At 73.4% G+C, this 50,180-nt stretch carries 48 protein-coding genes; 27 read left to right on the forward strand and 21 right to left on the reverse strand.

Going from position 1 to position 50,180, the window contains the following annotated elements:
• Nucleotides 1-59 precede the first annotated feature (59 nt).
• The 5 genes from ACIRST_RS34190 to pdxH form a co-directional block, all read right to left on the reverse strand.
• Nucleotides 60-1,247 (reverse strand): FxsB family cyclophane-forming radical SAM/SPASM peptide maturase, encoded by a 1,188-nt coding sequence (locus ACIRST_RS34190; protein ID WP_402807351.1) that lies wholly within the window; start codon nt 1,245-1,247, stop codon nt 60-62.
• A 43-nt stretch (nt 1,248-1,290) separates the two neighbouring features.
• Nucleotides 1,291-5,304 (reverse strand): FxSxx-COOH system tetratricopeptide repeat protein, encoded by a 4,014-nt coding sequence (gene fxsT, locus ACIRST_RS34195; RefSeq protein WP_402807354.1) that lies wholly within the window; start codon nt 5,302-5,304, stop codon nt 1,291-1,293.
• Nucleotides 5,294-6,682 carry a TIR-like protein FxsC gene (locus ACIRST_RS34200; RefSeq protein ID WP_350525105.1) on the reverse strand — a complete coding sequence of 463 codons (1,389 nt, stop codon included), beginning with the start codon at nt 6,680-6,682 and terminating at the stop codon, nt 5,294-5,296. The genes fxsT and ACIRST_RS34200 overlap by 11 nt, the downstream gene beginning before the upstream one ends.
• A 294-nt stretch (nt 6,683-6,976) precedes the next feature.
• Nucleotides 6,977-7,168 carry an FxSxx-COOH cyclophane-containing RiPP peptide gene (fxsA, locus tag ACIRST_RS34205; protein WP_350525106.1) on the reverse strand — a complete coding sequence of 64 codons (192 nt, stop codon included), beginning with the start codon at nt 7,166-7,168 and terminating at the stop codon, nt 6,977-6,979.
• 177 nt (nt 7,169-7,345) lie between these two features.
• Entirely contained in the window at nt 7,346-7,978 is a 633-nt protein-coding gene (gene pdxH / locus ACIRST_RS34210) for a pyridoxamine 5'-phosphate oxidase (protein ID WP_350525176.1), read from the reverse strand.
• Nucleotides 7,979-8,396: 418 nt separating this feature from the next.
• On the opposite strand from pdxH, the gene ACIRST_RS34215 reads away from it, so the two are divergent.
• Together ACIRST_RS34215 and serC are read left to right on the forward strand one after the other, a co-directional pair.
• Nucleotides 8,397-9,497, forward strand: coding sequence for a citrate synthase 2 (locus ACIRST_RS34215; protein ID WP_350525107.1), 1,101 nt, complete (start codon nt 8,397-8,399; stop codon nt 9,495-9,497).
• A gap of 150 nt (nt 9,498-9,647) precedes the next feature.
• Complete coding sequence (gene serC / locus ACIRST_RS34220; protein ID WP_350525108.1) at nt 9,648-10,766, forward strand: phosphoserine transaminase; 1,119 nt, start codon at nt 9,648-9,650, stop codon at nt 10,764-10,766.
• Between the two features lie 214 nt (nt 10,767-10,980).
• On the opposite strand, the gene thpR is transcribed toward serC, so the two are convergent.
• On the reverse strand, nt 10,981-11,571 hold the full coding sequence (thpR, locus tag ACIRST_RS34225; protein WP_396549427.1) for an RNA 2',3'-cyclic phosphodiesterase: 591 nt from the start codon (nt 11,569-11,571) through the stop codon (nt 10,981-10,983).
• Nucleotides 11,572-11,709: 138 nt separating this feature from the next.
• On the opposite strand from thpR, the gene ACIRST_RS34230 reads away from it, so the two are divergent.
• The gene (locus ACIRST_RS34230) at nt 11,710-12,246 is read left to right on the forward strand and encodes a GNAT family N-acetyltransferase (protein ID WP_402807364.1); all 537 of its coding nucleotides are present in this window, start codon (nt 11,710-11,712) and stop codon (nt 12,244-12,246) included.
• Nucleotides 12,247-12,384: 138 nt separating this feature from the next.
• On the opposite strand, the gene ACIRST_RS34235 is transcribed toward ACIRST_RS34230, so the two are convergent.
• Nucleotides 12,385-13,905 carry an MFS transporter gene (locus ACIRST_RS34235; protein WP_402807366.1) on the reverse strand — a complete coding sequence of 507 codons (1,521 nt, stop codon included), beginning with the start codon at nt 13,903-13,905 and terminating at the stop codon, nt 12,385-12,387.
• A 334-nt stretch (nt 13,906-14,239) separates the two neighbouring features.
• Nucleotides 14,240-14,674, reverse strand: coding sequence for a MarR family winged helix-turn-helix transcriptional regulator (locus ACIRST_RS34240; RefSeq protein ID WP_030235202.1), 435 nt, complete (start codon nt 14,672-14,674; stop codon nt 14,240-14,242).
• A 125-nt stretch (nt 14,675-14,799) separates the two neighbouring features.
• Between ACIRST_RS34240 and ACIRST_RS34245 the strand changes: the two genes are divergently transcribed.
• On the forward strand, nt 14,800-15,249 hold the full coding sequence (locus ACIRST_RS34245) for a VOC family protein (RefSeq protein WP_350525111.1): 450 nt from the start codon (nt 14,800-14,802) through the stop codon (nt 15,247-15,249).
• 305 nt (nt 15,250-15,554) lie between these two features.
• A complete protein-coding gene (locus ACIRST_RS34250) occupies nt 15,555-16,385 on the forward strand; it encodes an MHYT domain-containing protein (RefSeq protein WP_402807370.1) in 831 nt (276 codons plus the stop codon).
• An 81-nt stretch (nt 16,386-16,466) separates the two neighbouring features.
• On the opposite strand, the gene ACIRST_RS34255 is transcribed toward ACIRST_RS34250, so the two are convergent.
• From ACIRST_RS34255 to ACIRST_RS34265, 3 genes are all read right to left on the reverse strand, one after another.
• Nucleotides 16,467-18,179, reverse strand: coding sequence for a hydrogenase maturation protein (locus tag ACIRST_RS34255; RefSeq protein ID WP_402807372.1), 1,713 nt, complete (start codon nt 18,177-18,179; stop codon nt 16,467-16,469).
• Between the two features lie 258 nt (nt 18,180-18,437).
• Nucleotides 18,438-19,361 carry a DUF4231 domain-containing protein gene (locus ACIRST_RS34260; RefSeq protein ID WP_350525114.1) on the reverse strand — a complete coding sequence of 308 codons (924 nt, stop codon included), beginning with the start codon at nt 19,359-19,361 and terminating at the stop codon, nt 18,438-18,440.
• A 277-nt stretch (nt 19,362-19,638) separates the two neighbouring features.
• Nucleotides 19,639-21,099, reverse strand: a complete 1,461-nt coding sequence (locus ACIRST_RS34265) for an NCS2 family permease (protein ID WP_350525115.1) — start codon at nt 21,097-21,099, stop codon at nt 19,639-19,641.
• A 228-nt stretch (nt 21,100-21,327) separates the two neighbouring features.
• On the opposite strand from ACIRST_RS34265, the gene ACIRST_RS34270 reads away from it, so the two are divergent.
• The 3 genes from ACIRST_RS34270 (at nt 21,328) to ACIRST_RS34280 (ending at nt 24,519) form a co-directional block, all read left to right on the forward strand.
• Complete coding sequence (locus tag ACIRST_RS34270) at nt 21,328-21,639, forward strand: DUF2530 domain-containing protein (protein WP_350525116.1); 312 nt, start codon at nt 21,328-21,330, stop codon at nt 21,637-21,639.
• Nucleotides 21,640-21,691: 52 nt separating this feature from the next.
• Nucleotides 21,692-24,157, forward strand: a complete 2,466-nt coding sequence (locus ACIRST_RS34275; protein WP_402807377.1) for an HAD-IC family P-type ATPase — start codon at nt 21,692-21,694, stop codon at nt 24,155-24,157.
• 152 nt (nt 24,158-24,309) lie between these two features.
• A complete protein-coding gene (locus ACIRST_RS34280; RefSeq protein WP_350525118.1) occupies nt 24,310-24,519 on the forward strand; it encodes a hypothetical protein in 210 nt (69 codons plus the stop codon).
• 24 nt (nt 24,520-24,543) lie between these two features.
• Here ACIRST_RS34280 and ACIRST_RS34285 read toward each other — a convergent pair whose 3' ends face one another.
• A complete protein-coding gene (locus tag ACIRST_RS34285; RefSeq protein WP_402807379.1) occupies nt 24,544-27,840 on the reverse strand; it encodes a sacsin N-terminal ATP-binding-like domain-containing protein in 3,297 nt (1,098 codons plus the stop codon).
• A gap of 129 nt (nt 27,841-27,969) precedes the next feature.
• Between ACIRST_RS34285 and ACIRST_RS34290 the strand changes: the two genes are divergently transcribed.
• Complete coding sequence (locus ACIRST_RS34290) at nt 27,970-28,347, forward strand: hypothetical protein (RefSeq protein ID WP_350525120.1); 378 nt, start codon at nt 27,970-27,972, stop codon at nt 28,345-28,347.
• Between the two features lie 61 nt (nt 28,348-28,408).
• On the opposite strand, the gene ACIRST_RS34295 is transcribed toward ACIRST_RS34290, so the two are convergent.
• Nucleotides 28,409-29,290 (reverse strand): DUF3027 domain-containing protein, encoded by an 882-nt coding sequence (locus ACIRST_RS34295; RefSeq protein ID WP_350525178.1) that lies wholly within the window; start codon nt 29,288-29,290, stop codon nt 28,409-28,411.
• Nucleotides 29,291-30,011: 721 nt separating this feature from the next.
• Here ACIRST_RS34295 and ACIRST_RS34300 point away from each other — a divergent pair.
• The 4 genes from ACIRST_RS34300 to ACIRST_RS34315 all read left to right on the forward strand — a co-directional run bounded on the left by ACIRST_RS34300 (nt 30,012) and on the right by ACIRST_RS34315 (nt 33,642).
• On the forward strand, nt 30,012-31,364 hold the full coding sequence (locus ACIRST_RS34300) for an MFS transporter (RefSeq protein WP_402807478.1): 1,353 nt from the start codon (nt 30,012-30,014) through the stop codon (nt 31,362-31,364).
• Nucleotides 31,365-31,435: 71 nt separating this feature from the next.
• On the forward strand, nt 31,436-31,966 hold the full coding sequence (locus tag ACIRST_RS34305) for a hypothetical protein (RefSeq protein ID WP_350525121.1): 531 nt from the start codon (nt 31,436-31,438) through the stop codon (nt 31,964-31,966).
• Nucleotides 31,967-31,976: 10 nt separating this feature from the next.
• Nucleotides 31,977-32,795, forward strand: coding sequence for a futalosine hydrolase (locus ACIRST_RS34310; protein WP_350525122.1), 819 nt, complete (start codon nt 31,977-31,979; stop codon nt 32,793-32,795).
• Nucleotides 32,788-33,642, forward strand: coding sequence for a 1,4-dihydroxy-6-naphthoate synthase (locus ACIRST_RS34315; protein ID WP_350525123.1), 855 nt, complete (start codon nt 32,788-32,790; stop codon nt 33,640-33,642). The genes ACIRST_RS34310 and ACIRST_RS34315 overlap by 8 nt, the downstream gene beginning before the upstream one ends.
• A gap of 25 nt (nt 33,643-33,667) precedes the next feature.
• Here the strand turns inward: ACIRST_RS34315 and ACIRST_RS34320 are convergent, their stop codons facing one another.
• Nucleotides 33,668-34,051, reverse strand: coding sequence for a cold-shock protein (locus tag ACIRST_RS34320; protein WP_270144901.1), 384 nt, complete (start codon nt 34,049-34,051; stop codon nt 33,668-33,670).
• Between the two features lie 474 nt (nt 34,052-34,525).
• Between ACIRST_RS34320 and ACIRST_RS34325 the strand changes: the two genes are divergently transcribed.
• Nucleotides 34,526-34,756, forward strand: coding sequence for a hypothetical protein (locus ACIRST_RS34325; RefSeq protein WP_350525124.1), 231 nt, complete (start codon nt 34,526-34,528; stop codon nt 34,754-34,756).
• 97 nt (nt 34,757-34,853) lie between these two features.
• Here ACIRST_RS34325 and ACIRST_RS34330 read toward each other — a convergent pair whose 3' ends face one another.
• Entirely contained in the window at nt 34,854-35,477 is a 624-nt protein-coding gene (locus ACIRST_RS34330; RefSeq protein ID WP_396549404.1) for an HAD family hydrolase, read from the reverse strand.
• A gap of 99 nt (nt 35,478-35,576) precedes the next feature.
• Here ACIRST_RS34330 and ACIRST_RS34335 point away from each other — a divergent pair, with 99 nt between their 5' ends.
• From ACIRST_RS34335 to ACIRST_RS34355, 5 genes are all read left to right on the forward strand, one after another.
• Nucleotides 35,577-36,614 (forward strand): iron ABC transporter permease, encoded by a 1,038-nt coding sequence (locus ACIRST_RS34335; RefSeq protein ID WP_350525126.1) that lies wholly within the window; start codon nt 35,577-35,579, stop codon nt 36,612-36,614.
• Nucleotides 36,611-37,678, forward strand: a complete 1,068-nt coding sequence (locus tag ACIRST_RS34340; protein ID WP_402807386.1) for a FecCD family ABC transporter permease — start codon at nt 36,611-36,613, stop codon at nt 37,676-37,678. The genes ACIRST_RS34335 and ACIRST_RS34340 overlap by 4 nt, the downstream gene beginning before the upstream one ends.
• A 1-nt stretch (nt 37,679) precedes the next feature.
• Nucleotides 37,680-38,492: an ABC transporter ATP-binding protein gene (locus ACIRST_RS34345; RefSeq protein WP_350525128.1), complete on the forward strand. Its 813-nt coding sequence runs from the start codon at nt 37,680-37,682 to the stop codon at nt 38,490-38,492.
• A gap of 82 nt (nt 38,493-38,574) precedes the next feature.
• The gene (locus ACIRST_RS34350; protein WP_350525129.1) at nt 38,575-39,567 is read left to right on the forward strand and encodes an iron-siderophore ABC transporter substrate-binding protein; all 993 of its coding nucleotides are present in this window, start codon (nt 38,575-38,577) and stop codon (nt 39,565-39,567) included.
• A gap of 113 nt (nt 39,568-39,680) precedes the next feature.
• The gene (locus tag ACIRST_RS34355; RefSeq protein ID WP_402807388.1) at nt 39,681-40,403 is read left to right on the forward strand and encodes a VC0807 family protein; all 723 of its coding nucleotides are present in this window, start codon (nt 39,681-39,683) and stop codon (nt 40,401-40,403) included.
• Here ACIRST_RS34355 and ACIRST_RS34360 read toward each other — a convergent pair.
• Nucleotides 40,385-41,173: a DUF6597 domain-containing transcriptional factor gene (locus ACIRST_RS34360; protein ID WP_402807391.1), complete on the reverse strand. Its 789-nt coding sequence runs from the start codon at nt 41,171-41,173 to the stop codon at nt 40,385-40,387. The two genes, ACIRST_RS34355 and ACIRST_RS34360, sit on opposite strands and share 19 nt — an antisense overlap.
• A 65-nt stretch (nt 41,174-41,238) precedes the next feature.
• Here ACIRST_RS34360 and ACIRST_RS34365 point away from each other — a divergent pair, with 65 nt between their 5' ends.
• Nucleotides 41,239-41,826, forward strand: a complete 588-nt coding sequence (locus ACIRST_RS34365; protein ID WP_402807392.1) for a TIGR03086 family metal-binding protein — start codon at nt 41,239-41,241, stop codon at nt 41,824-41,826.
• Here ACIRST_RS34365 and ACIRST_RS34370 read toward each other — a convergent pair.
• Nucleotides 41,823-42,698, reverse strand: coding sequence for a LysR family transcriptional regulator (locus ACIRST_RS34370; protein WP_402807395.1), 876 nt, complete (start codon nt 42,696-42,698; stop codon nt 41,823-41,825). The two genes, ACIRST_RS34365 and ACIRST_RS34370, sit on opposite strands and share 4 nt — an antisense overlap.
• Before the next feature lie 70 nt (nt 42,699-42,768).
• On the opposite strand from ACIRST_RS34370, the gene ACIRST_RS34375 reads away from it, so the two are divergent.
• Nucleotides 42,769-43,137: a nuclear transport factor 2 family protein gene (locus ACIRST_RS34375; RefSeq protein ID WP_402807397.1), complete on the forward strand. Its 369-nt coding sequence runs from the start codon at nt 42,769-42,771 to the stop codon at nt 43,135-43,137.
• 175 nt (nt 43,138-43,312) lie between these two features.
• On the opposite strand, the gene ACIRST_RS34380 is transcribed toward ACIRST_RS34375, so the two are convergent.
• Both ACIRST_RS34380 and ACIRST_RS34385 read right to left on the reverse strand, forming a co-directional pair.
• A complete protein-coding gene (locus tag ACIRST_RS34380; protein WP_402807400.1) occupies nt 43,313-43,546 on the reverse strand; it encodes a hypothetical protein in 234 nt (77 codons plus the stop codon).
• A gap of 11 nt (nt 43,547-43,557) precedes the next feature.
• Nucleotides 43,558-43,920, reverse strand: a complete 363-nt coding sequence (locus ACIRST_RS34385; protein ID WP_402807402.1) for an ATP-binding protein — start codon at nt 43,918-43,920, stop codon at nt 43,558-43,560.
• Nucleotides 43,921-44,186: 266 nt separating this feature from the next.
• On the opposite strand from ACIRST_RS34385, the gene ACIRST_RS34390 reads away from it, so the two are divergent.
• Nucleotides 44,187-45,050, forward strand: a complete 864-nt coding sequence (locus ACIRST_RS34390; protein WP_350525137.1) for a helix-turn-helix transcriptional regulator — start codon at nt 44,187-44,189, stop codon at nt 45,048-45,050.
• Nucleotides 45,043-45,234: a DUF397 domain-containing protein gene (locus tag ACIRST_RS34395; RefSeq protein ID WP_402807406.1), complete on the forward strand. Its 192-nt coding sequence runs from the start codon at nt 45,043-45,045 to the stop codon at nt 45,232-45,234. The genes ACIRST_RS34390 and ACIRST_RS34395 overlap by 8 nt, the downstream gene beginning before the upstream one ends.
• Before the next feature lie 68 nt (nt 45,235-45,302).
• Here the strand turns inward: ACIRST_RS34395 and ACIRST_RS34400 are convergent, their stop codons facing one another.
• Together ACIRST_RS34400 and ACIRST_RS34405 are read right to left on the reverse strand one after the other, a co-directional pair.
• Complete coding sequence (locus ACIRST_RS34400) at nt 45,303-46,148, reverse strand: helix-turn-helix transcriptional regulator (RefSeq protein ID WP_350525139.1); 846 nt, start codon at nt 46,146-46,148, stop codon at nt 45,303-45,305.
• Nucleotides 46,145-46,900, reverse strand: a complete 756-nt coding sequence (locus ACIRST_RS34405) for a DUF6879 family protein (RefSeq protein ID WP_402807409.1) — start codon at nt 46,898-46,900, stop codon at nt 46,145-46,147. The genes ACIRST_RS34400 and ACIRST_RS34405 overlap by 4 nt, the downstream gene beginning before the upstream one ends.
• Nucleotides 46,901-47,213: 313 nt before the next feature.
• On the opposite strand from ACIRST_RS34405, the gene ACIRST_RS34410 reads away from it, so the two are divergent.
• From ACIRST_RS34410 to ACIRST_RS34425, 4 genes are all read left to right on the forward strand, one after another.
• Complete coding sequence (locus ACIRST_RS34410; protein WP_350525141.1) at nt 47,214-47,759, forward strand: DUF6879 family protein; 546 nt, start codon at nt 47,214-47,216, stop codon at nt 47,757-47,759.
• A complete protein-coding gene (locus ACIRST_RS34415) occupies nt 47,756-48,598 on the forward strand; it encodes a helix-turn-helix domain-containing protein (RefSeq protein ID WP_402807412.1) in 843 nt (280 codons plus the stop codon). Before ACIRST_RS34410 ends, ACIRST_RS34415 begins: the two co-directional genes overlap by 4 nt.
• Before the next feature lie 128 nt (nt 48,599-48,726).
• Complete coding sequence (locus tag ACIRST_RS34420) at nt 48,727-48,885, forward strand: hypothetical protein (RefSeq protein ID WP_402807414.1); 159 nt, start codon at nt 48,727-48,729, stop codon at nt 48,883-48,885.
• A 3-nt stretch (nt 48,886-48,888) separates the two neighbouring features.
• Nucleotides 48,889-50,061 (forward strand): methyltransferase domain-containing protein, encoded by a 1,173-nt coding sequence (locus tag ACIRST_RS34425; RefSeq protein ID WP_402807417.1) that lies wholly within the window; start codon nt 48,889-48,891, stop codon nt 50,059-50,061.
• Nucleotides 50,062-50,180: the final 119 nt, after the last annotated feature.

The raw sequence follows: 50,180 nt of genomic DNA on the forward strand, positions 1-50,180 counted from the left end.
CGGCGCGGCCACCCCGGGAGCCGACCCCGGCCGACCACCCCACCCTCCCGAAAGCCCCCCTACCGAGCCCCGCGCAGCGGACCCCCCACCTCCGCAACCCCCTCCCGCAACCGCCCCGCAATGTGCCGGACCAACCGGTCCAGGTCCGCGCAGTACACCGACGGATGCCCGAACCCGTCACCCGCCCACCGGTGCGCATACAGCCCGCCCCCGCAGACCCGCGCCAGCGGACAGCCCGCGCAGACCGCCCCGAGCCCGGCGAGGCCGCGCTGGCGGGCCCGGAAGGCCGGATGCGCGGCCGCCTCCGTGAAGCCGTGCCGCCACACGTCCAGGCCGGTCGCCGGGGCGCCGTCGTAGGCCGCCTTGAGGCTGTCCGCCTGCTCGACGGTGCCGTCCGCCTCGACCACCACCAGGTCGACCGGCGCCAGCCCGACCGCCTCGCTGGCCGCGCGGCCGCCGAGCAGCAGCACCGCCAACTCCTCGAACAGCCGCACCCCGGTCTCCCGCCGCGGCGCGCCGTACCAGCGGTCGAAGGCGGCGATCAGCCACTGCCCGTACGGCGCCGGTTCCGCACCCGTCGGGGGTGCGCCGGGCGGTGTCCGCGCCTGCAGCCCGGGCGGGGGCGCGAGCCAGGTCCCGTGCGGCAGCAGCAGGTCGAGCCGGGGCGGCGCGAACTCCAGCAGCGCCTCGTAGGTGTCGACCGGGTCCGCCGCCAGGTCGACGACGCACAGCAGCCCGGCGAACAGCTCCCGGTGCCGGGGCGAGCCGAGCAGCCGCACCGCCTCCGCGGTCCGGTCCCAACTTCCCGCGCCGGACGGCAGCCGGCGGTGCCGGTCGTGGTCGGCCCGGGTGCCGTCCAGGGACACCCCGACCGAGACCCGGTACCGGTGCAGCACGTCGAGCAGCGCCGGCTCGTCCAGCAGCCGCAGCCCGTTGGTCTGCAGGCCGAACCGCACCCGCGGCCCGCCGGCCCCCGCGATGCCGCTCAACTCCGCGAGCAGCGCCTCCAGGTGGCCGGCGCCGACGAGCAGCGGCTCGCCGCCGTGCAGCACCACGGACACCTCGTCCAGCCCGTGCTCGGCCGCGTGCTCGGCGATCCGCCGGGCGGTGCGGCGGACCGTCGCCAGCTCCATCCGCCGGGGCCGCCGCCGCCAGCTCTGGTCCGCGCCCTCGTACACGTAGCAGTAGTCGCAGGCGAGGTTGCACCGGCTGTGGATCTTCAGCAGGAACTGCCGGAACGGCACCATGTCCGCGAACCTAGCACCGCCCGGCGGCCCCGCTGACCCCCCGTCACACGTGCGGGGGTTCCACGTCCGAGTCCAGCCGCGACCCGGCCCGCACCGCCACCGTCGTCGGGTGCTCCTCCCCCAGCGTGACCCGCGCCCGCCGGATGCAGTCCTTCCGCAGCTCCTCGGCCCGTTCCGTGTGCCCGACGGTGGCCAGTGACAGCGAGAGGTTGGAGTTGATGCCGATGGAGTCGTAGTGGTCGGGCCCGAGGGCCTCGGTCATCAGCGGCGCGGCCTCCAGTTCCACGTCGAGCGCGGCCTGTGTCTGCCCGGCCAGGGCGAGGTCGTTCGCGTGGTTCATCATCGCGATCGGGATGTAGAGGTGGTGGGCGCCGAGGACGGTCCGGAACTGTGCGAGCGTGCGCCCGGACAGCTCCAGGGCCTCCTGGGTGCGTCCGGCCAGCCGCAGGTAGACGGACAGGTTGTTGGCGCCGGCCAGCGTCACCGGGTGGTCCTCGCCCAGGTAGTCGCGGTACCGCGCCAGCGCCCGTTCGGCCAGCGGGATCGCCCGGGTGGTGTCGCCGAGGGCGTTGAGGTCGCTGGCCAGGTTGGTGGCGGCGGCCAGGGTGTCGGGGTGTTCGGGGCCGTTGATGTCCAGGTAGCGCTGGTAGATGTCCTCGTCGATCTCCAGGGCCTCGTGGTACCGGCCGGCCCGGCGCAGTGCCACGGCGAGGTTCTTGCGGGCGCGCAGGGTGTCGGTGTGGCTGTCGCCGATGGTCTGCTGGTAGATCCGGACGGTCTCCTCCAGCAGGTCCAGGGCCTCCCGCAGCCGCCCGGTCTCGCGCAGGTCGCGGGCGTAGTTGGAGGCGGAGGACAGCGCGTAGAGGCTGTGCGCGCCGAGCGCGTCGCGCTGCTGGAGGTAGTTGCTGCGGTGCCGCTCCAGGGCGGCCCGGCGGTCGCCGGCCAGGTAGTCGGAGACGGCGAGGTTGTTGGTGATCATCAGGGTGCGCGGGTGGTCCGGGCCCAGGGTGCGCCGGGCGGCGTCCAGGGTGCGGCGGTCGAGCGCTCGGGCCTCGTCGTAGCGGCCGAGGAAGCGCAGGTCGGCGCCGAGGCTGTTGGCGACGGCGAGGGTGTGCGAGTGCTCGGGGCCGAGGGTCGCGGTGAAGCGCTCCAGGATGTCCCGGTCCATCTCGTACGCCTCCTGGAGGGCGCCCTGGGAGCGGCGGATGTTGCTCAGCTGGGTGCGCAGCATGAGGGTCTGGGCGTCGTTGTCGACGTCGAAGTCGGGCCCGCCGTAGCCGTCCTGGCGCCAGTGCTCCAGGGTCCGCTCGGCCAGTTCCCGGCCGGACTCGTGCAGGCTGCGCTTCCACTGGTAGCGGACCGAGTCGATGATCCACTGCCGGACGTCCTCGTCGGCGCTGTCGACGGCCCCGGACGGCCAGAGGTGGGGCAGCAGTTCGGCGTACTCGGCCCAGTTGGCGGGCACGTCCGGGTCGCCGGGGTTGGCGGTGGCGAGCGCGGCGTGGACGACGCCGCGCAGCTCGGCCCGCCGCTCCTCCTCGACCTGGTCCCGGAGCACGGCCTGGACCAGTCGGTGCACGGTGATGGTCTCGCTGCCCTGGTCGGTGCGGGCGAGCCCGAACCGGTTGATGGCGCGCAGGAACTCGCCGATCGCGAGCTTGTCGCGGGGCGCGCGCGGGGGCAACCGCAGGGCGCGGGTGACGGCTCGGCTGTAGAGCAGCCGCATCGGGATGGCGTCGGGGCCGAAGAAGGCGCAGATCTCCAGGATCTGGGCGGCCGGGGCGTTCATCCGGCGGAGTTCCTCGACCGAGATGCGCCAGGTCGCGGCGGCCGAGTGCGGGTAGTCGGCGGTCCGCAGCCGGGTGCGCTCCAGCATCTCGGTGAGCTCCTCGTCGAGGAGTTCGAGGTAGGTGGCGATCGGCATCGACGTCTCCTGGAGCCAGACGGCGGCCTGGCCGACGGCGAGCGGGAGGTCGCCGAGGCGCTGCGCGACCTGGTCGGCGTCCTCCGGCGAGACGCCGCTGTTGAAGCGGCGCAGCAGCCGGACGCTCTCCTCGCGGAGGAAGACGTCGACCTCCACCAGGCCGGCGTGCCGGGCCCAGCCCTGGTTGCGGGAGGTGATCAGCACGTGCCCGCCGGAGGAGCCGGCCGGCTGCCAGGGGGCGAGCTCCTCGGGGGTGCCGGCGTTGTCGAAGACGAGCAGCCAGCGGCGGTACGGCTGGCCGCGGCGCAGCGCGTCGAGGACGGCGGCGGCGGTGTGTGCGACGTCGTCGCTGGTGGGCACGCCGAGCCGGGGGGCGAGTTCGGCGAGCTTCTGCGGGATGTTGGCGGGCTCCTCGGCGGGCACCCACCAGACCACGTCGTACGCGGCCTTGAAGCGGTGCGCGTACTCGGCCGCGATCTGGGACTTGCCCGCGCCGCCGAAGCCGTAGAGCACCTGGCTGAGCACGGCGGCCGGGCCGCCGGTGAAGCGGTTGCGGAGCAGTTCGAGCAGCTTGCCGCGGCCGATGAAGGCGGCGTTGCGCGACGGCGCGTCCTGGACTTGCGGGGCGGTGCCGGGGAACCGCGCGGGCGCGATGATCTCGCCGCTGTCGGTGTCGAGTTGGCGGTTGCTGCCGGGCGGCGGGCCGAGTTCGCCGTACAGCTGGGACTCGGCGCCCGCCGCGGAGGAGCGGACCAGGTCCGGCGCGGACTGCCCGGCGAACGGGCGGGGCACCGGCTCGTCCGAGTCCTGCAGCCGCAGTGCGACCAACGCCGGTGAACCGGAGGCGAGTTCGCGGCCCTGCAGGAGCTGCCAGACCTCGGCGGCGCGGGGCAGCGCGGTGTACTCGGGCGAGAGCAGGGCGAGCAGCCGGCCCTGGCCTTCGAGCGGCCCGGCGACCTCCGGCGGCCGGGGGCCGGTGTGCGGCTCGGCGGCGTTGTGCAGGGAGGTCTGGTAGCCGAAGCGGGTGAGGGTCCCCGCGGCCCACTCGGCCCACATCCGGTCCTCGGGCGCGTAGCTGACGAAGACCTGCCGCGGCACCACGCGGGCGGAGCGCAGGTAGGCGCCGTAGAGCCGGCGGCGGGTGTCGGCGGTGAGCGGGCGCAGGGTGCGGACCCGCCCGTCGGTGATCCAACCGGCCAGTCGTTCGAAGGCGTTGAGCAGGCTGCGGGCCTCCTGCGGCCGGTCGGCGACGGTGGCCGGCACCTCCTCGTAGGCGTAGAACGGCTTGTACGGCACCTCGACGTCGGCCCAGTAGCCGGCCCGGCGGTCGCCGGAGAGCCAGCGGCCGAGGTAGGGCGCGAAGGCCTCACGGGCGTAGTCCCGGCCGGCCTCCAGGCGTTCCTGTTCGGCGTCCTCGACCCGCATCGGCACCGGCAGCACCCGGATCGCCCGTTCCTCGGCCTCGGCGATGGCACGGGCGGCGTCGACGCCGCCGCGGATGTTCTGGGCGCTGAAGGTGAAGCAGTCCACGACGGTGTCGGGCATCAGGACGGTGCAGATGCCGGAGGTGTCGCTGACGCCGGTACGGCTGTCGATGAGCACGTAGTCGTACCGGCGGGCCCAGCGTTCGCGCAGTTCGCGCAGGAACTCGCCGCCGCGGATGTCCCGGCCGTGGTAGAAGCTGCGCCAGTTGAAGCTGGTGACGGCCGCGGCGTAGGCGGCGTTCTGCCGGCCGGCGGGCAGGAAGTCGAGCCGGCCGCCCGGCGGCAGGTCGAGGGCGAGGCCGCAGAGGTAGCCGTCGAGGCGCCCGGGCTCGTCCAGCCAGGCGGCCGGGGGGAGGCCGACCGGCCCGGTGGCGGAGGGCAGCGCCTGCTTCACGTAGGAGCGCAGCAGGTCGATCAGGCCGTCGGTGGAGTGCAGTTCGGGGTCCACCAGGAGCGGGTGGTAGTACCGGTGGAGGCCGGGTGCCTCCAGGTCCCAGTCGACGACCAGGACGCGCAGGCCCCGGCTGGCGAGGATCCAGCCGACGTTGGCCAGGGCCATGGTGCGGCCGGTGCCGCCCTTGAAGGAGTAGAACGTGACGACCGAACCCGGTCCGCCGCGCTCCAGCTCTGCGCCGGGCTCAGTGGTCATCGTCCGTGTCTCCCCTCAGCGGGACAGCGTTGTCCTTGCCACGACTCTGGTGCGGGAGGTCCCTGCGGCCCTGGTTCCGGTCGAAGCGCGCGGGCGGGACCGGGCGGGGCCCCGGCGGGCCGGCGGGGATGGACAACCCGGGCATGGCCGGGCCGCCGCCGAAGCCGAAGGCGTCACCGCCATCGTCCCCCCAATCCAAGTTGTCGTCCATGAGCTTGTTCTGGGCGACCGTCACCATGATGGTGAGGTCGTTGTCGAAGCTCTCCCGGCTCACGTTGACCCGGAACAAGTGCTCCATGTCGCCCCGGCGCAGCCAGTTGCGCCGGAACACGTCGCGCACGCCCGTCCACAGCACGTCGCGCTCCGGCCCGTCGGCCGGGTCGGAGCTGCCGGTGGGCACCATCACGCCGGTGACGGGGTGGTTCTGGTCGTCGTACTCGCGCAGCGCGGAGCGGTAGCGCGGGCCGCCGGCCACCCACGGGTCCACCAGGAGGATGCTGACCTGGCTGTCCTCGCGGGCCTGGTCGAGTTTCCCGCCGAGCCCGCCGTCGACCTCCTCCAGCGTGGTGGTGTGCCCGGCGGCGGTGATCACCTGCTGGGCGCGCGCCGCCAGCGAGGGGTGGGTCGGCGGATGGTAGGGCGCCCAGTGCCAGGGCTTGGCCCCGTACCAGCCGCCCGCGTACGAGCCGCCCTCGGCGGCGGCCTCCGAGGCCCGCCCGGCCGCGATGAACAGCCGCACCATGCCGGGGACGGAGACCGCCTCGGGAGCCGCGGGGGGCGGGAAGTAGCCGCGCACCGCGCCGAGGTCGAACTCGGGCAGTTCGCCGAGCCGGCGCGCGGCCGCGTCCCGGATCCGCTCGGCGACCACCCGCACGACCTGCTCGTACGCCCCGCTCTGCGCGGTGCGCAGCAGGGCCCGCAGGCCGTGCCGGGCGTAGGCCTCGCCCATGTCCGGCTGGGCCCACTGGATCTTGTTCACCTCGTCGGCCAACTCGCCGGGCACGACGGGCTCCCAGAGCACCGGGATCAGCGCCGAGACGAGCTCCCCGGTGTCCTCGTGGTGGCGCCGGACCCGGCCGCGGAAGGCGGTCCACTCCTTGCCGCAGTAGAGGCTGGTGAAGTACGCCGGCGAGTAGAGCGCGATCATGGTGCGGCTGCGGCCCAGCATCATCGCCAGCTTCTCGGCCCAGTCGTCGCCGAGCCGCAGCTGCTCGGTGTCGCGGTAGGCGAGCTCCTCCGCGCGGACGCCCGTCCCGACCAGCCGGCCGAGTTCGTCGCGCAGGTCGTTGAAGAACTGGTTGACGAAGGCGTCCTCGGCCTCGAAGTCACGACGCGCGTAGCTGAAGAAGAAGTACGGCCGTTGCTGGTCCTGCTCCATCACCTGTTCCCCCCGTGCCCGACGGTGCCGCGACGGCGCTGGTTTCATACCCCAGCATGTCGTGAACTCCACCAGTGGCGCTGGCGAGTTGGCGGATCCAGCGGCCGACGGGGGTTTAGCCGGTGGTCAGGCGCACGCCCGCAGCCGGGAGCGCTCCGGCGCCCGGGGGCGCACCGGCGGGAGCGCGGGCGCGCAGAAGGGATCACCGGCACCGGACGGGGCACGCGGGCGCCGGGGCCGCGCCACCGGGCCCCGACTGTCGGGCCACCGGCCGAGCGGCCACCGGTCGAGCGGCTACCGGTCGAGCGACGACTGGAAGGCGGCGAGCGGCTCCGCCCCGGGCGTCAGGGCGTCCGCGACCACCCGGCGCAGCAGGTCGCCCAGGACGGTGTCGGGCAGGGCGTCGAGCTCGTCGAGCGGCAGGGCGGCGACGTCGACCAGGTCAGAGCCGAGTCCAGCGGCGGTTTCCGCACCGGTGACGCCCATCAGTCCCTCACTCGATCGTGCCGGCACAGCGCGTTGCTGGCCGGATGTACATCGACCCAGGTCCGCGTCGGGCATCCTACACCCGAGGTGTGACGGGGTGTCAGTTGTCCACCACCGCCGCGCCCGGGCCGACCCGGTCGGCCCAGGGGGCGCGCGCAGCGCTCGCGCCCGCCGCCCTCACGGGCAGAGCCGCTCCACCCGCCAGCCCGTCGGGCTCGCCGGGTCGGCGAGGTAGCGGAGGCGGTCGTGGAGGCGGTTCTCGCGCCCCTGCCAGAACTCGACGCTCTCCGGGACGACCCGGTACCCGCCCCAGAAGGGTGGGACGGGCACGCCCTCGCCCTCGGGGTAGCGGCGCTCCAGTTCGGCGTAGCGCTGTTCGAGGACCTCGCGACCGCCGACGGGGCTGGACTGCTCGCTGGCCCAGGCGCCCAGCTGGGAGCCGTGCGGGCGGGTGCGGAAGTAGGCGGCGGTCTCGTCCCGGCCGACCTTCTCCACCCGGCCCTGGACGATCACCTGGCGGGCCAGCGCGATCCACGGGAAGAGCAGCGCGGCGTGCGGGTTGGCGGCGAGTTCGGAGCCCTTGCGGGAGCCGTAGTTGGTGAAGAACACGAAGCCGCGCGCGTCGTAGCCCTTGAGCAGGACGGTGCGCGAGCTGGGCCGCCCCGCGGCGTCGGCGGTGGAGAGCACCATCGCGTTGGGCTCGGTCACCCCGGCGTCGTCCGCCTCGTGGAACCAGCGGGTGAACTGGCCGATCGGCTCGGGCGCGAGCTGCTCCTCGACCAAGCCCTCGTGGACGTAGTGCTTGCGCATCACGGTGAGGTCCGGGCCGGGGCGGGCCTCGTCGGCCGGGGTCCGGGTGACGGGGCTCGGGGGCGTCGACTGGGCGCGTTCCGGGGTCTGCACGCCAACATCATCCCGTACGACAAGCAACCGGCACCGCTACCTCCGGACAAACCCCGGTCGGAGATAAGGTGACTCGCCACCGCTTGGCCGCCCGTCGTACGGGGAATTGTCCGGAACCGGGTGTTCGGTTCCGGTCGTCTCCCGGGCACGACCGACCCTCGACGGAAAAGTCAAGCGGGCCCGCGGCAAACATCACCACGGTGGTGTATGGCGCAATGCACCCCGTGCCTGTCACTCTGGCACCGAGTGCCAACCACGATTCGGTCACTGGTGTGCCCGCCCCACCACGGCGGGGCGCCGATCGCAGAACTGAAGGAGCCGTCGCATGTCCGATTTCGTACCCGGGCTTGAGGGAGTCGTCGCGTTCGAGAGCGAGATCGCCGAGCCCGACCGTGAAGGCGGCGCCCTGCGGTACCGCGGTGTCGACATCGACGACCTGGTCGGCAACGTCTCCTTCGGCCACGTGTGGGGCCTGCTGGTGGACGGCAAGTTCAACCCCGGCCTCCCGGCCGCCGAGCCGTTCCCGATCCCGGTCCACTCCGGCGACATCCGGGTCGACGTGCAGTCCGCGCTCGCCATGCTCGCCCCGGTCTGGGGCCTCAAGCCGCTGCTGGACATCTCCGCCGAGCAGGCCCGCGACGACCTCGCCCGCGCCGCCGTGATGGCACTGTCCTACGTCGCCCAGTCCGCCCGCGGCCAGGGCCTGCCGATGGTCCCGCAGAGCGAGATCGACAAGGCCGAGACGGTCGTCGAGCGGTTCATGATCCGCTGGCGCGGCGAGCCGGACCCGAAGCACGTCAAGGCCGTCGACGCCTACTGGACCTCGGCCGCCGAGCACGGCATGAACGCCTCCACCTTCACCGCCCGGGTCATCGCCTCCACCGGCGCCGACGTCGCGGCCGCGCTCTCCGGTGCGGTCGGCGCGATGTCCGGCCCGCTGCACGGCGGCGCGCCCTCCCGCGTGCTCGGCATGATCGAGGAGATCGAGCGCACCGGCGACGCCACCGCGTGGGTCAAGAACGCCCTGGACAAGGGCGAGCGCCTGATGGGCTTCGGCCACCGCGTCTACCGCGCCGAGGACCCGCGCGCCCGCGTGCTGCGCCGCACCGCCAAGGAGCTCGGCGCGCCGCGCTTCGAGGTCGCCGAGGCCCTGGAGAAGGCCGCGCTGGAGGAGCTGCACAACCGCCGCCCGGACCGCGTGCTGGCCACCAACGTCGAGTTCTGGGCCGCCATCATGCTGGACTTCGCCGAGGTCCCGGCCCACATGTTCACCTCGATGTTCACCTGCGCCCGCACCGCCGGCTGGTCGGCGCACATCCTGGAGCAGAAGCGCACGGGTCGGCTCGTGCGCCCCTCCGCGCGCTACGTCGGCCCCGGCCCGCGCCGCCCCGAGGAGATCGAGGGCTGGGACGCCATCGCCCGCTGACCACCCCGGACGAGTGTCCGCGCACGGCCCCTGACCAGCGGGTCCGGCTTCCGGCCGGGCCCGCTGTCGGCATCCCGGGCAGCGAAGATCACAGTCTCAGCGGGCGGACGACCGTACCCCCGCGGAGCCCGCCGCCGGTAGGCTGCGCGCGTGGCTCAGATCCAGATCCCCGCTGACATCAAGCCCGCAGACGGCCGTTTCGGCTGCGGACCGTCCAAGGTGCGCCCCGAGGCCCTCAGTGCCCTCGCCGCCACCCAGACCTCCCTGCTCGGCACCTCCCACCGCCAGGCCCCGGTCAAGAACCTGGTCAAGCGCGTGCGCGAGGGCGTGAGCAGCCTCTTCTCGCTGCCGGAGGACTACCAGGTCGTCCTCGGCAACGGCGGCTCCACCGCCTTCTGGGACATCGCCGCCTTCGGCCTGGTGCGGGAGAAGTCCCAGCACCTGGACTTCGGCGAGTTCTCCTCGAAGTTCGGCTCCTCGGTCAAGGCGGCCCCGTGGCTCGCCGAGCCGAGCGTGATCAAGACCGCCCCGGGCACCCACCCGCTGCCGGTCGCCGAGGCCGGCGTGGACGTCTACGGACTCACCCACAACGAGACCTCGACCGGCGTCGCGATGCCGATCAAGCGCCCGGCCGGCGCCGACGAGGGCTCGCTGGTCCTGGTGGACGCCACCTCGGGCGCCGGCGGCCTGCCGGTGGACATCACCGAGACCGACGTCTACTACTTCGCCCCGCAGAAGTCCTTCGCCTCCGAGGGCGGCCTGTGGCTGGCCACCTTCTCCCCGGCCGCCCTGGAGCGCGCCGCCGAGATCGCCGCCTCCGGCCGCTACATCCCGCCGTTCTTCTCGCTGCCGACGGCCATCGACAACTCGTCGAAGGACCAGACGTACAACACCCCGTCGATCTCCACGCTGTTCCTGCTGGCCGACCAGCTGGAGTGGCTGAACGGCAACGGCGGGCTCGACTGGGCAGTCGCCCGCACCGCCGACTCCTCGTCCCGGCTGTACTCCTGGGCCGAGAAGTCCTCCTTCGCCACCCCGTTCGTGGCGAACCCGGCCGAGCGCTCCCAGGTGGTCGGCACCATCGACTTCGACGAGTCGGTGGACGCCGCCGCGGTCGCCAAGGCACTGCGTGCCAACGGCATCGTGGACACCGAGCCGTACCGCAAGCTGGGCCGCAACCAGCTGCGCATCGCGATGTTCCCGGCGATCGACCCGGCGGACGTCGAGGCGCTCACCCAGTGCATCGACTACGTGGTCGAGCAGCTCTGAGCACCCCGCTGAGGCATGCGTGAGGGCCACCGCCCACCCGGGCGGTGGCCCTCACGGCCGTTCCGGCCTACTTGCCGGCCAGTGAGCTGATCAGCACGACGACCAGCAGCAGCACCAGGGTGCCGGAGACGATGCGCATACGAGTCTTGGGGTCCACGGTCAACGAGCGTACCTCCGTCGCACGCCCGACCGGACGGCGAGGCCGCCCGGGGCCTCAGCACCAGTCCGCGAGGGGCCAGGAACCCAGCGACTCGTAGTGCGCGGAACCGCCGTCCAGGTCGCTCTTCATCAGGTGCAGCTCGGCGGCCTCCCACTCCGGCCCCCGGTAGTCCGCCAGCGCCGCCGCCAGGCCGTCCAGCTCGGCCGCGGCGACCCGCTGGACGGCCCGCCGGTGGCCGCGCGAGGAGCCCGCCCGGGCGAGCGTGAGGTGCGGGTGGAAGGCGAAGGTGTCGGCCGACTGCCCGACCACCTCGGCGGTGGCCTCGGTGACGGCGTCGGCCAGCCGGCGCAGCGCCCAGGTCTGCCCCTCGATGCCGGCCCAGAGCACGCGGTCCCCGAACCGCCCGGCGCCCGCGATCCGCAGCCGGTGCACCGGATGGAGCTCGGCGACGCCGGCCAGGCCCGCCGACAGCGCCGGCAGCCACTCGGCGGGCACCTCGCCGAGGAAGGCCAGGGTCAGGTGCCAGCCCTCGGCCGTGGTCCAGCGCAGCCGGTCCGCCCCGGGCAGCCCGCGCACCGGCGCGACGGCGTCGGAGAGCCCCTGCAGTGCCGCGACAGGCGGGAGCACCGCCACGAAAAGCCTCATGCCGCCATTCTCCCGTTCCGCGCGGGCCGGCGCGTGGGCGCGTTCCGGCGGCGCGGGGCCCCGGCCCGCCCGCGGGCTGCCGGAACGGCCCCCCGGCCGGGGCTTCCGGCGCCCGCGGCTTTGGGCTAGAACGGTTCCATGATCGATTCCAGTGGCATGAAGATCCGCACCGGAGGTCCGGAGGACATCCCCGACATCCTCGCCCTGCTCGACGGCGCCGTGGCCTGGCTGGCCGCCCGGGGCCGCACCGGCCAGTGGGGCGACCAGCCGTTCAGCACCACGCCCACCCGGGTCGAGCACATCGAGCAGTACGGCCGCGAGCCGTTCCTGATCCGCCTCGCCGTCGACGACGAGGGCCGTACGGTCGGCTCGTGCGTGCTCTCCGAGGTGCGCGGCACGTACATCCCCGCGGTGGACGAGCGCGAGCTGTTCGTCCGCAACCTGGTCACCGACCGCACCCGCAAGGGCTCGGGCATCGGCGCCGCGCTGATCGCCGACGCCGTCGAGGAGGCCCGCCGGCGCGGCATCGGCCTGCTGCGGGTGGACTGCTACGGCGGCGGCGACCGCAGGCTGGTCGCGCAGTACCGGGCGCTCGGCTTCACCGAGACCGAGAGCTTCGAGGTCGAGCAGCCGAACGGCGTCTGGCCCGGCCAGGTCCTCGCCATCCGGCTCTGACCCGACGAGTCCGGCTCCGACGCCGCGGACCCCCGGGGGCGAGAGCCCTCGGGGGTCCGCGGCGCATCGGACGACGCACCGGGCGACGCACCCGACGGTGCGCCAGGCGACGCGCGGGACGACGTGCCCGACGACGCGTCAGCAGGCCGCAGCCAGCTCCGACTTGCGCGCCACGCCGGTCCGCGGCACGACGGCCACCACCCGGCCGCCACGCCCCGGGTGCAGGTCGAAGCGCACCCGCAGGTCCGCGCTGCGGGCCAGCACCAGGCCGACCGTCGCGGCCGCCAGCGCGGACACCAGCCCGCAGGCCAGCAGACCGAGCCGGGGCCCGTACGAGGCGGTCACCCAGCCGACGATCGGGGCGCCGATCGGCGTGCCGCCGGTGAAGACCAGCACCAGCAGGCCCATCACCCGGCCGCGCATCTCGGGGTCGGTGGCCAGCTGCAGCGTGGAGTTGACCGAGGTGTTGAAGCTCAGCCCGAACACCCCGATCAGCATCAGCAGCAGCGCGAAGGTCCAGTAGTCGGGCGCGAAGGCCGCGACCACCTCCAGCGCGCCGAAGGCCAGGGCCGCCCCGACCAGCCGCCGCAGTCTCGGCGCGCCCCGACGGGCGGCGAGCAGCGCGCCGGCCAGCGAGCCGACCGCCATCGCGGTGTTCAGCAGGCCGTACTGGCCGGCGCCGACCTTGAAGGTGTCGTACGCGAAGCCGGAGAGCAGCGTCGGGAAGTTGAAGCCGAAGGTCCCGATGAATCCGGCCAGCACCATCGGCCAGAGCAGTTCGGGCCGCTCCTTCACGTACCGCAGGCCCTCGCGCAGCTGCCCCTTCTCGCGGGCGATCGGCTCGGTCGGGCGCAGTTCGCTCTCGCGCATCGCGAGCAGCCCGCCGATCACGGCGGCGAAGGACAGCGCGTTGACGGCGAAGGCCCAGCCGCTGCCGACCGCGGCGATCAGCAGACCCGCGACGGCGGGGCCGACCAGGCGGGCGGTCTGGAAGTTGGCGGCGTTCAGGCTGACGGCGTTGGCGAGGTCCTTGGGCCCGACCATCTCGGAGACGAAGGCCTGCCGGGTCGGGTTGTCCACCACGGTGACCAGGCCGAGCAGCAGCGCGAAGGCGTACACGTAGTACGGCGTCACCACGCCGCCGATGGTCAGCACGGCGAGGCCGGCGGCCAGCAGGCCCATCGCGCCCTGGGTGTGGATCAGCAGCCGGCGCTTGGGCATCCGGTCGGCGAGCACGCCGCCGAACAGGCCGAGCAGCAGCATCGGCAGGAACTGCATGGCGGTGGTGATGCCGACCGCGAGCGGGCTGCCGGTGAGGCTCAGCACCAGCCAGTCCTGGGCGATCCGCTGCATCCAGGTACCGGTGTTGGACACCACCTGGCCGGCGAAGTAGTAGCGGTAGTTGCGAACGCGCAGGGAGGAGAACATCCCCCCGGGCCTGGTGAAGCCGGCGCCTGTGGGGGACGAGGCCGCAGGGGTGCGGCCCTGAGCGGCGGGGTCCGCCGCGGTGCGTTCGTCGGGGTCGTCGTCGCCGCTGCCGGGCAGCCCCGTGGGGGCGGGTGCCTGGGCGTCGGCTGCCGCGGCGCTCGCCGCGGAGGGGTCGGTGGTCGGGTCGTCGGTACGGATGGCGGCGGCGCTGGCTGCGGCCGGCGGTGTCACTGTGGTCTCCCCTCGCGGCGGGGGGGGGGGGGGGGGGGGGGGGGGGGGGGGGGGGGGGGGGGGGGGGGGGGGGGGGGGGGGGGGGGGGGGGGGGGGCGGGCGGGGGCCGGGGGGGGGGGGGGGGGGGGCGGGGTGGGGGGGGGGGTCGGGCCGTGGGGCGGGGGGGCGGCGGCGGTGGCGGCGGCGGGGGGGGGCCGGGGGCGCGCCGGGGGGGGGGGCGCGCCGGGGGGGGGGCCCGCCCCGCTCCTGGTGTCGGTGGTCGGTCCTGCGGTGATGCGGGCTCCTTCTCCTCCCGGCCGGCGAGCCGGGTTCGGTGTGCCTTGAGGTGTTCGAGCTACAGGTGGGCGAGCTTGTAGAGCACGGGCGCGGCCTCCCGGAGGACGGCCCACTCCTCCTCGTCGAGCCCTTGGGCGAGCTCGGCGAGCCAGACGTTTCGGCGCCGACGACTCTCCGCGAGGATCGTCTCGGCCTGCTCGGTGCTGCTGACGACCACCTGTCGGCGGTCCTCGGGGTGCGGCTCCCGCCGCACCAGCCCCTTCTCCTCCAGCATCGCGACGATCCTGGTCATCGAAGGAGGCTGCACGTGCTCCTTCCGGGCGAGCTCACCCGGCGTCGCCTTTCCGCACCGGGCGAGGGTGCCCAGCACTCCCATCTCGGTGGGACTCAGCGACTCCTCCACCCGCTGGTGTTTGAGTCGTCGGGAGAGGCGCATCGTGGACGACCGCAGCTGACTGATCGCTGCGAGGTCCTGCTCGGACATCTCGGGCATCTCTTTAGACTACGTCATTACCCTCGCTAAAGAAAATCGGGTTCCCGCCGCCGCGCCGGAGCATCGGCCCGGTGACATATTGGTCATGGGCCTCAGGTCTCGACTCCCAGAAGGGCCGACCAGTCATGTCCGACCTCGTCTCCGAGCAGTCCGCGCCGTCCTCGCAGGCCACGCCGTCCGCGTCGGCCGAGCAGGGCGCACCGGGCGACACCGGGTTCGCCCGGCTCGCCATGGTCACCATCGACTGCGCCGACCCGGTCGCGCTGGCGTCGTTCTACGGCGAGCTGCTGGGCTGGGAGACGCGGCACGTGGACGAGCACTTCGCGATCCTGGACAACCCGGAGGGCGGCAGCCCGCTGGGCTTCGGGCGGGTGCAGGGGTACCGGCCGGAGCCGTGGACGGAGCCGGACGGGAGCAAGCACTTCCACCTGGACTTCTACGTGGACGACCTGGAGGAGTCCACGGCGAAGGCGCTCGCGCTGGGGGCGACCCAGCCCGCGTACCAGCACGGGCGCACGCTCAAGGTGCTGATCGACCCGGCCGGCCACCCGTTCGGGCTAGCACCCTTGGAGTAAGGCACGAACGGGTCCGGGGAGCGTGCGCAGGCGGTGTCAGGGGTTGGTGCCAAGATCATGCAGGCACCGTAAAGGTCCATCCTGACCTGGGATTTCACGAAAAGCACGAACGTTGTGCGAGCGCCCGGCAGTGGCTACTGTCCCCCGTTGTCAGGGGCACCACACGCCAGGTCTCCCCTCGGCGGACCCCGTTTCCCCGTTCCCGTGCGTCCCCGTGCCGGTTTCCGCGCGCCCTTCCCGGCCGCCCCGGCCGACCGCGTCCGCCCCGACCCTGGCGCCCTCAACCCCTCGTCCAGGGAGCTCAATTGGGTGAGATCCACCATGCCGACCACGGCTGGGTGACACCGGCGGTCTCGTACTTCGTCGCCTGCCTCGGGGCCTTCGTGGCCCTGCGCAGCGCCCGCTGGGCGCTCGTCTCGAAGGGCCGCACCCGGGCCGTCTGGCTGCTCTTCGCGTCGACCTCGCTCGGCGCCGGGATCTGGTCCATGCACTTCATCGCGATGCTCGGCTTCTCGGTGACCGGCGTCGAGATCAGCTACCAGCCCGGACTGACCGTGCTCAGCCTGCTGGTCGCCGTCCTCGTGGTCGGCGTCGGCCTCTTCACCGTCGGGTACTGGCGCCGACGGCCCGCGCTGGCGCTGCTGGTCGGCGGGCTGACCACCGGCCTCGGGGTCGCCGCGATGCACTACCTGGGCATGGCCGCGATGGTCCTGCCCGGCCGGCTCGGCTACGACCACCGGACGGTGGCGCTCTCGGTCGCCATCGCCGTGGTCGCGGCGACGGCCGCGCTCTGGGCCGCCCTGAACATCCGGGGCACGCTCGCCGTGCTGGCGGCGGCGCCGGTGATGGGCGTGGCGGTCTGCGCGATGCACTACACGGGCATGGCGGCGCTGTCGGTCCAGGTGGACTTCTCGCACTCCACCCAGGACGGCGTGATGGCGCTGCAGTTCATCTTCCCGCTCGGGGTCGGGCTCGGCTGCTACGTGTTCTTCGGCTCGCTGGCCTTCGCCGTCTCCCCGAGCCGCCCCACCTCGCAGCCCCTGCTGGCCGGCCCGGCCGCCCCGCTGCCGCCGCGGGCGCCCCGGACTCGCCGGGTCCCGCAGCAGCGGCCCGCCGGGGCCGGCGTCCGGCGCTGAGCGCGGGCGGGATCACGAACGGACGCCCGGCCGGGCCCCACCCCGGCCGGGCGTCGTCGTACGGGCACGACGCCGGACCGTCTACTCCGGCCGCCCCAGCAGCCCCGCCACGTGCTCCGGGGTCGCCACCGGGCAGACCTTGTGCACGAAGTCCTGCCGCAGCCGGTGGTACGGCTCGCCGGCCCGGTAGAAGTTGGCGTGCATCCGCCGCAGTTCCTCGGCCCGGTACTCGGCGAGCGGCTTGGTGTCCTCGTCGGCGGCGCGTCGGCGCTTCTTGTCCACCAACCGCCCGGTGAGCTCGGGCGAGGCGGCGATCCGGGCCGCCTCCCGGGCCACCCAGCGTCGGAAGCCCGCCGCGTCCCCGCCGGCCGTACGGTCCACCAGGCCGATCCGGCGGGCGTGCTCGGCCCCGACCGGCAGCGCCTCGGCGGTGAGCCGCTCGGCCTGCTCGGCGCCGACCCGGTTCGGCAGGGTGTACGTCCAATACTCGGAGCCGTACAGGCCCATCAGGCGGTAGTGCGGGTTGAGCACCGCCGAGTCGCGGCACCACACCTCGTCCGCGGCGAGCGCCATCATCAGCCCGCCGGCCGCCGCGTTCCCGGCGAGGGCCGCGACGGTGAACTTGTCGGTGGTGGTGAGGACGGCTTCGACGAGGTCGTCCATCGCGTTGATGTTCTCCCAGGACTCCAGCGCCGGGAAGGCCGCGCCCTGGATGACGTTGAGCTGGATCCCGTTGGAGTAGAAGTCCCGGGGCGCGCCGAGCACCAGCACCGAGGTGGGCCGGTCGGCCGCCTCCCGGTAGGCGGCCAGCAGCCGGCGGCACTGCTCGGTGCTCATCGCCCCGCCCGGGAAGGCGAATTCGAGGTGGCCGACCTCGCCCTCCTCGCGGTAGCGCAGCTCCGACCAGGTGTCGCGGCGGGCCGCCGCCGCCGGGCTCACCGGCACCTCGCGGACCCGGTACAGCTCGTCGGTGAGCACCGTCGCGGCCGGCAGCTTGAAGGTGGCGGGCCCGCCGGGGGTGCGGCGCGGGCGCAGCTGCGGGATCCACACCGCGCCGTCCACGGTGGCCCGGCAGATCGCGCCGTCCCGGGTGGCCAGCACGGCGCCGGGCACCGGGCCGCGCAGCTCGTCCTCGGGGTGGCCGCCGTGCAGGAAGAACTCGCGGCCGTACAGCTCGTCCAGTACCCCGGGCTGGGAGTCGGCGGCGCGCAGCTTGCGCAGCACGGTGGCGGTGTCGTCCTGCTCCCAGTCGATCCGGCGCGCGTCCTGCCGCAGGAGGGGCCGCGGCTCGCCGTGTACGTCGGGCCGGCCGTAGTCCAGCGGTTCGGGGGTGAAGAGCCCGCCCTCGTAGCGCTGGACGGCCAGCAGGACGGCCTCCACGGCGGCGTCGGCGAGCTCGCCGCGGTACAGCTCGCTCTTGCCGCAGTCGGGGACGGGGAAGTCGACGGACGCCCAGATGTCACCGGCGTCCATCTCCTCGACGGCCTGCAGCACGGTGACGCCCCAGCGCTCCGCGCCCTCGGTGATCGCCCAGTCCAGCGAGGAGGGGCCGCGGTCGCCGGTGGGCCCCGGGTGCACGATCAGGACGGTCCGGGTGGACCAGATGTCCTGCGGGACGGCCTTGGTCAGCATCGGGCACAGGATCAGCTCGGGATCGGTCCGGGCCACCCCCTCCCGCATCTGCTCGTCGCCGAGCGCGAGTTGGACGGCGACCTGGTGGCCGCGCTCGCGCAGCTCGGTGTGGACGCGCTGGGTCAGGCTGTTGAACGCACTGGCGATCAGGAGAATGCGCAAGGGGGGCCTCCGGCGGTACAGGGGTCGCGCGGAGGCGATGAAACCAGGGCATGGACACGTAACGATTACGGTCCGTACCTCGGCGCTCTACCCTCACGCACCCCGCACACCTGTGGTCCCGGCGTGGCCCGCGCTTCGCGGTATCTCCCCAGTCCCTTCTCCGAGTTGGACTGGCGCGCACCCGGCCCGCAGGCACCACCGGGCCCACCGCGGGCCCGACCCGCGCCTGCGCCCGGCGGGGCCCGGCCCGCGCCCGGCCTACTTCGGGAACGCCCGGCGGGCCCGCCAGGTGGTGTGCTCGCGGGAGACCGCGTCCTCCGCCTCGGCCGCCAGCCGCGCCCAGCGCGCCTCGGCGTCCGGCGCCCGGACGTCCAGGTCCGAGAGCTGGTTGCCGACGTTCTCCAGCTCGCGCGCGGCCAGCTGGTACGCGGCGGCGAGCGGGCGGAGCTGCTTGAGCTGCGTCCAGGCGATGATCGCCGCGGCCGCTGCCGAGCTCGCTCCGAAGACGTGCACCTGCAGCGCGCCGGTGGCCTGGGCGATGGCGGCGGCCGCACCGAGGATGATCAGCACCGCGATGCCGAGCCCCCAGGAGACCGCCTGCGAGTCGCAGGCCTCGGCCCGGGAGCGGTACCAGGTGCGCTGCCCCTCGACCCGGGTGCGCAGGTAGAACGTGCGCCGGGCGGTCAGGCTCTCGGCGCGCAGCCGCCGCATCTCCGGGGTGATCTCGGCGACGGTGTCGGGCGGCACGATCTCCGGGTCCTCGAAGGCCCGCAGCACGTCCTCGACCTGCAGCAGGTACCCGCGGTCCACGTCCGCGGACTCCGCCTCGCCGTCGAACGGGCGGGCCCGGACGGTGTACTTCCAGGCCAGCGTCTTGACCGACTCGGCCGCCGCCCTGGCCTCGTACCAGCGCCCCTGCGGGTTGCTGCGGCGCAGCCGGGACCAGAAGTAGCCGGCCACCAGGAAGGCGGCCACCGAGAACAGCGGCCAGACGTCGAAGTCGCCGTCGTGGTCCGGGCCGGGGAACGACCCGATCATCGCGGCGATCACCAGCATGGCGATCAGGCCGCGGTACCAGCGCAGCGTCTCGCGCTGGCCGTCCAGCGAGGCCTTGTCCGCCGTCCGGAACAGCTCCGGCAGCAGCTGCGCCTCGACACCCCCGGGCGGATCCTGTTGCACCATCGGTCGAGTCCCCTCCCCCTTCTCCGTCCAGCCAGTATTCCCACCGCCAACTGGGCTACACGGGCGCCTTTTTGACACCTTCCGACAGTCGGCCGATACCCGACCTCCGGGTCGCGCGCGCACCGACCCGCCCGCGGAACCGATACGGCCGCCCGCGGAACGGATGCGCCTTGCCCGCGGACGGGCACGGCCCGGCCCCGGAACGGGCGCGGCCCCGCACCCGGGTGGGTGCGGGGCCGCACCCGGGTGGGTGCGGGGCCGCGCGGGCCGGTCGGCGTCAGAGCAGGCCGAAGGCCGGCATCAGGTAGTAGAAGGCGAACACCGCCGCCACCGCGTACAGCGGGGCCGGCACGCTGCGGCCGCGGCCGACGGCCAGGCGCAGGATGCAGAAGGTGATGAAGCCGAAGCCGATGCCGTTGGTGATGCTGTAGGTGAACGGCATCATGATCATGGTCAGGAAGGCCGGGATCGCGATCGTGTAGTCGGCCCAGTCGATCTCCTTGACCGAGTTGGCCAGGATCAGGAAGCCGACGGTGACCAGCGCCGGGGTGGCGGCCTGGGCGGGGACCATGGTGGCGAGCGGGGTGAGGAAGAGCGCCACCACGAAGAGCAGGCCGGTGACGATCGAGGCGAAGCCGGTGCGGGCGCCCTCGCCGACGCCGGCGGTGGACTCGACGAAGCAGGTGTTGGCGGAGGCGGAGGTGGCGCCGCCGGCCGCGGTGGCGATGCCGTCGACCATGAGGATCCGGTTGATGCCGGGCAGGTCGCCCTTCTCGTCCAGCAGGTGGGCCTCGTCGGCGACGCCGAGGATGGTGCCCATCGCGTCGAAGAAGCACGACATCAGCACGGTGAAGACGAACAGCACGCCGGTCAGCACGCCGACCTTCTCGAAGCCGCCGAACAGGCTCACCTTGCCGACCAGCCCGAAGTCCGGGGCGGCGACCGGGTTGCCCGGCCAGGTCGGGACGGTGAGGCCCCACTTCATCGCCGGGACGTCGGCCACCTTGTCGATCACCAGGGCGAGCACGGTGGAGGCCGCGATGCTGATCAGGATCGCGCCGGGCACCTTGCGGATCACCAGGATCAGGGTGAGCAGCAGGCCGACGACGAAGACCAGCACCGGGAAGCCGAGCAGGTGCCCGTTGCCCCCGAGCTGCAGCGGGACGGTGGTGTGCGCGGCGTCCGGGACGCGGCTGACGAAGCCGGAGTCGACCAGGCCGACCAGGCTGATGAACAGGCCGATGCCGATCGCGATGGCCTTGCGCAGACCGAGCGGGACGGCGTTCATGACCCGCTCGCGCAGACCGGTGGCGACCAGCAGCATGATCGCGAAGCCGGCCAGCACGACCATGCCCATGGCGTCCGGCCAGGTCATCTTCGGGGCCAGCTGGAGCGCCACGATGGTGTTGACGCCGAGGCCGGCGGCCAGGCCGATCGGGACGTTGCCGATCACGCCCATCAGCAGGGTGGTGAGACCCGCGGTGAGGGCGGTGGCGGTGACCAGCTGGGCGCTGTCCAGGTGGGCCCCGGTCACGTCCGTGGCGCTGGCCAGGATGATCGGGTTGAGCACCAGGATGTACGCCATGGTGAAGAAGGTGGCGACACCACCGCGGATCTCGCGCGGCAGGGTGGAGCCGCGCTCGCTGATCCGGAAGTAGCGGTCGACCGCGCCGGTGGGGGGCTGGGGCGCGGCGTCGGCGGGTTCGGGCGACTCGGTGGTCGGCTGGACCACAGGCATGCGTGCGTCCTCTGTGGGGGAGCTGAGGAGGGGGGTCGACGCCCGGGGCGACGGTGGCCGGGCTGAGACCTTTAAGTATGGTTTCCAGGTCGCACACGCGCTATCTTCGCGCGTAGAGCGCGAGTAGGGCGCGAGTAGGGCGCGAGTAGGGCGCGGGCAGGGCACAGCCGGGCCCGCGGGAAGCCTCCACGACGGCGGCCGGCCCCCGCCGCACCGTACGCTTGCCCCATGCCCAAGACGCCGCTGCACCCCTCGCCCCCTCCGCTGGAGGCCAACGACGTCGCCATCGTCGGCGGCGGCACGGTGCTGTGGTTCGTCGCCTTCCTCGCCCTGCTCCCCTTCCAGGGCACGCTCTCCGAGCACGGCCACGGCACCTGGCCCTGGATCTGCCTGTCCGGCGGACTGCTCGGCCTGATCGGCCTCTGGTACTGCCGCGCCCGGCGGGACGCGATCGCCCGCAGCCGCGCCGCCGGGGCGGCCGGCACCACCGAACGCGCGACGGACGGCAACGGTCAGGACCCGGCCACCCGGTCGGACTGAATAGTCCTTTAGTAGCACGCATCGGACATAAGGCGCCCGTAGAGTCGGTGCCATGACGCAGCCTGCGCAGCCAGCTGACGAGCAGCCGACCGGTGGAGAGCGCCGGGACGGCGCCCACCCCCTCGGGCTGCTGCCCGGCCGGCTCGGCGGTCTGACCGGCGCCGAGGTGGCCGAGCGGGTCGCGAAGGGGCAGGTCAACGACGTCCCGGTCCGGTCCAGCCGCACCACCCGGGAGATCGTCCGGGCCAACGTCTTCACCCGCTTCAACGCGATCATCGGCGTGATGTTCGGGATCATCCTGGTCGTCGGGCCGATCCAGGACGGCCTGTTCGGCCTGGTCATCGTCGCCAACACGGCCATCGGCATCATCCAGGAGCTGCGCGCCAAGAAGACCCTGGACAGCCTGGCGCTGATCGGCGAGGCACGCCCGCAGGTCCGCCGGGACGGCGCCGCCCGGCAGATCGGCGTCTCCGAGATCGTCCTCGACGACACCGTGCTGCTCGGCATCGGCGACAAGGTGATCGTGGACGGCGAGGTCACCGAGGCGGACGGCCTGGAGATCGACGAGTCGCTGCTCACCGGCGAGCCCGATCCCGTGCTCAAGCAGCCCGGCGACCAGGTGATGTCCGGCAGCTTCGTGGTGGCCGGCGCGGGCGCCTTCACCGCCACCAGGGTCGGCCGCGAGGCGTACGCGGCGCAGCTCGCCGAGGAGGCCAGCAAGTTCACCCTGGTGAAGTCCGAGCTGCGCAGCGGCATCGACAGCATCCTGCGGTTCATCACCTACCTGCTGATCCCCACCGCGATCGGCCTGATCATCAGCCAGCTGGCCGTCGAGGGCCGGGACTGGCGCGAGGCCGTGCGGCGGATGGTGGCCGGGATCGTCCCGATGGTCCCCGAGGGGCTGGTGCTGCTGACCTCGGTGGCCTTCGCGATCGGGGTGATCCGGCTCGGCCGCAAGCAGTGCCTGGTCCAGGAGCTCCCGGCGATCGAGGGCCTGGCCCGGGTCGACACCGTCTGCCTGGACAAGACCGGCACCCTCACCGAGGGCGGCATGGACGTGATCGACCTGCGGGTGCTCTCGAACGGGGAGCCCGCCGCCGTCGACAAGGAGACCGTCAAGCGCGCGCTCGCCGTGATGGCCGGCGCCGACGCCCGCCCCAACCCGTCCATGCAGGCGGTCATCGACGCGTACGGGCGCGGCGAGGACACCGCCGGCGGGGGGAACGGCGGCGACGGCTGGCGGGTGATCGAGGCGATGCCCTTCTCGTCCGCCCGCAAGTGGAGCGGCGTCCAGCTGCTGGAGCCGCAGGGCGGCGAGGCCAGCTGGCTGCTCGGCGCGCCCGACGTGCTGCTGCCCGCCGGGCACCCGGCACTGGCCGAGGTGGACGAACTGGGTGCGCGGGGCCTGCGGGTGCTGCTGCTGGGCCGGACGCCCGCACCGCTGGACTCCCCCGATCCGGCGGCCGGGCTCGCCCCGCTCGCGCTGGTGGTGCTGCAGCAGCGGCTGCGCGGCGATGCCGCCGAGACCCTGCGGTACTTCGAGGGCCAGCAGGTCCGGGCCAAGGTCATCTCGGGCGACGCGGCGGTCTCGGTCGGCGCGGTGGCCGGCCACCTGGGCCTGCCCGGCGCCGACCAGCCGCTGGACGCCCGCACCCTGCCCGCGGACCCGGAGGAGCTCGCCGAGACCGCCGACCGGACGAGCGTCTTCGGCCGGGTCACCCCGCAGCAGAAGCGCCTGCTGGTCGGGGCGCTGCAGTCCCGCGGCCACACCGTGGCGATGACCGGCGACGGCGTCAACGACGTGCTGGCGCTCAAGGACGCCGACATCGGCGTGGCGATGGGCACCGGCTCCGACGCGACCAAGGCGGTCGCCCAGATCGTGCTGCTGAACGACTCCTTCGCGACCCTGCCGTCGGTGGTCGCCGAGGGCCGCCGGGTGATCGGCAACATCGAGCGGGTGGCGTCGCTGTTCCTGGTGAAGACGGTCTACTCGGTGCTCCTGGCGCTGCTGGTGATCTTCACCCACTCGCCGTACCCGTTCCTGCCCCGGCATTCCACCCTGCTGTCCTCGCTGACCATCGGCATCCCGGCGTTCTTCCTGGCGCTCGCCCCCAACAACGAGCGGGCCCGCACCGGTTTCGTGAAGCGCGTGCTGCGGCTGGCGATCCCCGGCGGCATCATCGCCGGCACGGGCACCTTCGTCGCCTACACGCTCGCCCGCACCGACCACGCGACCGACCTCAAGGCCGACACCAGCGTGGCCACCCTGACGCTCTTCCTGATCGCCATCTGGGTCCTCGCCATCGTCGCCCGCCCGTACACCTGGTGGCGGCTGCTGCTGATCGGCTGCATGGGCGGCGCGTTCGCGCTGGTCCTGGTGGTCCCCGCCCTGTCCGACTTCTTCGAGCTCTCCCTGGCCGGCACCCGCGACCCGCTGATCGGCGTCGCCATCGCGGTGGTCTGCGGCATCGCCCTGGAGATCACCTGGCGCTACATGAAGCGCCACGGCCTGGAGTGATCGGCACGAGGCGGGCGGCACGAGGCGATCGGGGCCGGGCGAGCAGGGGGTGAGCAGGGCCGGGTGAGCGGCGAGTCAGGGCGACACGCGCCGCGGCATGAGTGACAGTCCCCGCCCCGGGGCCCGATGATGGCCCCGGGAGGGGGTGCCGAATGGCGCGCAGGGGTGGGGATTTGGAGGCGTTCGTCGCCTTTCTGGGCGGACTGCTCGCGGTCGGGCTGACCGCGCTGGCGATGGCGGGCGTCGGCCTGGCGGTCAGGCCGACGCCCGCACTGCGGGTCGCCGCGCTGGTGACCCTGGGCGCGGTCTGGCTGACCGTCACCGTCACCGTGTACGGCCGTCTGCGGGCGCGCACCGGCTGAGCCCGGCACGCGCCCCCGCCGGGCTCAGCCCTCGAAGTCCCGGGCCGCCGACAGCTCGTACGCCCGGTCCGGCTCGCTGAGCGCGGCCAGCACCTCGAAGCGCCGGTGCCACTGCCCGACCGACCAGGCGAGGCCGGCCGCGAGGCCCTCCGGGGTGGCCGCGTGCAGCAGGCCGGGCACCGGCGGGACCTCGAACTCGTCGTCCTCGTCGTCGGCTTCGGCGAGCTCCGGGTCGTACGGCGGCTCCGGGGTGTCCGCCCCGGTGTCCCACCGCCAGTCCACCGCGGCCTCGTCGCCGTCCGGCCCGACGACCAGCAGCTCCTCGTGCTCCTCGTACGCGACGGGGCACCCGGGCAGCAGCTCGCGCACCACGGCCGGCACCCGGTGCAGCACGCCCTCGGAGAGCACCCGGCCGCCGGCCACCTCGCTGGCCAGCGACACGTGCAGCCGCTCGGCGAGGTCGGCCGCGAGCGCCGGGGCGACCGGCAGCAGCGGGTACGGGTGCAGCAGCTGGACCAGGTCGGGGGCGTCCGCGACGACCGCCTCGGTGGCGTCCACCACCACGGTGTGGGCCGGTCGCCGCCCGGTGGCCGGGTCCAGCGGGGGCAGCGCCCGCACCACGTCCAGCGGATCGATCCGCTCGCGCTCCACCCGGGCCAACGCGCTGTGGAGGCCGTGCAGTTGGCGGTGGCCGACCTCGACGGCCGGGTCGGTCATCCGGTCCAGCACCTCGTCCGGCCCGTGCGGCTCGGCGAGCAGCGCGGCCAGCGTGGTGCGCACCCCCAGCGCGTGCAGGAACTGGTCGTCCAGGGTGGTGCGCGCCTCGTCGTAGAGGCCGCGCAGCAGCGGGTCGGCCCCGGCGGCGCGCAGGCCGGCCGGCTCGCGGCCCGCCAGCACCGGGTGGTCGCGCAGCCACCACGCGGTGTACGGGGGCAGGTCGGCGTACGAGCCGTCCGGCAACAGGGTGCGCACCGGGTTGACCACGGCGTCCCGGTACGGCGGGCGGGCCAGTGCGGCGAGCGCCTCGGGCCAGGCGTCGTCGTCCACCAGGTCGAGGTCGCGCACGGCCAGCAGCTCGGCGGCCACCGGCGGCACGCCGACGGCCTCGTCGGCCTGCAGGGCCTCCAGCACGTCCTCGGCCCACTCGGCGAGCCCGTCCGGGGCCTCGTCCAGCAGGCCGGTGGGGTGGCCGCCGGCCGCCCGGTCGGCGGGGGCGGTGGGGTCGAGCCGCTCCAGGTCGTCCGGGTCGAGCACCACGTCCTCGGCGCGCACCAGGACGAAGTCGGCCAGCACCCCGACGGCCGCGAGCACCTCGGACCCCCAGCGCTCCAGCAGCTCGTCGTCCACCCAGCCGGCGTCCTCCTCGCGCGCGAGCGCGGCGAACGGGCTGCCGGGCAGCACGAGTTCGCCCGCCCGGGCCGGCTCGCCCTCGTCGTCGAGCAGCGCCAGCCGGGCCAGCCAGGGGTGCTCACCCGGCTCGGGGGCGGCCGCCTTCACCAACGCCAGGACGGCGTCGGCGAGTTCGATCGCCGTGTCCAGGTCGTCCTCGGCCAGCTCGTACGAGCGGGCGACGGCGGCGCGCACCTCGGGGGTGTCCAGCACCCCGGCCGGCGTGGCGGTGCCCGCGCCGAGCTTGGACAGCAGCGGGTGGGCGGCCTCGGGGTGCGCCAGGCGCAGGTCGAGCGCGGCCAGTGCGCCGGCCAGCGACTCGGGGTAGCCCGGGAAGGCCGCCCAGTCGGCGTCCTCCGAGGGCAGCAGGACCCGCCGCGGCCCGGTCACCGTCCGGCCGTCCGCGAGCGGCACGGGCAGCGCGCCGAGCGCCTCCGGGTCGGCCCCGCCCAGCGCCGCGTACAGGTTGCGCCACCAGCCGGGCTCGCGGTCCAGGCCGCCGAGCTGGTCCACCACATCGGCCAGCGGCACCCGGCGCACGTTCAGCACCCGCAGCTCGGTGCGGCGCTCCAGACCGGCCGGCAGCAGCCCGGGGAAGATCGGTGCGAGCGCCTCGACCACCGAGCCGTCCGCGCCCTCCAGCAGCGTCGCGTCCCGGGGCCGCAGCGCCGGCGTGCCCTCCTCGACCGGCGCCGGGTGCGGCAGGAACGGCGTGCCGGGCAGCCGGGACAGCACCGCCGCGCGCAGCGCGTTGTCCAGCGCGCCCTGGCCGAGCGGCCCGGGCACCAGGCCGAGCGAGCCGAGATCGGCTCCGCGGGCGCGCAGCAGGTCGGCGTAGCTGTCGGCGGCGCGCTCGGTGAGGAAGTCGGCCAGCGGGCCGGGCGCGACGTGCCGCCGGGTGGAGTCCAGCGGGTAGGACGCGATCAGCAGCGCGGGCAGGCCGATCGGCTCGTCGCTGGGGGTCGGCGCGTGCAGCACGGACGCGATGCCGGGCTGCTGCGGGACGCCGTCCGCGCCGACCGGCACGGCCCAGGTCACCGTCCAGTACGGGCGGGTGCGCTCCTCGGTGGGCCGGTCGACCAGCAGCTCGGCGGCCAGGCTGCCGGAGGCGCCGGCGGTCTGCCACACCGTCTGCCGCAGCCGGCCGCCCGCGTCGTCGGTGACGGTGACCTCGGTGACGCCGTCCGGGCGGGTCTCGGCGGCGACCCGGGTGAGCGTCCGGGTGCCCTCCGGGGTCTCCACCACGACCTCGGCGAGGCCGGGCAGGGTGAGCAGCAGCGCGTCGTCGATCCCGGCCAGCAGGCGGCGGGTCAGGTCCTCGGCCGCGGCGTCCCGCATCGGCAGCACGACCACCGTGTCGTAGCCCTCGGGGGCCGGACCCTCGGCCGCGAACGGCAGCCGCAGCAGCGGCACGTGGCCGTCCCGGCGACGCAGCTCGTCGGCCAGCGCGGGCTGTGCCTCGGCGAGCGACCGGGCCTCACCGAGCGACCAGCGCACGCCGCCGGTGGCGCTGAGCACGGCGGGCTCGTCGGTGACGGCGAGGACGGCGGCGAAGCCGACCCCGAACCGGCCGACGGCGGGCGCCTCGCCGCGCTTGGAGGAGGCCCGCAGGGTGGACAGCGACTCGACGGCGGCCGCGTCCAGCGAGGCGCCGGTGTTCGCGGCGGCGAGCACGCCGTCGGCGAGGGTCAGCCGCAGCCGCCCGGGGCCGCGGCCCGCGCGGACCGCCGCGTCGGCCGCGTTCTGCGCCAACTCGACCACCAGGCGGTCCCGGTAGCCGCCGAGCGCGAGCTCCTCCTCGGCGTTGGCGTCCTCCCGGAACCGGGCCGGCGAGGCGGCCCAGGCGTCCAGCACCCGCCGCCGCAGCGCAGCGCTCCCGAAGGGGTCCGAGAGGTGCTCGTCCGTGCCGCTGCCGATGATCCGAGGTTCCACGGGACCTGCCGCCTTCCGCTGCCCTGTACGTCGTAGGGCATTCTTCCCTGCCCGGGCACCCCCGGCGGACCAGGGGCGCCCGCTGCCTATGCTGAGCCCCCTGTTCCGGTTGGCGAGGGGGGAAGCCGCATGGTCTCCGACGGTTCCTGGTATGTCCTGATCGAGCGTGACCGGCAGGTCGACGCGGACGGCGCCCACCGGTGGCAGTTGGTCCCGCCGCAGGAAGCCCCGCTGGGCCGGGAGCAGGCGGTCGGGCTGGCGGAGGAGGCCGCCCGCACGTACGTCCCCCGCGAGGGTTCGGAGCCCTCGCGCCCGCCGGAGCGCCGCATCTTCACGATGCCCGATGGCAGCTTCCTGGTCGAGCTCACAGCCGGCGGCTGGAAGCGTCACTTCCGGGTCTCGGTCGCCGAACTCCTCCACAGCGGGCAGGACGCCCCGCCGCCCCGGCCGGCGCCCCGGCCGCAGGACGCCGCCCCTGCCCGGCGCGGCCTGTTCGGCCGCCGCTGAGTCCGGGAACGCCGACGGCCCGCCCCGGTGAGGAACCGGGGCGGGCCGTACGACGGCGAACTCAGGAGTGGCCGAGCTCCTCGGCGGGGGCGTCGGGCTCGACGGAGCCCGAGGCGCGGTCCGGGTGCAGCTGCAGGGGCTCGACCACCAGCTCGTCCAGGATCAGCTCGGACGGCGCCGGCGGGGCCGGGATGACGGCCGCCTCGGAGTGGCCGCCGCAGCCGTACGCGAACGAGACGATCTGGCCGTCGGCCGGACCGAACTCGTTGCCGCACACGCCGAAGGCCTGCCCGAGCGAGCCGCCGATCGGGATCAGGAAGCCGCAGCTCCCGCACGAGGCCGGGGCGGCCTGCGCCATCGGGGTCTGCGGGCCGTGGGCCTTCTCCCAGCGCTCGGCGGCCAGGTGCAGGCCGAGCCGGGAGAGCACCCGGCTGCGGCCCAGGCCGAGCTCCTCGGCGACGGCGTTGATCCGGGCGCGGGCCGGGGCCGGCTGGACGTGCGGGTCGGTGACGACCAGGTCCTCGTCGTCGGCGAGGGCGACCGCGGAGTTCGGCGCGGGCTCGTCCTCGCCGGTCCAGCCGGGCTCCAGCCGCAGGTCGTCGGCACCGGTCGGCAGCAGGTCGCCGGGGCCCATGTCACCGGGGCGCAGCCGCTCGCTCCACGGCACCCACTCGGGGGCCAGGACGGCGTCCTGGCCGGGCAGCAGCACGACCTCGTCCAGGGTGACGTTCTTGGCCCGCGGGGCGCGGGCGACGGTGACCGCCCAGTGCCAGCCGCGGTACGCGGCGTCCAGGCACTCGAAGGTGTGGGTGACGACGCGGTCGGCGTCCGCCTGGACGCCGAGGTGCAGCCCGACGGCCTCCGCCCCGACGGCCTCCTCGGCTGCCTGACGGGCGAGTTCGACGGCCTCGGCACAGAGCCGGTCGGGGGTACGGCTTCGCATCGCAGCACTCACGGCGTCGATTCTCTCCCAGTTCTTATGTCGCCCACGGCGTGTTGCCTGGTCCGTCGCGGCTCGGTAGTCCCTCGTCCATTCTGCGCGACCGGAGGCCCCCTCGGGTACCGGCCGCGCCGCTCGACCGGCCTGCCGGCGCTCCCGGCGCCCGGCGGGCGGACCTTGGGCAGGCTACCCGCCGCCCGGCACCCCGGCACAGTCCGGGGCGGACGCGGACGTTCCGCGGGCGCTCCGCGAGCACCCGTCGACCGCGCCGAGCGGAGCGCAATCCCGCGTCGCCGCGGCGAATCTGGGGCAGGATGGGCTTGTGGCGGACGACAAACCGTCGCAGCACACACTGCGCGCCTCGCAGGCCGGCAGCCCCGACCAGGCGGACGCCGTGCCGCGACAGCAGCCCCCGGTCCCCGGCGCGGGCGAACCGCAGCCGGCGGGCGGAGCCGAGGCGCCCGCCGCCCCCGTGAGTCTGGTCAAGCCGCCCCGGAGCGCCGCGCCCGGCGAGGTGCTCCGCGGCGTCCCCGGGCCGGACGGTCTCCCCGAGTCGGTCGACATCCCCGGGCCGGACGGTCTCCCCGGGCCGGACGGCGTGCCCGGGCCGGACGGCCTCCCGGCGCAGGACGACGCCCCCGGGCCGGACGGCGCCCACGCCCGGCACCTCACCGCCCTCGACGAGGACCTGGAGGAGGAGGCCCCCGAGCCCCGCCGGCACTTCCTGATCCGCACCGCCTCCGCCGCCGGCTCCCGCACCGGCAAGGTGGTGCACGGCACCGGCCGCCGGATCCGCCGGGCCACCGCCGCCGAGGGCGCGGGCGAGTCCGGCCTCGCCAAGCTGATCGAGCTGCACGCGCTCAACTCCTTCGGCGACATGCTGATCACCATCGCGCTGGCCTCGACCATCTTCTTCTCGGTCCCCACCGGCGAGGCCCGCGGCCGGGTGGCGCTCTACCTGCTGATCACGATGGCCCCGTTCGCCATCCTGGCCCCGGTGATCGGCCCGCTGCTGGACCGCCTGCCGCACGGCCGCCGGGCGGCCATGGCGATGTCGATGCTGGCCCGGGCGGTGCTGGCCTGGACGATGGCCGGGGTGATCGCCGGCGGCGGCATCGCGCTCTACCCGGCGGCGCTCGGCGTGCTGGTGGCGTCCAAGGCGTACGGGGTGGTGCGCAGCGTCGTGGTGCCCCGGCTGCTGCCGAGCCGGCTGTCCCTGGTGAAGGCCAACTCCCGGGTCACCCTGGCCGGGCTGCTGGCCACCGGCGTGGCGGCCGCGGTGGGCGGGCTGCTGCACCTGATCGGCCCGAGCTGGCCGCTGCGCGGCGCCTTCCTGGTGTTCGTCATCGGCACCCTGATGGCCTTCCACCTGCCGCACAAGGTGGACTCGGCCAAGGGCGAGCAGCGCGCCGTCCTGCACGCCGAGGTGCACGGCGAGGGCTCGCACCTGATCCACCACAAGCCACCGCCCGTCAAGGCCTCGCTGCGCACCGTCGGCCCGTCGGTGATCCTGGCGCTGCGGGCGATGTCGGCGATGAAGTGGCTGGTCGGCTTCCTGGTGATGTTCCTGGCCTTCCTGCTGCGGGAGGAGCCGATCGGCGGCCTGCAGCCGACGCTGGCGCTGGGACTGGTCGCGCTGGCGGCGGGCACGGGCAACGCGCTCGGCTCGGTGCTCGGCTCCTGGCTGCGCACCCGCGGCCCGGAGCCGACGGTCACCGCGATGCTGCTGCTGGCGACCTGCGCGACGGCGGCGGCCGCGCTCTGGTACGGCGTGGTGACGGTGGTTCTGGTCGCGGGGGTCGCCGGGATGGCGGCCTCGCTGGGCAAGCTGGCGCTGGACGCGCTGATCCAGCGGGACGTCCCGGAGGCGGTGCGGACCTCGGCCTTCGCCCGCTCGGAGACGCTGATGCAGCTGTCCTGGGTGGCCGGCGGCGCGGTCGGCATCCTGCTGCCGCTGAACGGGGTGCTGGGCCTGTCGATCGCCGCCGCGGTGGTCGGCCTGGTGCTGCTGTGGACGTTCCACTCGCTCTTCCGGGTGGGTCTGCGACGGCATTCCGCGGCGCCCCGGGTGGCCTGAGCGGGGTGCGGCAACACGCGGTGGCCGACCCCCGCGTAGCGTGATCGGCCAGGCCCGGTAGATTCTGACCCATGAGCCTCAATTCCCGTGCCATCGCCGCCCTCGGCGCCGTCGTCGTGGTCGGCGCCGCCACGGTGGGCACCTCCGTCGCCATCGCGGCCGGCCAGACCGAGCACAACTCGCACCGTGCCACCCTCACGGTCGGCAACTCCTCGACGGTCGCGGACCCGCTGTGCTGGAACAACGGCAGCCCGATCACCGAGGACCTCCAGGACAAGTGCCAGGAGGACGCCAACACCGCCCTGAAGAACGGCACGCTGCCCACCATGGACGTGGTGGCGAGCGACCGGGTCGGCGTCGGCGTCTCCCCGAACGTGGCCGAGTCGGGCTGGTGGGCCTTCAGCAACGGCGGCTCGACCGCCTCCGGCGGGCGCACCAGCCTCTCGGCGTACGCGAAGGGCCCGACCTGGTCGGGTTCCCAGCAGGCGAACAAGATCCTCAACGCCACCGGCAAGACCCTGATCACGGTGGTCGAGGGCGACAAGAACTCGGACAACCCGATCGCCGTCTGGTACTTCCAGCTGAACACCCAGGACAGCTGACGGTCCTGCGATGACCGCGCACGACGCCGGTAACGGCGCGCACGAGCAGTCGGGCCCCGCGCGGGCCCGGCTGCTCGTCGTCGTCGCGGTGCCCGCCGAGGCGGAGGCCGTGCTGCGCGGCCTCCCGGGCGGCGCCACCGCCCTGCCGCTGCCCGGCGGCACGCTGCACCGGTCCGCCGGCGCTCCGGTGGACGTGCTGGCCGCCGGGGTCGGCCCGGCCGCCGCCGCGGCCGCCGCCTCCGCCGCCCTGGCCGCCCACCCGTACGCCCTGGCCGTCTCGGCCGGGATCGCGGGCGGCTTCGCCCCGCACGCCCCGGTCGGCGCCACCGTGGTGGCCGACGCGATCGTGGCCGCGGACCTCGGCGCGCAGACCCCCGAGGGCTTCGCGGACGTCACCGAACTGGGCTTCGGCACCGTCCGGCACACCCCGCCCCCGGCCGCCGTCGCGCTCGTCAGGGGGGCCCTGGAAGGCCGGGACGGCACCACCGGCCCGGGCGCCGTCGTCGGCCCGGTGCTGACCGTCTCCACGGTCACCGGAAGCGCCGAGCGGGCCGCCGCGCTGGCCGCCCGCCACCCGGGCGCCGCCGCCGAGGCGATGGAGGGCTTCGGCGTCGCCGAGGCCGCCGCCCGGTACGGCGTGCCGGCCCTGGAACTGCGCACCGTGTCCAATCCGGTCGGCCCGCGCGACCGGGCCGCCTGGCGGATCGGCGAGGCCCTGGCCGCCCTGGAGCGGGCCTTCGCGGTGCTGCCCGTCCACGAACTGGCTGCGCGGCACGAGCCGGAACCGGCTGCGCGGCACGAACCGATCGAGGAGGCCGGCCGTGGCTGAACGGCTGAGCATCGCGTACTCGCCCTGCCCGAACGACACCTTCGTCTTCCACGCCTGGGCGCACGGCCTGGTGCCCGGGGCGGACGCCCCCGAGGTGACCTTCGCCGACATCGACGTCACCAACGGCCTGGCCGAGCGCGGCGGGCTGGACGTGCTGAAGATCAGCTACGGCGCGCTGCCGTGGGTCCTGGACGAGTACACCCTGCTGCCCTGTGGCGGCGCGCTCGGGCGCGGCTGCGGGCCGCTGGTGCTCACCCTGCCGGGTGTGGAGGCCCCCGCCGACCTCGCCGGGAAGACCGTCGCGGTGCCCTCCGAGCGCTCCACCGCGTACCTGCTGTTCCGGCTCTGGGCGGCGAAGGCGGTGCCGGGCGGCTTCGGCGAGATCGTCGTGCTGCCGTTCCACGAGATCATGCCCGCCGTCCGGGACGGCCGGGTGGACGCCGGCCTGGTGATCCACGAGGCCCGCTTCACCTACCGGCAGTACGGCCTGCACAGCCTGGCCGACATGGGCGAGGCCTGGGAGGCGGAGACCGGCCTGCCGATCCCGCTGGGCGCGATCGTCGCCAAGCGCTCGCTCGGCGCCGAGCGGCTGCGGGCCGTCGCCGACGCGATCCGCGCCTCCGTCCGGCAGGCCTGGGCGGACCCCGGGGCGAGCCGCGGGTACGTGCTGGAGCACGCCCAGGAGATGGACCTGGACGTCGCGGAGCAGCACATCGGGCTGTACGTCACCGAGTTCACCGAGGACCTCGGCGAGGAGGGCTACGCGGCCGTCCGCGCGCTGCTCACCCGGGCCGCCGCGGAGGGGCTGGTGCCCCCGCTCGACCCGGGTGCGCTCGCGTTCGGGTAGTCCTCCCCCGCTCCGCCCCGCCGCCCTACACGTCGAACTGGTCGGCCACCGCGCGCAGCAGGCCGGCCAGCTTCTGGCCGGTCGGCTTGGCGGGGTAGCGCCCGCGCTGGAGGCCGGGCAGCACCGCGTCCAGGGTGGTGATCAGGTCCTGGACGATCGGGGCCATGTCGTCCGCGCTGCGGCGCTGGGCGGCGGCCACCGAGGGCAGTGCCTCCAGCAGCTGCACGGCCATCGCCTGGTCACCGCGGTGCCCTGCGACCACGCCGAACTCGACCCGCTGGCCCGGCTTCAGCACGGTGACACCGGCGGGCAGCGCCTTGGTGTGGACGAAGACGTCGCCGCCGTCGTCGCGCGACAGGAAGCCGAAGCCCTTCGTCTCGTTGAACCACTTGACCTGGCCGGTGGGCATCTCGAACAGTCCTCGAATGGGTGTGAGGGATCCCGGCCCTGGCCGGGGATCACTGGGTGGTGGGAAAGATGCTGCCGACCTCGACTCGGCGCCCGCGGGCGCTCATGGTCAGCACACTGTCAGGAGCAGACTAACGGTCCGTGACTGCCTCATCCGCGTTCCGCGAAGGATCCGCGTTCCGCGGCCCGATCGGGGCGGTCGGAGTGCGGGGATCTCGCGGCCACGGGCAACCCGGTACTGGCACGGCCGGGTCGCGGCGCTGCGCGGTCCATCGGCTCACACCCCCGGGTCTGAGGACGCGGGGCGCACCTGTAGCGCCCCTCGGCACACCCTCCATACCCCCGCTCAGCAGGGATCAAAACGTTGAGCTGCCGGGAAACTGCGCAACGTGACGAAGCCGCTCCGGTGGGCGGCCCCGCGGGCCGCTCTGCCAGACTGGGGGCGGTCCGGCCCAGCCCCGAGGAGTGAGCAGACGTGAGCAGCCAGAGCGCCGATCCCGGCGACGTGTACGTCAAGGCCGGGGCGATCGTCTTCGGTCTCGGTGCACTCGCCACCCTGGTCACCTTCGTCCCGCTGTTCCTGCACCTGACGCCGCTCCCGACCGCCGCGTACTGGCTGAGCATGCTGATGCCCGCCGGTTTCCTGGCCGCGCTGACCGGACTGTTCCTGAACGCGCGCGACCAGCGCCGCCGCGTCGAGTCCTGAGCCCGGCCCCGAGTCGGGTCCTGAGCCGGGCCCTGAGCGCGCCCTGACGGGTCGGGTTCCCCTGCCTGGCGGCGGGCCCTAGGCCGGGTGGCGGGGCCTAGGCCAGGTGGCGGGCCAGCCAGTCCGGGAAGCCGGTGAGGTCCGCCAGGACCACGTCCGCCCCGGCCTCGCGCAGTTCGTCCGCCCCGTACGGGCCGGTGGCCACCGCGACCGCGACCGCGTCCGCGATCCGGGCGCCCAGGATGTCGCCGAGGTGGTCGCCGACGTAGATGCTCGCGCCCTGCTCGCGCAGGGCCTCGCCCTTGGTCTCGGCCCAGAGGTCGCCGATCAGCACGTCCGCCGGCAGGCCGGCGTGCTCCAGGTGGAGGCGGGCGTTCGGCTCGTACTTCCCGGTGATCACGGCGACCCGGCCGCCGTGGGCGCGGACCGCCTCGACGGCGGCGTGCGCGCCGGGCAGGGCCACGGTCGGGGCGAAGGCGTGGTCGCGGTAGAGCTCGCGGTAGCGCGTCGCGGCCCGTTCCACCTCCTCCTCCGGGAACCAGTTGCGGATCTCGTCGAGCAGCGGCGGGCCGAGCCTGGTGACCGCCAGGTCGGCGTCGATCGGGGTGCCGGTCTCGGCGGAGAGCGCCAGGTAGGTGGCGTGGATACCCGGCCGGGTGTCCAGCAGCGTCATGTCGAGGTCGAAGCCGACGGTGAGCGGGGCCTGTGGGGTCGCGGGCATGCCGCCAGGCTATCCAACGGACAGCCGGGGCCACGAGGCAATTTGCCCCGCCTTCGCGGCGGAACTTAGGTTTACCTGAGTTGTCTGCGGAGAGGGCCCATGACCGACGACACCACCGCACCGCCCGGTGCGCCGCACCGGGCGCCCCGGCGCCGAACGGCGTGGCTCGCCGCCGCCCTGGCCGTCCTGGCCGCCGCGGTACTGCTGAGCCTCGCGGTCGGCAGCCGGACCGTCCCGTTCGGCGAGACCCTCGACGCCCTGCTGCACGGCGGCAGCACCGCGAACGCCGTGGTGATCCGCGAGCTCCGGGTGCCGCGCACGGTCGTCGGCCTGGCCGTGGGGGCGGCGCTCGGCCTGGCCGGGGCCGTCATGCAGGGCCTGACCCGCAACCCGATCGCCGACCCCGGCATCCTCGGCGTCTCCCAGGGCGCGGCGGCCGGCGTGGTGGTCGCCATCTCCGGCTTCGGGGTCTCCACCCTCACCGGGTACGTCTGGTTCGGCTTCGCGGGCGCGGCGATCGCCACCGTCCTGGTCCACGGGCTCGCCGGGCGCGGCCGGGGCGGGGCGACGCCGGTCAAGCTGGCGCTGGCCGGCTCGGCGATGTCGGCCTTCATCGCCTCGCTGAACACCCTCGTGCTGACCACCGACGCGGCCACCATGGACCGGTTCCGCTTCTGGCACGTCGGCTCGCTCTCCGGGCGGACCTCGGACGTGGCCTGGCAGCTGCTGCCCTTCCTGGCCGTCGGCACGGTGCTGGTCCTCGCGGTGGCGCGCGGGCTGGACGCGCTGGCCCTCGGCGACGACACCGCGAAGGGGCTGGGCGCGAGGACCGGCACCGTCCGGGCGCTCGGCGCCCTCGGCGCGACCGTCCTCACCGGCTCGGCGGTCGCGGCGGCCGGCCCGATCGCCTTCATCGGCCTCGCCGTCCCGCACGCGGCCCGCGCCGTCGCCGGCGCCGACCACCGCTGGATCCTCGCCTTCTCCGCCGTCCTCGGCCCGGCCCTGCTGCTGCTCGCCGACACCCTCGGCCGGGTCCTGTTCCCGCCGTCCGAGGTCCCGGCGGGCGTGATGACGGCCCTGGTCGGCGTCCCGGTGCTGGTGGCCCTGGTCCGTCGCCGGAAGGTGGTCGCCGCATGAGCGCCGTCTCCTCCGGCACGGGCCGCGTGCCGCTCCGCGGCTACTCCGTGGTGCGGGCCGGGCGGGCCTCCTTCCTGCTGCACCGGCGCTCGGCGTTCGTCGCCGCCGGGCTGCTGCTGGCGCTCGCCGGGGCGGTGGTGGCCTCGCTGTGCCTGGGCGAGTCCACCGTGTCGCCGGCCGAGGTGGTCAGGGTGGTGCTCGGGCGGCCGAGCCCGGACGAGCTGGTGGTCGGCGAGTTCCGGTTGCCGCGGGTGGTGGTCGGACTGCTGGTCGGCACGGCGCTCGGCCTGGCCGGCGCGCTGATCCAGACCGTCGCCCGCAATCCGCTGGCCAGCCCCGACGTGGTGGGCGTGACCTGGGGCGCGACCGCGACGGTGGTCGGCCTGACGGCGTACGGCGTGGTCGGCTCGACCGGTCAGGCGCCGTACGCGGCGGTGGCCGGCGGCCTGGTGGCCGGGCTGCTGGTGTACGCGCTGGCCTGGCGGCGCGGGCTGCACGCGCAGCGCTTCGTGCTGGTCGGCATCGGGATCAGCGTCGCCCTGTCCTCGCTCACCTCCGTCTTCCTCACCAAGGGCGACGGCTTCCAGGCGCAGGCCGCGAAGGTCTGGATGACGGGCAGCCTGAACGGCGCCGGCTACGACCAGGCCGGCTGGCTCGCCCGGGTGCTGCTCGCGGCCCTGCCCGTCGCGCTGTGGGCGGCGCGCGCCCAGCGGTCGATCTCCTTCGACGACGCGACCGCGGTGGGCCTCGGCCTGCGACTGGACCGGATCCGGCTGGGCATGGCGCTGCTGGGCATCGTGCTGGCCTCCTGTGCGGCCGGGGCCGCCGGGCCGGTGGACTTCGTCGCGCTGATGGCCCCGCAGATCGCGCTGCGGCTGGCCCGCTCGGCGCAGGTCCCGCTGTTCTGCTCGGCGCTGACCGGCGCGCTGGTGGTCGTCCTCGCCGACCTGATCGCCCGGCGGCTGCTGGCGCCGACCGAGCTGCCGGTGGGCGTGGTGACCGGCATGGTCGGCGCGCCGTACCTGATGTGGCTGCTGATCCGATCCCGCCGTGGAGGTTCCTGAGATGTCCGCCCACCGTCTGGAGGCCCGGGGCCTCACCCTGGCCTACGAGACGCGCACGGTCGTCGAGGGCCTGGACGTCCGCATCCCCGACGGCCGGGTGACGGTGATCGTCGGCCCTAACGCCTGCGGCAAGTCGACCCTGCTGCGGGCCCTCGGCCGGCTGCTGAAGCCGGTCCGGGGCGCGGTGCTGCTGGACGGCGAGGAGCTGGCGCGGATCCCGACCAAGCGGATCGCGCAGCGGCTGGGCCTGCTGCCGCAGTCGCCGACCGCCCCGGAGGGCATCTCGGTGGCGGACCTGGTCTCGCGCGGGCGCCAGCCGCACCAGAGCTGGTGGCAGCAGTGGTCGCCGGAGGACGAGGCGGCGGTCTCGGAGGCGCTGGAGCGCACCTCGACCGCGGAGCTGGCCGAGCGCAGCATGGACGAGCTGTCGGGCGGCCAGCGCCAGCGCGCCTGGATCGCGATGGCGCTGGCCCAGGGCACCGACATCCTGCTGCTGGACGAGCCGACCACCTACCTGGACATCGCGCACCAGGTGGAGGTGCTGGACCTGGTCCGCCGGCTGAACGTGGAGCGCGGGCGGACGGTCGTCGCCGTGCTGCACGACCTCAACCAGGCGGCCCGGTACGCCGACCACCTGGTGGCGATGCGGGACGGCCGGGTGGTGGCGCAGGGCGCCCCCGGGGAGGTGGTGACGGCGGAGCTGGTACGCGAGGTGTTCGGGCTGGACTCGGTGGTGGTACCGGATCCGGTGACGGGCACGCCGCTGGTCGTCCCGGGAGCTCCGTGGGCGGCGACGGCGGCGGTGGACGCCTGACGGCACACTCATCGGCACTTTAGCTGCCATTTCGGACATAATCGACGGCGCCCCGACCACACCCGTCTCCCGAGGACCGCCGATGCCCCGGATCACCCGCCGCACCCTCCTCACCGGCCTCGGCGGGGCCGCGCTCGCGGCCTGCACGGGCGGCACCAAGCAGGCCCCGGCTCCGGGCCCGGCGGCCGCCGGCGACCTCGACCCGAGCGCCTCGCCGACCGCCGCCCCGGCGCCGCCGGTCACCGTGAACACCGCCACCGGGCCGGTGCTGGTCCCGGCCGAGCCGATGCGGGTGGTCGTGCTGGACACCGACGCCCTCGACTCGGCGCTGACCCTCGGCATCACCCCGGTCGGCGCCGCGCTCCCCGCCCGCGACACCCGCTACCCCGACTACTGGCCGGCCTCCCGGACCACCGGGATCCGGCTGGTCGGCCCCGCCGGTGCCCCCGACCTGCCGACCGTACGGGCGCTGCGGCCGGACCTGATCCTCTCCAACCAGGCGCGCGACGGCGACCGCTACGACCAGTTGCGCGAGCTCGCCCCCACCGTGCTCACCCAGACCACCGGCGCGCCCTGGAAGGCCGACTTCGAGCTGCACGCCCGGGCGTTGGGGCGGGTGGCCGCCGGGGAGGCCTTCGCCGACGCCTACCAGAAGCACGCCGGGCAGGTGGCGCAGGCACTGTCGGCGGCCCGGCTGTCCGGGCGCCGGGTGAGCCTGGTGCGGTTCGTGGAGGGCGGCGGGATCCGGCTGTACGGCCGGCAGAGCTTCCCCGGGACGGTGCTCGCCGACGCCCAGGTGGGGCGGCCGGACGCGCAGAACGTCGACCAGTCGGACTTCGAGGTCCCACCGGACCAGATCGCGAAGGCGGACGGCGACCTGCTGCTCTACGCGACGTACGGCGATCCCGAACAGGCGGGCCTGGACGCGGTGCTGGCGAGCCCGGGCTGGCAGGCGCTGGGGGCGGTCAGGGCGCACCGGGCGTTCCCGGTGGACGACCAGTTGTGGTTCCAGGGGATCGGTTACACCGGGGCCAACTACGTGCTGGACGAACTGCAGCGCTTCCTCGGCGCGTGAGCAGCGGCCCGCTCGGGCACGATCGATCACGATTCGGTCCGACGTTAGGCGCTTGACCTGCCGCTCCGTCAGAATGAGCCGAAAAATCACGGCTCACTCCGGGGGACGACACAGTGTCAACTACCGCACCCACCAACGCAGCTCCGCATGCTCCGGCCCGCAAGGGGAAGGCGGCCGCTCTCGGCTGGCTGATCAGCATCGGCTTCAACGTCGTCGCGCCGATCATGATCTACAACCAGCTGCACGACCACGGCTACAGCGAATCCACCGCCATCCTGCTCTCGGGCCTGGGGCCGGTGATCGACACCCTGATCTACCTCGTCTGGCACCGCCGGATCGACGAGTTCGCCGTGGTCTCCCTGGTCTTCGTCGCCCTGACCCTGGTCGTCGCACTGATCGGCCCGCAGGACCCGAAGATGCTGCTGGCCAAGGACTCCTTCGTCTCCGGCCTGCTCGGCGTGCTCTACCTGGTCTCGCTCGCCGCCCCGAAGCCGATCATGTTCTACTTCGGGCGCAAGTTCGCCACCGACGGCACGCCGGAGATGGTCGCCTGGTGGAACTCCATGTGGCAGTACCCGGGCTTCCGCAAGGTCCAGCGCAACCTGACCATCGTGTGGGGCGTGGCCTTCGTCCTGGAGGCCGTGCTGCGGATCGTGCTGGTCTACACCCTGTCGCACGGCACCGTGGTGACGGTCAACAACATCCTCCCGTACGTGGTGCTCGGCGGGCTGGTCTACTTCACCATCGCCTACGCCAAGCGGGCCAGTGCCAAGGGCCGGGCCGCTGCGGCCGCCGCTGCCGCCACGGCGGAAGCCGGTCAGCCCGCCGCCGCGTAGCGCGCCGGGGACTCACCCACGGCGGCGGTGAAGTCGCGGGTGAGATGGGCCTGGTCGGCGTAGCCCAGCTCGGCGGCGAGTGCGGAAAGGTCCAACTCGCCGCCGAGGCGCGCGCGTTCGGCCGCCTCGTGCAACCGGGCGCGGCGCAGCACCCACTTCGGGGAGGCGCCGACGTACTCGGCGAACAGGCGCTGCAGACGCCGGACGCCGAGGCCGAACTCCCCGGCCAGGTCGGCCACCCGGCACAGGTCCGGCCGGCCGGTGATGCGCTCCACCATCGCCCCGACCTCCTCGGCGACCGGGTCCGGCGCGGGCAGCCGGGGCAGCAGGAAGGCGTCCGCGAGGGCGGCCGGGTCCGCCGCGTCGCCCAACAGCACCGGGTTGAGCCGGTCGGCCGCGGGCCCGAAGAACTCGGCGGCCGGAAGGGTGCGGTCGGCCAGCTCGCCCACCGGGCAGCCCGCGAACGGCCGGAAGGCACCCGCGCGGAACCGGACGCCCAGCACGTGCCCGGCGCCCTCCAGCCGACGGACGAACAACGAGCGGACCACCCCGTAGACGGTCGCCCGCGGGGCCTCGAACACCAGATGGACGTTGGGGTGGGCGAGCACCTTCTGCTCGTACGCCGGCAGCCCGCGCAGGTCCCAGCCGACCCGCCAGTAGTACTCGACGAACCGCGCCACCTCGGGAGCCGGCTCCAGCCGGTCCACGCTGATCAGCTCGGCCGCCCGGGCCGGGTGGAGCACGCCGCGGCCGAGATCCGGAGAGTCCATGGCGGCCACGTTAGCCGTCGCGTTTCTTCAAGACCCGGTGGTGCGTCCCGGCGCAGGATCGGGGCATGAACGTCCACCCGATGCACCCCTTCCTGGCCCGTGCCGCCTCCGCCGCGGCCGGAGTCGCCGCCGCCGTCCCGGCCGACCACCCGCCGACCGCGCCGACGCCCTGCGCGGACTTCGACACCCGCGCCCTGGTCAACCACTGGGTGCTGTACACCTCGCACGGCCTGGAGCACCGGGCCCTGCGCACCGAGCTGCCCCCGGAGCTGAGTGCGCGGGACTTCACCGCCGACGCCGAATGGCGCCCGGCGTACGCGGCACAGCTGGAGCGCGCCGTCGCGGCGTGGTCCGACCCGGCCGTCTGGGAGGGGGACGTCGACCTCGGCGGCTCGCCGGTCCCGGCGGTGGGGATCGCCCGGATGCTGATCCTGGAGCTGCTCCTGCACGGCTGGGACGTCGCCCGGGCCGTCGGCGTGGAGATCCCGGTCGACGAGGAGCTCGCGGCGGTGGTGCTGGAGATCGTGGCCGAGAACGCCGAGCTGTACCGGCAGTACGAGGGCTTCGCGGAGCCGGTGGCACTGCCGGAAGGCGCCTCGGTGTGGGACCGCGCGCTCGCCGCCTCGGGGCGCGACCCGCACTGGAAGGCCTAGGAACTCCCCAGCGCTGTACGGAGCTTGTCGCGCAGCAGCCGGACCGCCGGAGAGTGCTGGTCGCGCCGGGCGACCAGGCCGAGGCGGGCGTACGTCGCCGCGTCGGTGATCGGGACCGCACGCAGGCCGGCGCCCTCCACGGAGGACGAGCTGAGGACGGCGACCCCGGCGCCGCGCTCGGCGAGGCGGAGCACGGCGAGCGGGGAGCTGGCGTCGATGTCCACGCGCGGGTCGAGTCCGAGCCGGCGGCAGGAGTCCTCGTAGGCGGCACGCAGGCCGGTGCCCGGGGAGAGGCAGAGGATCTTCTCGCCCCGGAGGTCGGCGAGGCCCAGCCCGTCCCGGTCGAGCGGGTGCCCGGCCGGGACGACCGCGACGATGCGCTCGTCCACGACGACGTCGACGTCGAGGCCGGGGTCGGCCTCTCCCGCGAAGCCGATCAGGGCCAGGTCCAGGTCTCCGGAGAGGATCCGGGCCTGGAGGAGGTCGGAGTGGCCCTCGTGCAGGCTGAGTTCGATGCCGGGGTGGGTGCGGCCGAGGTCGGCGACCACGTCGAGGAAGGGCGGGATCGAGCAGCCCATGATCATGCCCAGCCGGACCCGGCCGCGCACCGCGTCGGCGAACTCGGCAGCAGTGTGCCGGATGGCGTCCAGAGTGGCGAGGGCGTTCTTAGCGAGCGGAAGGACGGCCTCTCCGGCGGGGGTGAGGCGGACTCGGCGCCCGGAACGGTCGAGGAGCTGCTGGCCCAACTCGTGCTCCAGCTTGGCGATCTGGGTGCTGACGCCGGACTGGCTCACGTGCAGCCGATGGGCGGCGGCGGTGAAGGTCCCCTCGTCGACCACGGCGGCGAGGTAGCGCAGCTGATGCATCTCCATAACTCAGAATGATAGACAACATCAGATCCATCTGTTGGACGGATGGATCGTCGCGCGGAACGATGGAGTCATGACGACGACGAAGAACGCACGCGAGCTGGCCGAGACCTACTTCACCGCCTGGGAGGCGGGCGACTTCGAGACCCTCCGGGGCGTGCTGGCCGACGACGTGGACTTCGTGGGGGCACTGGGGACCGCCTCCGGCGTGGAGGAGGCACTGGGCGGACTGCGGGGCCTCGGGCAGGTGCTGGAGAAGATCGACGTGAAGGTGCGGGTCGCCGAGGGCGACGAGGTGATCACCTGGTTCGAGCTGAACACCAGCGTCGCGGAGCCCACGCCGACGGTGAACTGGATGCACGTCGAGAACGGGAAGATCGCCCGGATCCGGGTCACCTTCGACCCGCGCGCCCTGCTCGCCGGGTTCGAGAAGAAGAGCTGAGCCCGGAGGGGTAGGGCAGGAGCGCAGGAGGGCCGTGACCAGCGGGGGTGGTCGCGGCCCTCCTCTGCGTGCTGCTACCCGTCCTCGTCGGGCGGGGTCGCACGGAGGGCGGTGACTACGCCCAGGGCGACGGTCGCGAAGGCGAGCGCGAGGAGGACGGCGAAGGCCGCCCCGATCAGGAATCGCACCAGGTCTCGCGGTCGACGTCGAGGAGGAGGGTGAGGAGGTTGAGGAGGGTGGAGGCGGGGGCGGTGCCGAAGCGGACGAGGACCCGGCCGTCGAGGGTCCGGTCGGTGCCGACGGAGGGGAAGATCAGGCCGAACTTCCTGCCACGCTCCTGGACTTCGGCCAGGAGGGTGCGGATGTGGTCGTCGGTGTAGTGCCGGATCCGGGGGTCCGTCGGCTTCATGGGGTGGCGCTTCACGCGGCACCGTCCAGCTCGAACCAGACGGACTTGCCGCGCTCCTGGGGGTCGACGCCCCAACGGTGGGTGAGGCCGGCGACCAGCTGGAGGCCCCGGCCGGACTCGGCGAGGAGGCCACGGGCGGCCGGGGAGGGCACGATCGGGCTCTCGTCCGTGACGGAGACGCGGAGGGAGCGGTCGACGGAGATGATCTGGACGATCGGCGCGGCGGTCGCGCCGTGCCGCCAGGCGTTCACCAGGAGCTCGACGAGCGCGAGCTGCGCGTCGAAGATGGTGGAGGGGGACCAGCCGACGCGCGTCATGGTGTCGAGGAGGGACTGACGGGCGAGGGCGATCGAGGGCGTGTTGAGGTGACGCATGGGACTTCTCCCGAGGCGTGAGTGAGGGAAGAACCGGCGGAACACATGTCGCCGTGAGCCAGGCCAGGCAGATGGGCGCGGCTGCTCTGCGGTGCTTGCTAGCAGGCGTTACTGACGATCCGTCGGATCGAGATGAGCACGACCGTAGCGCATGGGAGTGGATAATTTTCCCCCTCATCGGGAACTTCCCTCTATCGTGGTAGTCGGTAGACCGACGCTCGGCCCGCACGGCAGACTTGAGGTGCTTGCACCCCCGGAAGGAAGCCATGCCGCCACGCGTCAACCCGACACTCCGCCAGCGCAGGTTTGGCATCGAGCTACGGAGGATGCGCGAGCAAGCCGGCTTCGGTGGATCCGAGCTCGGTCGTCTCGTCGGGATGAACCCCGCTCAGGTCACCCAGATGGAATCCGGGCGGATCGGAATCAGCGCAGACCGCCTCCGCACCATTGCTGCGGCCTGCAACTACGCGAATCGTCCGATGATCGATGCCCTTGCCGACATCACCGCCGAACGCGGCCGAGGCTGGTGGGAGGAGTACCGAGAGGTCCTGACGACGGACTTCCTTGAGGTAGCCGAGGTCGAACATCACGCGAAGACACTCTCCACCTCCACCACCACGTACATCCCCGGTCTTCTGCAAACCGGGAGCTACGCGTCCGCGGTCTTCGCTCGGGTCTATCCGCCGTTGCCCCGCAAGGACATCGATGTCCGGACTGCGTTCCGCGTACAGCGGCAGCAAGTGGTCCGAACCGGCAAGATCCCGCTTCGGGCGTTCATCCACGAGGCAGCACTCCGCATGCAGTTCGGTGGTCCCAGGGTGCTCGCAGACCAGCTTGATGCGTTGATCGGAGACTCGACTGACAACGGCATCTCCATCAGGGTGGTGCCGTTCGATGTGGACACATTCCCTGGCGCTGGCGAGAACGTGACCCTTGCACAGGGCCCCGTACCTGAACTCGATACCGTCCAGATGGACACTTCCCCGGGCACGCTCTTCTTCGATTCCCCAGCAGACCTGGCCAAGCATCGAGCCATCTTCGACCGCGTGGACTCCGCTGCGCTTTCCGAGGATGAGTCGCGAGACTTCATCCGGTTCATCAAGAAAGAAGTGGAATCCAGGTATGCCTAAGACCGAGTGGCAGAAGTCGAGCTACAGCGCAGCAAACAACGAGTGCGTGGAGGTACGCGCGGTCGACGGGCTGGTCGAACTCCGCGAGTCCGACGAGGGCCACGTCATCCTCCGCACCACCCCCGCCGCCCTCGCCGCCCTCCTTCAGGGCATCAAGGCCGGCGAATTCGACCACCACGCCTGACCCCCAGCGGCCCCTCGCGCGCAACCGCGCGAGGGGCCGCAAAACCGGACCGCCCCTGGAAGAGCTCCTCAACGCGTATCGCGAAGGGCACGAGCAGCTCTGGCGATCACACGATGGGCTGCCGGGCCGTAGACAGCGCTTTCCGCCAACGCATCCCATGCCCGGATGTGAAGTGCAACGTCGGCCGGATCGTCCAGCCACATCTCTGCGTGCCATGACTCGGTCACGACCAGAGCGTCGTCGTGGATCGAGAAACCCACTCCCACGGGAACTTCCAGATCGGCGCCAAAGGGAACTATGCCGAGGCGTACGTTCCCTTCCACCAACCACGGCACGAGGCGCTCCAGCTGGTCGACCAGTACATCCGGAGGGCAGAGACGGGATACGAGGGCTCCTTCCCACACCAGGAAATGGAATGATCGGAATCGATCCCTGAGTACTCTCTGTCGTTCCATACGGGCAACCACGGCAGCATCGACGTCACGAATCGATGGATGGACTCGGGTGTACCGGGTGAGCACCGCACGGGCGTACCCCGCTGTCTGAAGCAAGCCTGGAATCAAGGTCGGGTCGAATGACCGACGGTCGCTGGTCCGCTGGCCCTGCTCGGCATGTGCCTCCTGTACCGGCCTCACACCACCGGCGAGCTGGCGCCGCCAGGAGCGGTACTGCGTCTCCACCGTCCGGAGTCTGCCCACCAGTTCCGCAGCGGCATCGGGCCTGCCGACACCCGCGGCCCATGCCACCACATCGGCCCTGGTGGGCGACTGCTTTCCGTTCTCCACCTTGCTGACCTTCGACTGCGGCCAGCCCAGCCTCGTAGCCAAGGCACGGCCTGACAGGCCGCTCTCGGTGCGAAGCTCGCGCATCCGAGCACCGAGAGCAGACCGCGCATGTCGAAAGTCGGAGCTCACATGCCGGAAGGTACCCGAGCCCTGAACTCCGCGTAGGGCGTCGCGTGGTGCCAGGCGGCGTCGCGGGCCTGGCAGGCTCGCAGGACTTCCAGTGGGTCGGTGACCAGCTCCATGCCCACGGTGCGTTCTCCCTCGAAGTGGAAGCGCGCGACCGTTCGCGAATCGAAGAGCCAGAAGTCCGAGAACCCGGTCAGGCCGGCCGTCTCGGCGTCCGCCCGCCACATGCACCGGATGTCCTCACCGGCAGCGACGTTGGTCCGGGCACACGCCAGCAGGTACCGCTGCCCCTCGGTGGGCGGGTTGTCCACCAGGCGGACCCGCTCGAACCTCTTTCCCTTGTCGACCATGCGGCGCACGTTCTCGAACCAGGGGTGTCCGACCTCACCGGCCGTGTCGCCGGTGCGCAGAAACTCCGAGTAGGAGGGCATCTGCTTGTCGGAGAGGTACCCGGTCCTGGTCTCCAGCCGCCAGGCGGTGTGTTCGAACCCGTCGTTGATGAACTCGGTGATCTTCTGCTGGGGGACGAACTCGGGCACAGGCGTTGCCTCCTTCGGCGCGAACCTCACGAGCAGTTCTCGGGGCACGACTACGAAGCCTTCATCGTCCTTCACGTACTTGAGCTGTGCCACCTCCTCAGGGTCGGTAACGGCGTACCCCTGGACCACCACCTCTCCGGTGTCCACGTCCTCGTACAGCGTCGGACAGTCACCGACGCCCGAGGTACTACCCACGACGCGCAGCCGCCTGGCCATGACTTTCCCCTTCTCCGACGGTCAGGAAGGTCTCATATTCGGCCTCAACTGGCGCTCCAACAGGACTGATTCTTGATTATTCTCCGAATCCGTCCTGCCATGCCGTGCACCTCACATCCCCGGTCACGCAGATCGGGGCACCTCCCCGGAGCAGGAAGTCGACGGTACCCACCCCCACTGCATGCGCCTTACCACGGCCGATCCTCGACAGTGCAACTGCGACTCTGCGGGCGAACATTGGAGAATCAGTGCTTCCGCCGTGGCAGTTCCAGGGCATCCTGATCCCGTCCGACCGACTACGAGGAGAGCAGCGATGAGCCGGGAACGCACGCTGATCAGCTTCGACGAGTTCGACAAGCTGTTCGTGAGCTTCGAACACACGGCCTTCCGACTGGAGACCCGCCGTCGGTACCGCTCGGACGAACAGGGCGAGTCCTACCGGCGGTTCGTCGCCGGGCTCGACCTCGATTGGGACCTGGACCATCCCTGGTGCGTCTCGCGCCGCGAACAGTCGGCCCTGGGCAAGCGGTTCGAGCGCGTGCGGATCATGGACAACCCACCCTCCGTCGGGCAGCGGTACCTGCTCAACAACTCCATTCGAAACGGCATGGTCGGGGAGGACATCCGGCAGCTCTGGCGTGCCGACGCCGACCGGCTGGGCCTCCCGGCGGAGGACACCTGGCTGTTCGACTCGCGATTCATCGCCCTGTTGCACTTCGATACCGACGACGATCTGACCCACGTCGAACTGATCACCGACCCGGTGCGGGTTGCCCGCGCCTGCCAGGAGCGCGACGCCGCATGGCACTTCGCCCTCCCACACCACGAGTTCCGTGCTCAGGTACCGTCCGACATGTGAGCACCGACTTCCAGCACGCCAGGATCGCCCTCGGTCAGCGGCTCCGCGAGCTGCGGACCGAGGGCGGTCTCACAGGTCGGCAGCTGGCCGATCTCCTGTGCTGGACGCAGTCCAAAGTCAGCAAGCTGGAGACCGGCCGGCAAACGGCCACCCACGACGACCTCAAAGCTTGGGCCGAGGCTGTCGGACAGCCCCGCACGGCAGCCGAACTGTCAGCCCGACTGCGGTCCTTCGAGTCAGGGACCCGGTCCTGGCGACGGCAGTTGGCCGCCGGGCACAAACCGGTGCAGGACACCCTGACTGCCGAGCACGACCGTTCGCACTTCATGCGCGCCTGGGAAGGCGCCATGATTGTCGGGATGCTCCAGACCGCCGACTACGCCCGGCACATCTTCAGCGCGTACGTCGATCTCCACCAGTCCCCACGCGACATAGACGAGGCTGTACGAGCCCGCATCCAGCGCCAGGAGAGCCTGTACCGGTCCGGCAAGCAGTACCACATCCTCATGTGGGAATCTGCCCTTCGCGCCCTGGTCTGCCCTCCGCCCGTGATGGCCGCGCAGCTCGACCGTCTCGCTGGCGTCATCGGCCTGGACACCGTCTCCCTCGGCATCGTCCCATTCGAGGCCCAGCTCAAGTTGCCGCCTGCCAACGGTTTCTGGATCCACGACGAGCGACTCGTCATCGTCGAGGACTGGCACGCCGAGCTCTGGCTCGACCAGCCCGAGAACGTGTCCCTCTACCTGCGCGTCTGGGAGACCCTGGCCGCCTCCGCCGTCTACGGTGCGGAGGCCCACAAGGTGATCACCCGCTGTCGCAGGGCTCTCGGCACCTTCTGAGGAATCTCCGCGAACCCCACCGGCCCGGGTCCGGAATATTCGAGAATCGGCCGCCTTCCGGCCCGCTCCGCCGCCCTACCGTACGTCTCAACGACGTTATTCGACACCGTCGTTGAAAGGAGCAAACCATGCCCGTGTTCGACAACGGCAAGCACGGCGGTGGCTCCGGATCCGGGTCCGGCGGCGGTCAGCAGGACGACAGCAGCAGCGGCAACAAGCACGGTGGCGGCGGCAGCGACGAGGGTGGCAACACCTCGGACGGCAGCGGCCCGACGTCGGGTGACTGACGCGTGATCGAGCAGCAGGAAGCGGAGGCCGGCCGGGCCCGGCTGGCCTCCGCGCTGATCGCGAACGGGTCCATCACCTCGGACTGGTTGTCCGCCTACGACGCCGTCCCCCGCCACTGGTTCGTCCCGGACCTCGTCTGGCCCGGTCAGGGCGACGGTGTCCGCCAGGGCGACTCCGCGAACAGGCACGCCGACCCGGCCGCCTGGTGGCACGCCGTCTACTCCGACGTCCCGCTCACCACCCAGTGGGACGACGGCGACCACACCGGGGAACACCGCGGCACCACGCCCACGTCCTCCAACTCCATGCCCACCATGGTGTTCTCGATGCTCGCCGCCCTGGACGTCGAGCCGGGCGACCGGGTGCTGGAGATCGGCACCGGCACGGGCTGGAACGCCGCGCTCCTCTCCCAGCGCCTCGGCTCCGGCAACGTCGTGACGGTAGAGGTCGACGAGGACAATGCCGCCGAGGCTCAGCTACGGCTGAAGCGCGCCCGGTACTCGCCGACGTTGGTGGTCGGGGACGGCGCCGCTGGCCACCCGCCCCGCGCACCGTACGACCGGGTGATCGCCACCTGCTCGGTTCGCCGGGTGCCGCCCGCCTGGGTTTCCCAAACGAGGTCGGGCGGCCTGATCGTCGCGCCGTGGGGCCCCGAGTATGGCGGGGAGGCCGTGGTCCGGCTCACCGCGGGCGCCGACGGCACGGCGAGCGGCCGGTTCGTCGGATCATCGGCCTTCATGCGGCTCCGCCGCCAACGGGCCATCCGTCCCGGCAGCCTGGCGTACCTGTCCGGGCCGTGGCCGGCGGACGGCACCTCCTCCTCGACGTCCCTCTCCCCGGAGGCCCTGGGCAGCTGGCCGGCCATGTTCGCCGTCGGGGTGCAGGTGCCCGGGGTGTTCCCTCTCGTCGAGCGCTACGCGGACGGCTCCTACACCCTCTGGCTGCACGACACGGCCGTGACGTCCTGGGCCACCGTCGACTGGGAGCCCGGCCGCACCACCTACGAGGTCGTCCAGTCCGGCCCCCGCAGTCTCTGGGACGAGGTGCGATCCGCCTGGCGCTGGTGGGACGACCGGGGCCGCCCCGGCTTCGAGCGCTTCGGCCTCACCGTCACGCCCGACGGCCAGACGGTTTGGCTGGACTCCCCGGACGCCCCGGTGCCTGCCCGGGCTTGAACGGGAGTGGGGGGGGGGGCCCCCCCCCCCCACCCCACCCCCCCCCCCCGCGGACAAGCCAAACACGCCGCGCGGGCGGGGAGGCCCGCCCGGGGGCGGGGGCGAGGGATGTCAGGGTC

The sequence above is a fragment of the Kitasatospora sp. NPDC101447 genome (assembly GCF_044767225.1).
Classification (GTDB): Bacteria; Actinomycetota; Actinomycetes; order Streptomycetales; family Streptomycetaceae; genus Kitasatospora.

Bases quoted from the DNA above. Each gene is read 5' to 3' on its own strand.
- ACIRST_RS34330 (WP_396549404.1), bottom strand. From the start codon at position 35,477: ATGCCCGCGACCCCACAGGCCCCGCTCACCGTCGGCTTCGACCTCGAC.
- ACIRST_RS34190 (WP_402807351.1), bottom strand. From the start codon at position 1,247: ATGGTGCCGTTCCGGCAGTTCCTGCTGAAGATCCACAGCCGGTGCAAC.
- ACIRST_RS34245 (WP_350525111.1), top strand. From the start codon at position 14,800: ATGTCCGACCTCGTCTCCGAGCAGTCCGCGCCGTCCTCGCAGGCCACG.
- ACIRST_RS34270 (WP_350525116.1), top strand. From the start codon at position 21,328: ATGCCCAAGACGCCGCTGCACCCCTCGCCCCCTCCGCTGGAGGCCAAC.
- ACIRST_RS34215 (WP_350525107.1), top strand. From the start codon at position 8,397: ATGTCCGATTTCGTACCCGGGCTTGAGGGAGTCGTCGCGTTCGAGAGC.
- ACIRST_RS34375 (WP_402807397.1), top strand. From the start codon at position 42,769: ATGACGACGACGAAGAACGCACGCGAGCTGGCCGAGACCTACTTCACC.
- ACIRST_RS34365 (WP_402807392.1), top strand. From the start codon at position 41,239: ATGAACGTCCACCCGATGCACCCCTTCCTGGCCCGTGCCGCCTCCGCC.
- ACIRST_RS34335 (WP_350525126.1), top strand. From the start codon at position 35,577: ATGACCGACGACACCACCGCACCGCCCGGTGCGCCGCACCGGGCGCCC.
- ACIRST_RS34370 (WP_402807395.1), bottom strand. From the start codon at position 42,698: ATGGAGATGCATCAGCTGCGCTACCTCGCCGCCGTGGTCGACGAGGGG.
- ACIRST_RS34380 (WP_402807400.1), bottom strand. From the start codon at position 43,546: ATGAAGCCGACGGACCCCCGGATCCGGCACTACACCGACGACCACATC.
- ACIRST_RS34305 (WP_350525121.1), top strand. From the start codon at position 31,436: ATGAGCCTCAATTCCCGTGCCATCGCCGCCCTCGGCGCCGTCGTCGTG.
- fxsA (WP_350525106.1), bottom strand. From the start codon at position 7,168: ATGGGCGTCACCGGTGCGGAAACCGCCGCTGGACTCGGCTCTGACCTG.
- ACIRST_RS34200 (WP_350525105.1), bottom strand. From the start codon at position 6,682: ATGGAGCAGGACCAGCAACGGCCGTACTTCTTCTTCAGCTACGCGCGT.
- ACIRST_RS34395 (WP_402807406.1), top strand. From the start codon at position 45,043: ATGCCTAAGACCGAGTGGCAGAAGTCGAGCTACAGCGCAGCAAACAAC.
- ACIRST_RS34385 (WP_402807402.1), bottom strand. From the start codon at position 43,920: ATGCGTCACCTCAACACGCCCTCGATCGCCCTCGCCCGTCAGTCCCTC.
- ACIRST_RS34405 (WP_402807409.1), bottom strand. From the start codon at position 46,900: ATGGCCAGGCGGCTGCGCGTCGTGGGTAGTACCTCGGGCGTCGGTGAC.
- pdxH (WP_350525176.1), bottom strand. From the start codon at position 7,978: ATGCGCAAGCACTACGTCCACGAGGGCTTGGTCGAGGAGCAGCTCGCG.
- ACIRST_RS34275 (WP_402807377.1), top strand. From the start codon at position 21,692: ATGACGCAGCCTGCGCAGCCAGCTGACGAGCAGCCGACCGGTGGAGAG.
- ACIRST_RS34280 (WP_350525118.1), top strand. From the start codon at position 24,310: ATGGCGCGCAGGGGTGGGGATTTGGAGGCGTTCGTCGCCTTTCTGGGC.
- ACIRST_RS34340 (WP_402807386.1), top strand. From the start codon at position 36,611: ATGAGCGCCGTCTCCTCCGGCACGGGCCGCGTGCCGCTCCGCGGCTAC.
- ACIRST_RS34320 (WP_270144901.1), bottom strand. From the start codon at position 34,051: ATGCCCACCGGCCAGGTCAAGTGGTTCAACGAGACGAAGGGCTTCGGC.
- ACIRST_RS34345 (WP_350525128.1), top strand. From the start codon at position 37,680: ATGTCCGCCCACCGTCTGGAGGCCCGGGGCCTCACCCTGGCCTACGAG.
- thpR (WP_396549427.1), bottom strand. From the start codon at position 11,571: ATGAGGCTTTTCGTGGCGGTGCTCCCGCCTGTCGCGGCACTGCAGGGG.
- ACIRST_RS34290 (WP_350525120.1), top strand. From the start codon at position 27,970: ATGGTCTCCGACGGTTCCTGGTATGTCCTGATCGAGCGTGACCGGCAG.
- ACIRST_RS34265 (WP_350525115.1), bottom strand. From the start codon at position 21,099: ATGCCTGTGGTCCAGCCGACCACCGAGTCGCCCGAACCCGCCGACGCC.
- ACIRST_RS34310 (WP_350525122.1), top strand. From the start codon at position 31,977: ATGACCGCGCACGACGCCGGTAACGGCGCGCACGAGCAGTCGGGCCCC.
- ACIRST_RS34420 (WP_402807414.1), top strand. From the start codon at position 48,727: ATGCCCGTGTTCGACAACGGCAAGCACGGCGGTGGCTCCGGATCCGGG.
- ACIRST_RS34350 (WP_350525129.1), top strand. From the start codon at position 38,575: ATGCCCCGGATCACCCGCCGCACCCTCCTCACCGGCCTCGGCGGGGCC.
- ACIRST_RS34390 (WP_350525137.1), top strand. From the start codon at position 44,187: ATGCCGCCACGCGTCAACCCGACACTCCGCCAGCGCAGGTTTGGCATC.
- fxsT (WP_402807354.1), bottom strand. From the start codon at position 5,304: ATGACCACTGAGCCCGGCGCAGAGCTGGAGCGCGGCGGACCGGGTTCG.
- ACIRST_RS34360 (WP_402807391.1), bottom strand. From the start codon at position 41,173: ATGGACTCTCCGGATCTCGGCCGCGGCGTGCTCCACCCGGCCCGGGCG.
- ACIRST_RS34410 (WP_350525141.1), top strand. From the start codon at position 47,214: ATGAGCCGGGAACGCACGCTGATCAGCTTCGACGAGTTCGACAAGCTG.
- ACIRST_RS34295 (WP_350525178.1), bottom strand. From the start codon at position 29,290: ATGCGAAGCCGTACCCCCGACCGGCTCTGTGCCGAGGCCGTCGAACTC.
- ACIRST_RS34240 (WP_030235202.1), bottom strand. From the start codon at position 14,674: ATGCCCGAGATGTCCGAGCAGGACCTCGCAGCGATCAGTCAGCTGCGG.
- ACIRST_RS34260 (WP_350525114.1), bottom strand. From the start codon at position 19,361: ATGGTGCAACAGGATCCGCCCGGGGGTGTCGAGGCGCAGCTGCTGCCG.
- ACIRST_RS34230 (WP_402807364.1), top strand. From the start codon at position 11,710: ATGATCGATTCCAGTGGCATGAAGATCCGCACCGGAGGTCCGGAGGAC.